Source organism: Rhizobium sp. P2_G9 (assembly GCF_056403475.1).
Map to the genome: position 1 here is coordinate 56,096 of NZ_JBFUFK010000037.1, position 54,848 is coordinate 110,943.

Annotated in this window: 58 protein-coding genes, 2 pseudogenes and 1 riboswitch (2 of these 61 running past the window's edge); of the genes and pseudogenes, 31 read left to right on the forward strand and 29 right to left on the reverse strand. The window is 60.2% G+C overall.

Going from position 1 to position 54,848, the window contains the following annotated elements:
* Both AC1DYF_RS26980 and AC1DYF_RS26985 read left to right on the forward strand, forming a co-directional pair.
* Positions 1-195 carry the final stretch of a TlyA family RNA methyltransferase gene (locus tag AC1DYF_RS26980; protein WP_477880210.1) on the forward strand. 549 nt of this gene lie to the left of the window's left edge, so the window shows 195 of its 744 coding nt (coding positions 550-744); its start codon lies off the left edge, out of view; it ends in the stop codon at positions 193-195.
* Positions 192-1,442, forward strand: a complete 1,251-nt coding sequence (locus tag AC1DYF_RS26985) for a class I SAM-dependent RNA methyltransferase (RefSeq protein WP_477880212.1) — start codon at positions 192-194, stop codon at positions 1,440-1,442. Before AC1DYF_RS26980 ends, AC1DYF_RS26985 begins: the two co-directional genes overlap by 4 nt.
* Here AC1DYF_RS26985 and AC1DYF_RS26990 read toward each other — a convergent pair whose 3' ends face one another.
* From AC1DYF_RS26990 to AC1DYF_RS27000, 3 genes are read right to left on the reverse strand one after another with little or no spacing between them, the layout of a single operon-like run.
* Entirely contained in the window at positions 1,443-1,787 is a 345-nt protein-coding gene (locus AC1DYF_RS26990; protein ID WP_477880371.1) for a type II toxin-antitoxin system YafQ family toxin, read from the reverse strand.
* On the reverse strand, positions 1,717-1,974 hold the full coding sequence (locus AC1DYF_RS26995) for a type II toxin-antitoxin system RelB/DinJ family antitoxin (protein WP_477880214.1): 258 nt from the start codon (positions 1,972-1,974) through the stop codon (positions 1,717-1,719). Before AC1DYF_RS26995 ends, AC1DYF_RS26990 begins: the two co-directional genes overlap by 71 nt.
* Positions 1,975-2,026: 52 nt before the next feature.
* The gene (locus tag AC1DYF_RS27000; protein WP_477880216.1) at positions 2,027-2,782 is read right to left on the reverse strand and encodes a crotonase/enoyl-CoA hydratase family protein; all 756 of its coding nucleotides are present in this window, start codon (positions 2,780-2,782) and stop codon (positions 2,027-2,029) included.
* Between the two features lie 268 nt (positions 2,783-3,050).
* Here AC1DYF_RS27000 and AC1DYF_RS27005 point away from each other — a divergent pair, with 268 nt between their 5' ends.
* Together AC1DYF_RS27005 and AC1DYF_RS27010 are read left to right on the forward strand one after the other, a co-directional pair.
* Positions 3,051-4,046 carry a transporter gene (locus AC1DYF_RS27005; RefSeq protein WP_477880218.1) on the forward strand — a complete coding sequence of 332 codons (996 nt, stop codon included), beginning with the start codon at positions 3,051-3,053 and terminating at the stop codon, positions 4,044-4,046.
* A gap of 38 nt (positions 4,047-4,084) precedes the next feature.
* Complete coding sequence (locus tag AC1DYF_RS27010; protein ID WP_477880220.1) at positions 4,085-5,044, forward strand: DUF4424 family protein; 960 nt, start codon at positions 4,085-4,087, stop codon at positions 5,042-5,044.
* Here the strand turns inward: AC1DYF_RS27010 and AC1DYF_RS27015 are convergent, their stop codons facing one another.
* The gene (locus tag AC1DYF_RS27015; protein ID WP_477880222.1) at positions 5,045-5,644 is read right to left on the reverse strand and encodes a short chain dehydrogenase; all 600 of its coding nucleotides are present in this window, start codon (positions 5,642-5,644) and stop codon (positions 5,045-5,047) included.
* Between the two features lie 133 nt (positions 5,645-5,777).
* Here AC1DYF_RS27015 and AC1DYF_RS27020 point away from each other — a divergent pair, with 133 nt between their 5' ends.
* From AC1DYF_RS27020 to AC1DYF_RS27055, 8 genes are all read left to right on the forward strand, one after another.
* A complete protein-coding gene (locus AC1DYF_RS27020) occupies positions 5,778-6,281 on the forward strand; it encodes a cupin domain-containing protein (RefSeq protein WP_477880223.1) in 504 nt (167 codons plus the stop codon).
* Positions 6,282-6,400: 119 nt separating this feature from the next.
* On the forward strand, positions 6,401-7,354 hold the full coding sequence (locus AC1DYF_RS27025) for a glycoside hydrolase family 25 protein (RefSeq protein WP_477880225.1): 954 nt from the start codon (positions 6,401-6,403) through the stop codon (positions 7,352-7,354).
* Between the two features lie 83 nt (positions 7,355-7,437).
* A complete protein-coding gene (locus tag AC1DYF_RS27030) occupies positions 7,438-8,067 on the forward strand; it encodes a DUF6656 family protein (RefSeq protein WP_477880227.1) in 630 nt (209 codons plus the stop codon).
* Between the two features lie 49 nt (positions 8,068-8,116).
* On the forward strand, positions 8,117-8,407 hold the full coding sequence (locus tag AC1DYF_RS27035; RefSeq protein ID WP_477880229.1) for a type II toxin-antitoxin system TacA family antitoxin: 291 nt from the start codon (positions 8,117-8,119) through the stop codon (positions 8,405-8,407).
* A 40-nt stretch (positions 8,408-8,447) separates the two neighbouring features.
* Positions 8,448-8,966, forward strand: coding sequence for a GNAT family N-acetyltransferase (locus tag AC1DYF_RS27040; protein WP_477880231.1), 519 nt, complete (start codon positions 8,448-8,450; stop codon positions 8,964-8,966).
* A gap of 76 nt (positions 8,967-9,042) precedes the next feature.
* Positions 9,043-10,014 (forward strand): L-threonylcarbamoyladenylate synthase, encoded by a 972-nt coding sequence (locus tag AC1DYF_RS27045; RefSeq protein ID WP_477880233.1) that lies wholly within the window; start codon positions 9,043-9,045, stop codon positions 10,012-10,014.
* Positions 10,015-10,050: 36 nt separating this feature from the next.
* On the forward strand, positions 10,051-11,466 hold the full coding sequence (locus AC1DYF_RS27050) for an FAD-binding oxidoreductase (protein WP_477880235.1): 1,416 nt from the start codon (positions 10,051-10,053) through the stop codon (positions 11,464-11,466).
* On the forward strand, positions 11,463-11,840 hold the full coding sequence (locus tag AC1DYF_RS27055; protein WP_477880237.1) for a winged helix-turn-helix domain-containing protein: 378 nt from the start codon (positions 11,463-11,465) through the stop codon (positions 11,838-11,840). The genes AC1DYF_RS27050 and AC1DYF_RS27055 overlap by 4 nt, the downstream gene beginning before the upstream one ends.
* On the opposite strand, the gene modC is transcribed toward AC1DYF_RS27055, so the two are convergent.
* The 5 genes from modC to AC1DYF_RS27080 all read right to left on the reverse strand — a co-directional run bounded on the left by modC (position 11,807) and on the right by AC1DYF_RS27080 (position 17,289).
* Positions 11,807-12,910: a molybdenum ABC transporter ATP-binding protein gene (modC, locus tag AC1DYF_RS27060; RefSeq protein WP_477880239.1), complete on the reverse strand. Its 1,104-nt coding sequence runs from the start codon at positions 12,908-12,910 to the stop codon at positions 11,807-11,809. The genes AC1DYF_RS27055 and modC overlap by 34 nt on opposite strands.
* Positions 12,907-13,602, reverse strand: a complete 696-nt coding sequence (gene modB / locus AC1DYF_RS27065) for a molybdate ABC transporter permease subunit (RefSeq protein ID WP_477880241.1) — start codon at positions 13,600-13,602, stop codon at positions 12,907-12,909. The genes modC and modB overlap by 4 nt, the downstream gene beginning before the upstream one ends.
* A gap of 43 nt (positions 13,603-13,645) precedes the next feature.
* Positions 13,646-14,428 carry a molybdate ABC transporter substrate-binding protein gene (gene modA / locus AC1DYF_RS27070; RefSeq protein WP_477880243.1) on the reverse strand — a complete coding sequence of 261 codons (783 nt, stop codon included), beginning with the start codon at positions 14,426-14,428 and terminating at the stop codon, positions 13,646-13,648.
* A gap of 197 nt (positions 14,429-14,625) precedes the next feature.
* A complete protein-coding gene (locus tag AC1DYF_RS27075; RefSeq protein WP_477880245.1) occupies positions 14,626-14,904 on the reverse strand; it encodes a hypothetical protein in 279 nt (92 codons plus the stop codon).
* Positions 14,905-15,123: 219 nt separating this feature from the next.
* Positions 15,124-17,289, reverse strand: a complete 2,166-nt coding sequence (locus AC1DYF_RS27080; protein ID WP_477880247.1) for a DUF1217 domain-containing protein — start codon at positions 17,287-17,289, stop codon at positions 15,124-15,126.
* A gap of 295 nt (positions 17,290-17,584) precedes the next feature.
* Between AC1DYF_RS27080 and AC1DYF_RS27085 the strand changes: the two genes are divergently transcribed.
* Positions 17,585-18,151, forward strand: a complete 567-nt coding sequence (locus AC1DYF_RS27085) for a DUF6101 family protein (protein ID WP_477880249.1) — start codon at positions 17,585-17,587, stop codon at positions 18,149-18,151.
* 68 nt (positions 18,152-18,219) lie between these two features.
* Here the strand turns inward: AC1DYF_RS27085 and AC1DYF_RS27090 are convergent, their stop codons facing one another.
* From AC1DYF_RS27090 to AC1DYF_RS27105, 4 genes are all read right to left on the reverse strand, one after another.
* Positions 18,220-20,061 carry a hypothetical protein gene (locus AC1DYF_RS27090; protein ID WP_477880251.1) on the reverse strand — a complete coding sequence of 614 codons (1,842 nt, stop codon included), beginning with the start codon at positions 20,059-20,061 and terminating at the stop codon, positions 18,220-18,222.
* 221 nt (positions 20,062-20,282) lie between these two features.
* Complete coding sequence (locus AC1DYF_RS27095) at positions 20,283-20,435, reverse strand: hypothetical protein (protein WP_477880253.1); 153 nt, start codon at positions 20,433-20,435, stop codon at positions 20,283-20,285.
* Positions 20,436-20,477: 42 nt separating this feature from the next.
* Complete coding sequence (ubiA, locus tag AC1DYF_RS27100; protein WP_477880255.1) at positions 20,478-21,431, reverse strand: 4-hydroxybenzoate octaprenyltransferase; 954 nt, start codon at positions 21,429-21,431, stop codon at positions 20,478-20,480.
* Between the two features lie 49 nt (positions 21,432-21,480).
* Entirely contained in the window at positions 21,481-22,281 is an 801-nt protein-coding gene (locus tag AC1DYF_RS27105) for a MipA/OmpV family protein (RefSeq protein WP_477880257.1), read from the reverse strand.
* A gap of 199 nt (positions 22,282-22,480) precedes the next feature.
* Here AC1DYF_RS27105 and purD point away from each other — a divergent pair, with 199 nt between their 5' ends.
* Both purD and AC1DYF_RS27115 read left to right on the forward strand, forming a co-directional pair.
* The gene (gene purD, locus AC1DYF_RS27110) at positions 22,481-23,758 is read left to right on the forward strand and encodes a phosphoribosylamine--glycine ligase (protein WP_477880372.1); all 1,278 of its coding nucleotides are present in this window, start codon (positions 22,481-22,483) and stop codon (positions 23,756-23,758) included.
* A gap of 84 nt (positions 23,759-23,842) precedes the next feature.
* The gene (locus tag AC1DYF_RS27115) at positions 23,843-24,472 is read left to right on the forward strand and encodes a plant virulence effector HPE1-like domain-containing protein (RefSeq protein ID WP_477880259.1); all 630 of its coding nucleotides are present in this window, start codon (positions 23,843-23,845) and stop codon (positions 24,470-24,472) included.
* A gap of 6 nt (positions 24,473-24,478) precedes the next feature.
* Here AC1DYF_RS27115 and AC1DYF_RS27120 read toward each other — a convergent pair whose 3' ends face one another.
* From AC1DYF_RS27120 to AC1DYF_RS27140, 5 genes and pseudogenes are all read right to left on the reverse strand, one after another.
* A complete protein-coding gene (locus AC1DYF_RS27120; RefSeq protein WP_477880261.1) occupies positions 24,479-24,964 on the reverse strand; it encodes a 2-thiouracil desulfurase family protein in 486 nt (161 codons plus the stop codon).
* On the reverse strand, positions 24,961-25,509 hold the full coding sequence (gene moaB / locus AC1DYF_RS27125) for a molybdenum cofactor biosynthesis protein B (protein WP_477880262.1): 549 nt from the start codon (positions 25,507-25,509) through the stop codon (positions 24,961-24,963). Before moaB ends, AC1DYF_RS27120 begins: the two co-directional genes overlap by 4 nt.
* 8 nt (positions 25,510-25,517) lie before the next feature.
* A complete protein-coding gene (locus tag AC1DYF_RS27130; RefSeq protein ID WP_477880264.1) occupies positions 25,518-26,390 on the reverse strand; it encodes a 4-(cytidine 5'-diphospho)-2-C-methyl-D-erythritol kinase in 873 nt (290 codons plus the stop codon).
* A 623-nt stretch (positions 26,391-27,013) separates the two neighbouring features.
* Positions 27,014-28,858 (reverse strand): annotated as a pseudogene (locus tag AC1DYF_RS27135) (tetratricopeptide repeat protein); the annotation flags it as partial.
* Between the two features lie 150 nt (positions 28,859-29,008).
* Positions 29,009-29,815 (reverse strand): annotated as a pseudogene (locus AC1DYF_RS27140) (polyprenyl synthetase family protein); the annotation flags it as partial.
* A gap of 121 nt (positions 29,816-29,936) precedes the next feature.
* Here AC1DYF_RS27140 and AC1DYF_RS27145 point away from each other — a divergent pair.
* Genes AC1DYF_RS27145 through AC1DYF_RS27160 form a run of 4 tightly spaced genes read left to right on the forward strand, consistent with a single transcriptional unit; the run spans position 29,937 to position 32,073 of the window.
* Entirely contained in the window at positions 29,937-30,146 is a 210-nt protein-coding gene (locus AC1DYF_RS27145; protein ID WP_477880374.1) for a putative signal transducing protein, read from the forward strand.
* Positions 30,143-30,964: a tRNA1(Val) (adenine(37)-N6)-methyltransferase gene (locus AC1DYF_RS27150; RefSeq protein WP_477880265.1), complete on the forward strand. Its 822-nt coding sequence runs from the start codon at positions 30,143-30,145 to the stop codon at positions 30,962-30,964. Before AC1DYF_RS27145 ends, AC1DYF_RS27150 begins: the two co-directional genes overlap by 4 nt.
* A gap of 38 nt (positions 30,965-31,002) precedes the next feature.
* Positions 31,003-31,866 carry a S49 family peptidase gene (locus tag AC1DYF_RS27155; protein WP_477880267.1) on the forward strand — a complete coding sequence of 288 codons (864 nt, stop codon included), beginning with the start codon at positions 31,003-31,005 and terminating at the stop codon, positions 31,864-31,866.
* Between the two features lie 12 nt (positions 31,867-31,878).
* The gene (locus AC1DYF_RS27160) at positions 31,879-32,073 is read left to right on the forward strand and encodes a hypothetical protein (RefSeq protein ID WP_477880269.1); all 195 of its coding nucleotides are present in this window, start codon (positions 31,879-31,881) and stop codon (positions 32,071-32,073) included.
* Between the two features lie 22 nt (positions 32,074-32,095).
* Here AC1DYF_RS27160 and AC1DYF_RS27165 read toward each other — a convergent pair whose 3' ends face one another.
* From AC1DYF_RS27165 to AC1DYF_RS27175, 3 genes are all read right to left on the reverse strand, one after another.
* Positions 32,096-33,661, reverse strand: coding sequence for an FAD-dependent oxidoreductase (locus tag AC1DYF_RS27165; RefSeq protein WP_477880271.1), 1,566 nt, complete (start codon positions 33,659-33,661; stop codon positions 32,096-32,098).
* Between the two features lie 120 nt (positions 33,662-33,781).
* The gene (locus AC1DYF_RS27170; protein ID WP_477880273.1) at positions 33,782-34,123 is read right to left on the reverse strand and encodes a type II toxin-antitoxin system RelE/ParE family toxin; all 342 of its coding nucleotides are present in this window, start codon (positions 34,121-34,123) and stop codon (positions 33,782-33,784) included.
* On the reverse strand, positions 34,120-34,416 hold the full coding sequence (locus tag AC1DYF_RS27175) for a ribbon-helix-helix domain-containing protein (RefSeq protein ID WP_477880275.1): 297 nt from the start codon (positions 34,414-34,416) through the stop codon (positions 34,120-34,122). Before AC1DYF_RS27175 ends, AC1DYF_RS27170 begins: the two co-directional genes overlap by 4 nt.
* Positions 34,417-34,585: 169 nt before the next feature.
* Between AC1DYF_RS27175 and AC1DYF_RS27180 the strand changes: the two genes are divergently transcribed.
* The 5 genes from AC1DYF_RS27180 (at position 34,586) to AC1DYF_RS27200 (ending at position 40,993) form a co-directional block, all read left to right on the forward strand.
* Complete coding sequence (locus AC1DYF_RS27180; protein WP_477880375.1) at positions 34,586-35,518, forward strand: glycine--tRNA ligase subunit alpha; 933 nt, start codon at positions 34,586-34,588, stop codon at positions 35,516-35,518.
* Positions 35,519-35,559: 41 nt separating this feature from the next.
* Positions 35,560-37,140, forward strand: coding sequence for a glycosyltransferase family 39 protein (locus tag AC1DYF_RS27185; RefSeq protein WP_477880277.1), 1,581 nt, complete (start codon positions 35,560-35,562; stop codon positions 37,138-37,140).
* 97 nt (positions 37,141-37,237) lie between these two features.
* Positions 37,238-38,374, forward strand: coding sequence for a glycosyltransferase (locus tag AC1DYF_RS27190; RefSeq protein ID WP_477880278.1), 1,137 nt, complete (start codon positions 37,238-37,240; stop codon positions 38,372-38,374).
* Positions 38,375-38,477: 103 nt separating this feature from the next.
* On the forward strand, positions 38,478-39,032 hold the full coding sequence (locus tag AC1DYF_RS27195; protein WP_477880280.1) for a LemA family protein: 555 nt from the start codon (positions 38,478-38,480) through the stop codon (positions 39,030-39,032).
* A gap of 17 nt (positions 39,033-39,049) precedes the next feature.
* Positions 39,050-40,993: a DUF2207 domain-containing protein gene (locus tag AC1DYF_RS27200; RefSeq protein WP_477880282.1), complete on the forward strand. Its 1,944-nt coding sequence runs from the start codon at positions 39,050-39,052 to the stop codon at positions 40,991-40,993.
* Positions 40,994-41,005: 12 nt separating this feature from the next.
* Here the strand turns inward: AC1DYF_RS27200 and AC1DYF_RS27205 are convergent, their stop codons facing one another.
* Complete coding sequence (locus tag AC1DYF_RS27205; protein ID WP_477880284.1) at positions 41,006-41,437, reverse strand: hypothetical protein; 432 nt, start codon at positions 41,435-41,437, stop codon at positions 41,006-41,008.
* 192 nt (positions 41,438-41,629) lie between these two features.
* Here AC1DYF_RS27205 and glyS point away from each other — a divergent pair, with 192 nt between their 5' ends.
* The 3 genes from glyS to AC1DYF_RS27220 all read left to right on the forward strand — a co-directional run bounded on the left by glyS (position 41,630) and on the right by AC1DYF_RS27220 (position 45,898).
* A complete protein-coding gene (gene glyS / locus AC1DYF_RS27210; protein WP_477880285.1) occupies positions 41,630-43,744 on the forward strand; it encodes a glycine--tRNA ligase subunit beta in 2,115 nt (704 codons plus the stop codon).
* A 303-nt stretch (positions 43,745-44,047) separates the two neighbouring features.
* On the forward strand, positions 44,048-45,247 hold the full coding sequence (locus AC1DYF_RS27215; protein ID WP_477880287.1) for a hypothetical protein: 1,200 nt from the start codon (positions 44,048-44,050) through the stop codon (positions 45,245-45,247).
* A 333-nt stretch (positions 45,248-45,580) separates the two neighbouring features.
* Positions 45,581-45,898 carry a helix-turn-helix domain-containing transcriptional regulator gene (locus AC1DYF_RS27220; protein WP_477880288.1) on the forward strand — a complete coding sequence of 106 codons (318 nt, stop codon included), beginning with the start codon at positions 45,581-45,583 and terminating at the stop codon, positions 45,896-45,898.
* Here the strand turns inward: AC1DYF_RS27220 and AC1DYF_RS27225 are convergent.
* Entirely contained in the window at positions 45,895-46,410 is a 516-nt protein-coding gene (locus tag AC1DYF_RS27225; RefSeq protein ID WP_477880289.1) for a glycosyltransferase family 2 protein, read from the reverse strand. The genes AC1DYF_RS27220 and AC1DYF_RS27225 overlap by 4 nt on opposite strands.
* A 124-nt stretch (positions 46,411-46,534) precedes the next feature.
* Here AC1DYF_RS27225 and AC1DYF_RS27230 point away from each other — a divergent pair, with 124 nt between their 5' ends.
* From AC1DYF_RS27230 to bluB, 3 genes are all read left to right on the forward strand, one after another.
* Positions 46,535-47,695: a PA0069 family radical SAM protein gene (locus AC1DYF_RS27230; protein ID WP_477880290.1), complete on the forward strand. Its 1,161-nt coding sequence runs from the start codon at positions 46,535-46,537 to the stop codon at positions 47,693-47,695.
* 223 nt (positions 47,696-47,918) lie between these two features.
* The gene (locus AC1DYF_RS27235) at positions 47,919-48,566 is read left to right on the forward strand and encodes a ribonuclease HII (RefSeq protein WP_477880292.1); all 648 of its coding nucleotides are present in this window, start codon (positions 47,919-47,921) and stop codon (positions 48,564-48,566) included.
* Between the two features lie 48 nt (positions 48,567-48,614).
* Positions 48,615-48,800, forward strand: a riboswitch (cobalamin riboswitch).
* 47 nt (positions 48,801-48,847) lie between these two features.
* Positions 48,848-49,576, forward strand: coding sequence for a 5,6-dimethylbenzimidazole synthase (gene bluB / locus AC1DYF_RS27240; protein ID WP_477880294.1), 729 nt, complete (start codon positions 48,848-48,850; stop codon positions 49,574-49,576).
* Positions 49,577-49,635: 59 nt separating this feature from the next.
* Here bluB and AC1DYF_RS27245 read toward each other — a convergent pair whose 3' ends face one another.
* From AC1DYF_RS27245 to AC1DYF_RS27270, 6 genes are all read right to left on the reverse strand, one after another.
* Complete coding sequence (locus tag AC1DYF_RS27245; RefSeq protein WP_477880296.1) at positions 49,636-50,127, reverse strand: F0F1 ATP synthase subunit B; 492 nt, start codon at positions 50,125-50,127, stop codon at positions 49,636-49,638.
* A gap of 14 nt (positions 50,128-50,141) precedes the next feature.
* Positions 50,142-50,744, reverse strand: coding sequence for a F0F1 ATP synthase subunit B (locus AC1DYF_RS27250; RefSeq protein ID WP_477880297.1), 603 nt, complete (start codon positions 50,742-50,744; stop codon positions 50,142-50,144).
* Between the two features lie 76 nt (positions 50,745-50,820).
* The gene (locus tag AC1DYF_RS27255; RefSeq protein ID WP_477880299.1) at positions 50,821-51,045 is read right to left on the reverse strand and encodes a F0F1 ATP synthase subunit C; all 225 of its coding nucleotides are present in this window, start codon (positions 51,043-51,045) and stop codon (positions 50,821-50,823) included.
* Between the two features lie 71 nt (positions 51,046-51,116).
* Positions 51,117-51,866, reverse strand: coding sequence for a F0F1 ATP synthase subunit A (locus tag AC1DYF_RS27260; protein WP_477880300.1), 750 nt, complete (start codon positions 51,864-51,866; stop codon positions 51,117-51,119).
* 46 nt (positions 51,867-51,912) lie between these two features.
* Positions 51,913-52,266: an AtpZ/AtpI family protein gene (locus AC1DYF_RS27265; protein WP_477880302.1), complete on the reverse strand. Its 354-nt coding sequence runs from the start codon at positions 52,264-52,266 to the stop codon at positions 51,913-51,915.
* 265 nt (positions 52,267-52,531) lie between these two features.
* A complete protein-coding gene (locus AC1DYF_RS27270; protein ID WP_477880303.1) occupies positions 52,532-53,671 on the reverse strand; it encodes a cell wall hydrolase in 1,140 nt (379 codons plus the stop codon).
* 412 nt (positions 53,672-54,083) lie between these two features.
* Here AC1DYF_RS27270 and AC1DYF_RS27275 point away from each other — a divergent pair, with 412 nt between their 5' ends.
* Positions 54,084-54,848, forward strand: the start of a protein-coding gene (locus AC1DYF_RS27275) for a SulP family inorganic anion transporter (RefSeq protein ID WP_477880304.1). Its footprint extends 864 nt past the window's final position; 765 of the gene's 1,629 nt are visible here — the first part of the coding sequence; it begins with the start codon at positions 54,084-54,086; the stop codon falls past the right edge of the window.

The following is a 54,848-nucleotide window of genomic DNA, read 5'->3' on the forward strand; positions in this document are numbered from 1 at the left end:
CAGTTTGAAGCGGGGCGCGAGGCGATCGGCAAGGGCGGCATTCTCAAAGACCTAGCGCTCGGCCCGAAAATTGCCGAAGACATGGCCGGTTGGTTGAATTCGCTTGGCGGCTGGCAAGGCCTCGGTGTAATCCCCTCCCCGATTTCCGGCGGCGACGGAAATTTCGAATTCCTCCTGGCCGGACGCAAACAATGAGCACAGAGACCGTCACCATCCAATCCATCGGCGCCGAAGGCGACGGCATTGCCCACAGCGCTGACGGTCCGGTCTATGTGCCCTTCACCCTGCCGGGCGAGGAGGTGGCGATCGCGCGGGTGAAAAACCATGGCACGGCGATGTCATGGAGCACGACCTCGCCCGAGCGCGTGCCGCCACGCTGTCGGCATTTCGGTCCCGAGGGCCTTGGCGGCGCCTGCGGCGGCTGTTCGCTGCAGCATTGGACTGACCAGCCCTATCAGGACTATAAGCGCAATCTCGTCGTCGAAGCGCTGAAGGCCAAAGGATTAGAGACAGAGGTCGCGCCGCTCGTGGCATGTTCTCCCGGCGAGCGGCGGCGTGTGACGATGACCGGCCGGTTGACCGACAAGGGCGTGCTTCTCGGCTATATGCAGGCCGGCAGCCATCACATTGTTCCTGTCGAGGAATGTCCCATCGCCCATCCGAGCTTGGTTTCCCGGCTGCCAACGGTGCGGCGGCTGGCATCTGCGCTTGCATCAGGGAGTGAACCTTTTCGCGTCACCGTGCAGGCAACGACGTCGGGCCTCGACATCAATTTCACCGATCTGCGCAAGATCGACGCGAAGAAGCGGCAAGCCGCGGTCGATCTGGTGCTGAAGGAAAAGGGCATCGCCCGGCTGTCGATCGCCGCCGAGATCATTGTCGAACCACAGAAGCCGATTACCGATTTCGGCGGCGTGCCGGTCGTGCTGCCACCCGGCAATTTCATGCAGGCGACGCTCAGGGCCGAAAACGCCATGGCCGAACTGGTCATCAGCCATATCGGCAAGGCCAAGCGCGTCGCCGACCTGTTTGCCGGCATCGGCACGTTTTCACTCAGGCTCGCCCGCAAGACCGCGGTGCATGCGGTGGAATTCGAGGCACCGGCGCTTGCCGCGCTTGATCTTGCCGCCCGCAACAGCCAGGGCTTGAAGCCGGTCACCATCGAACGTCGCGACCTCTTCCGCCGGCCGATGCAGCCTATGGACCTCAAGCAGATCGATGCGCTCTGTTTTGACCCGCCCCGTGCCGGGGCGGAAGCGCAATGCCACGAACTTGCTCGTTCCAAGGTGGGCCGCATCGCCGCCGTGTCGTGCAATCCGGTGACGCTGGTGCGTGATTTGTCAATCCTGATCAGTGGGGGCTACAAGCTTAGATCAGTGACGCCAATCGACCAGTTTCTCTGGTCGTCGCATGTCGAGGCGGTGGCGCTGCTGGAGCGGTAACTATTCAACGAACAAGTCGGCATGCGACCCTGTTCGTGCCAGAAGCAATTCGTTGGCTGATATCCGATAGATTAACAACCAATCCGGTTCAATGTGAAGATCACGATATCCGCTCCATGCACCTTTTAGCGGATGATCCCGAAATTGTGCCGGCAACTCTTGCTGGTTGATCAACAGCAGCAGAGCGGAGCCCAGCTTATGCAGGTCTTTGCCACGCTTTTCGATACGTTTCAGATCGCGCTTGAATTGCGTGGATCGGACTGGCGTCAGTACTTCAAATTCCCAAATCCTTGAACAAGGCCTCCGCTGAATCGAAGCGCTTACCCTTGCCCTCTTCCAACTCAGCTATCGCCGCACGTGTCGCTGCATTTGGTGTCTTGATCGGGAACGGAAACTCCTCATCCGCAGCAATCCTTACCAGAAGCAGCCTTATCGCATCAGAGACGGAAAGGCCCATGCGCGCCAAAGCTTCAGTCGCTTTTTCCTTGGTAACGGAATCGATCCTGGCGCGAACCATAGTGTCAGTAGGCATAGAAAACTCCTTGTAGCTACAATGTAGCCACCGATGCAAATAATCTCAAGCCCTACTTCTTCTTATTCACGAACGCCTGGAAGGCCTCCATCGCCTCGCGCGATTGAAGCTGGCTGTTGAAGTAAATCGTCTCATCCTCCATCCGCGCATGGATTTCGCCGATCGAGCCCTTGAGAAGCTTGCGGGTGATCGCCAGGGCTTTGCGCGGCTTGGCGGCGAGTTCGGAGGCAGCGGCTAGCGTCGTGGCCTCCAAGTCGTCCTCGCCGATGATTTTCCAGACCAGTCCGGCTTCGCGTGCCTCCTCGGCCGAAAAGCCGACGCCGGCGGCGAACATGGCATAGGCGCGCTGCTGGCCCATGATGCGCGGGCCAAGCAGGCTCGACGCTGCTTCCGGTACCAGCGCCAGATCGGTGAACGGCGTGCGGAAGAAGGACCGCGGCGTCGCAAAGGTCAGGTCGCAATGCAGGTTGAGTGTCGTACCGATGCCGATAGCCAGCCCGTCGACGCCGGAGAGCAGCGGCTTTTCGAACATCGGCAGCTGATGAATGAAGCCGTGGACCTCCTTGGCAAGCGATACATCCTTGGCGATCGCCATGAAGTCGGCCAGGTCGTTTCCAGCGGAAAAACTGCCCGGTACGCCGAAGAACACCGCCGCCTTGATTTCGTCATCGGCATTGGCCTCCATCAGTGCCAGCGTCATCGCCGCATACATGGAACGCGTGATGGCGTTCTTCTTATCGGGGCGGTTCATGCGGATGACGATGACACCGGGATGCGCCTCGGGCCGTTCGATCACGATTTCAGACATTCTCTCTTCCCTCACCCGTTTGCTCCTTGCGGCGCTGAGCGCCGGCATCCCGATTTCGCTGACATCTCCGTCAGCAGGATATCGGGAAAGTGCGACACGTTTATCATCCTCATAGGCTCGCCTTCCGCAAGCCTTCCGCGTAGAGACGGATAACGATTGGTCATTCAGAGCATGCCGAAGATGCGACTCCATGTCTTGTTGCCCTGTTGCACAACTGTCATAAAGCGGGTCTAAGGCTTCCTAAAATTCTGCTCAGCGGGCACCCTACATGGAACTTGCTGTTTCCAATATTCCCGGTTTCGTCTGGGCACATCGTTTCCATCCGAGCGCGGGGCAATCCGAGCGGATGTCGCCGACCTGTACGATGCGTGACATCAAGGTCAATGAGGGCTTCGTCTGGCTGCATCTCGGCCTTTCCGATGCGCGCGTGCCTGCCTTTCTAGAAAGTCTGCCGGACCTATCCATCGAAGCGGTCCAAGCGCTCACCAATCGTGACCCGCATGCGGCGCTGTCGCTCTCTGCGGATCTCATCTGCGGCACGCTGGTCGATTTCCAGCGCGGCTTCGATGAAATGACCTCGGAGATCGGCTGGCTGCACTTCGCTGTCACCGGCAATCTGATCGTGACGACGCGGCTGCATCCACTGAGAAGCATCGACCATGCGCGGGCGTTCGTCGACAAGAGCACCAAGATTCGCAGCCCACTGGATGTTCTGGCTGCTCTGGTGATCGAATTCCAGCGTACCGTCATGGCGATCGTGCTGGAAATCAACGAAGAGCTGAACATTATCGAGGATTTCGTCTACGAAGGCGCGCAGCGCGACGAAAGTCCCAGGTTGGCGCCGGCACGCCGGACAATCATCAAGCTTCACCGGCATCTGCGCACGGAGATCGCGCTCCTGCGGCGCGCCGTAGCCGCCGACGAAGACGAGGTGCCGGACGGTTTTCAGGACATGGCACAGCGCTTGACGGAGCGGATCGAGACTGTCGAGCGCGACGTCTATTCGCTGCAGGAACGTGCCCGGCTTCTGCACGAAGACATCGATTCGCGCGGCCAGGCAGAGACGAACCGGCACCTCTACATCCTTTCGCTCGCGACCGCCTTCCTGATGCCGCCGACCCTGGTGACCGGCTTTTTCGGCATGAACACGGAAAACCTGCCGTTCTCGCACTCGGCGAGCGGCACGATCCTCGCGATGATTGTCATCGTCATATCGATCGCATTGGCCTGGATCGCACTCAAGCGAGCGCGTATCCTCAAGTAGCGTCTTTGCGCCGATCCGATTCCAGATGGGAGACCGGAATGCTGTTCCGCCGATTGACACTGGCCGCCCTGTTTCTCGCCGGCCTGTCTCCACAAGCCTTTGCCGATGACGGGCTGGCCGCATTCCGCAACGGGGCGCTGGTGTTCGGGCAATCCCATACGATCACGATGAGAGCGGAAACCCTGACACTATCGCGCTCGCTGATCACGGCCGACTTCCAGTTCGTCAATACCGGCGACAAGGCCGAGACCGTCACGATCGCCTTCCCCCTGCCCGACATGAATACCGCCGACAATGACGGCCTCTACATTCCGGTCGAGGACAATGACAACTTCGTTGGCTTCACCACGGTGGTCGATGGCAAACCGGTCAAGCATGGGCTGGAACAGCGCGCCTTCGCGCCCGGCGGCAAGGACGTAACGGCTGAATTGAAGGCCGCGGGCATTCCACTTGTCCGACCCTATGGAACCTATCTCGACCTGTTGCCGACCTTGCCGAAAAAGACCTTGGCCAAGCTTGCCTCTATCGGCGCCGTGGCCGGCACGGAAGGCGATTTCTCGCCGCAATGGGTAACGAAGAGCAAGTTCTTCTTCGATCAGACATTCGCGCCCGGCAAGGTCGTGCACATCGTCCACAGCTACAAGCCGTCGCTCGATACGTCGAACATGTCCTTCTATTCAGGCGACATGAAGCCGGAGCCCGACCAGATCCGGCTCTATTGCCTCGACAAGAATGTTCAGGCCGCCGTAAAGGCGTTGGAGGCCAGGAAGACCGGCGACTATGCCTATGCCGCGCAATTCTCGCTGTCCTATATCCTCTCGACCGCGCGGACCTGGGCCGGGCCGATCGGCGATTTTCACCTGATCATCGACAAGGAGAAGCCGGAGGCGATGGCGCAATTCTGCGTCAAGGCGCGCCAGATCTCGCCGACGCGCTATCAATTCGACGCCAAGAACTATGTGCCCGATCGCGACCTGGACCTCGTCTTCTTCGAGTGATCAGTAACCGATCTTGTAGATCTTGCCGGTATCGGCGCCTTCAACGCCACGCGCGAAGGCAAGCGCCACATCGGCCACCGGCACCGGCTTGAAGCCGGGGAAGAACGGACCATAGTGCTCCATCGCTTCCTCGAATACGGTGGCACTCACCGCATTGATGCGGATGCCGCGCTTGAGTTCGATGGCGGACGAGATCACGAAGGAATTGATCGCGCCATTGACGAGGCTGGCATTGGTACCGGCCCGGATCGGCTCATCGGCGAGAATGCCGCTGACCAGCGTGAGCGAGCCGCCGTCATTGAGATAGTCAGCGCCGATGATCACCAGATTGACCTGGCCCATCAGCTTGTCCTTGATGCCGATATCCATCTTGTCTGGCGTCATCTCCGCGAGCGGCCCAAAATGCGCCTTGCCGGCGGTGAAGACGACCGCGTCGACCTTGCCGACCACCTCGAACATCGCCTTGATGCTGGCTGGATCCTTGACGTCCACCTTGACGCTGCTGCTGCGCGAGGCGGCGATCACCTCGTGGCGCTTGGATAGCTCGGCAACCACGGCCGAACCGAGGAGTCCGGTTGCACCGACGACCAGAACCTTCATGACATTCTCCTTCCGAATTCTCCCGCGCATTTGCGGATAGATGCCTGTTCGATCAAATTTTAATGGCTCGTTCAATCGTTTCCGAGAATTTTCCTGCCATAGCTCGCCAACCGCGAACAGAAATGGGGAATTCATGTCGCAGCAGCACGCCACGGCCGCAATGGCAATGATCGATCCTGCCTTTGTCGCGGCACGCCCGGACGAAGTCGCGCTCGAAGCCGCGCCGATCAATCCCGACTGGATCGTTTCGGGTGCTCCCATCGCCCGGGCCGGGCTGCATTCCGAAAGCCTCGACGGCCGGACCTCGACCAATATCTGGGAATGCTCGGCCGGCAGCTTCTGGTGGACTTTCCATGATGAGGAGACCGTGTTCATTCTCGACGGCGCGGTACGGGTCACCTCCGAGACCGGCGATACCCGCCTGCTCAAAGCCGGCGACATCGCCTTCTTTGCCGGCGGCAGCCGAGCGCGCTGGGACATCGAGAAGTATGTCCGCAAGATCGCCTTCGTACGCCGTCCACATTCACGACAGGTGGCGGCGCTGCGAGAAGTGCTCGGCCGCATGAAGCGCGGCGTCAATCCGCTTCACCTCGCCTCGCCGATGCTCGGCGCCTTGGGCGCCATGCTGCCCCTGTGACACTTGGTATAAATCATATCCTCATGTCTGAAGGGTAATATTAGCTCCGTCTTATTTTCACCCTTTGTTAACCTTAATGGCCCACAATTCCATTTTGGACCCCTAGGCGGACAGGGTGTATGAAGAACGTAGCAGGTATTGTGTTGGGGCTGATCGCCCTTTTTGGATCGTCGTGTGCGTGGGCCACCGACGATACGCCCTGGACCGATGAAACGACGCCGGTCGTCATCGATGCCTATGAACTCAACATCATCGACTGGGACAAGCTGGCTGCCGATAAGCGGATCGCCGGTTTCATCTCCAAGGCCTCCGACGGCCTGCCCGAAGTCTATGACTGCCGCAGGAAGCACAGCGGCGACAGTTTTGCCCACTGCAAGACCATGTGGCGCAAATATGCCGTCAGCCGCGAACTTTTCCAGACGCGGCGAATCCTGGCCAAGGCGAAGGGATTGCTGTGGGGCGCTTATCATCTCGGACGGCCGGGCAATCCCATCGACCAGGCCAACCACTTCCTCGACTATGCAACGCCGAGTGCCGACGAAATGATGGTGCTCGACATCGAGAGCCTCGATTCGAAGCAATATATGTCGCTTGAGGATGCCGAGACCTTCGCGAGCCATATCAAGACGCGGACAGGGCGCTATCCGGTGCTCTACACCAACAATGATACGGCGCGCTACATCGCCGCACATCGCGACGAATACCGCCTGTTGTCACGGCTGCCGCTCTGGTATGCGCGCTACCGCCCGGAAATCAAAGGCGTGTTCCCGATGGGAAACTGGGACAATTACCTGCTCTGGCAATTCTCCTCCGGCGTCAATTGCAATGACCGCGACTGCCCCATGCGGATCGACGGCACGCTCGACGATATCGACGTCAACACCGTGCCGCTTAAGCGCGAGGCACTGGCGAAGAACTGGCCGCAAGGTCAACTGCTGCCCGAAAAGCCGCCGGCGCTGCAGTATCTCGTCAGCGTCCACGGCACGGTCGGCACCAGCACGCCCTTCTGGATAGCGGCACGGGCGGTCTATTCCCGCCGCACCACAAAACCATTGGAAACAGCGCTCAACTGAGTCTTGAAGCGGCCCCAGCAAGCCTCGCGAAACCCTCGACAACTAGTTGTTAAAACTATGTTAAGTTTCTTGGGACTAGGCTGATGCAAGAACAGTCCACCGCGCTTTTAAACGACATGGCAGCTGAATTGCGCTATTTCGAATCGGAGACCCGGACGAGAGCCCTAGTGCCGAAGGAATCCGAATTCCTGCGGACAGGCCGTATCGACCGCAACAGGCCGAACTGGGATATCATCCGCAAGCGCTACCTCTCCTACGAAGAGGTAGCCGAGCGGACGGGCAAATATCTCAATCTTGTCGGCGACAAGACGCATGAGCGGCTTAACAATTTCCACAAGTCGATCCAATTCCCCAAGGTCGTGTTCCACCGCACGCTGAAGGGCACGCCGCATCTCGGTTATTGTCATGTGACGCTGGCGAAGACGGATTTCGCCGAGTTCAAGGACATCCGCTGGTCCTTCTACATCGCCAATTTCTTCGCCGACATCGCCGCCGACGAACTGGCTTTCGAGAAGATCAACATGCGCGCCACGCGCATGTATTTCGCCATCGCGCTGGAAAAGGACGAGGAGCAGAAGAAGCTCGCAGTCAACAAGAATGTGCGCGGCGACGGCATCCTCTTCCGCACCGACGATCCCAAGGCAGCAATGAGGAATGTGCTGATGCTGGGGGCCAAGCACGACGTGCTTAGGAAGATCATCCGCAGCTTGTGAAATGCGGCGCGTGGATGTATATCATTCTGCAATACAGATTACAAAATGAATGATCATGTCCACCTCTTCGGCAAAACGTGATGTCGCTGTTTCGATGCGGCTGCGGGAAGACGACCTCGATCTCATCGATCGCGGCGCGCTGCTGAGCGGCCTGTCCCGCACCGAGTTTATGCGGAAGGCTGCGCTACAGGAGGCGCAGCTTGCCATACTGAACGAGACCGTCATCCGCGTCTCGCCCGATGCATTTGAGGCCTTTACAGAAAGCTTGCGCGAGCCACTGGCTTCCGCACCCGCCAAGCTGGCTGAAAGGCTTGCAAGACAGGCCCCCTGGAGGGAATGAGTAAGCCGGGCAATAACGTCGGCGCCATCTGGACGTCGTCATGACCCCGCAGCCGCAACTTTTTTCCGCTCCGCGCTTGCTCGAAGCGCACCATGATACCAGCCGCTTCGATTGCGACAAGCCGGCGCTGAATGAATGGTTGCGCAAGCATGCTCTCGCCAATCAGCGAAACGGTTTCACACGCGTACTCGTCGCGTTGGCGGGAGAAGAAATTGCCGGCTTCTACGGGCTGGCGCCGACCGAGGTGCTGCCGGCGTCGCTTTCTCGCAGCGTCCGCACCGGACAGCATCCCCAGCGTATTCCCGCCATTCTCGTCGGCCAACTGGCGGTCGACAAGGCTTTCATGGGCATGGGCCTCGGCAGCGCGCTTTTGAAGCATGCCCTTCAACGAAGTTTGCAAGCAGCCGAGATCATTGGCGGCCGGGTGGTTGTGGTGAAGGCTATTGATCGCGAGGCTGAGGCTTACTGGCAGTCGAACGGCTTCGTGCCGATGGGTGATGATCCCGCGATTCTCTATCGCTCTATTCAGACAATTGCGGCTTGGCTGAAAGGCGTCTGATAAGCTTGGTGAACAAGATACGTTGGAATCTTGTGCAGAGCGCGTTAACAGTCTCCCGAGTGCGAGATAATTTGGAATGGCCGAACTGATCGATATCGAGATGGAGCCCGAGCGGGCGCGTGCTGCGGGCTGCCGCGTGCTGGCGGCTGGTGAACCAATCGCCATTCCCACCGAAACAGTCTATGGGCTGGCGGCCGACGCCACCAATCCGGCGGCAATTTCGCGGATCTACGAGGTCAAGGGCAGGCCGCGTTTCAATCCGCTGATCGCGCATATGTCGGGGTTGGAGATGGCGGAGCAGCATGCGGTGTTCGATCCGATGTCGCGGGCACTGGCCGAAGCTTTCTGGCCGGGGCCGCTGACGCTGATCCTGCCGCTCAGGCCGGAGAGCACGATCCACGAACTCTGCACGGCCGGTCTGCCGACCGTGGGCATTCGCATTCCCAAGGGATTTGCCGGCCTGCTGATCTCGGCCTTCGGCAAGCCGCTCGCAGCGCCGAGCGCCAACACGTCGGGCCGCATTAGCCCAACCTCAGCACAGCATGTGTCGGCCGATCTCGGCGACAAGGTCGATTTGATCCTCGATGGCGGTGCAGCCGGCGTCGGCGTGGAAAGCACGATCATCAAGGTCGAGGGCGATAGGGTCCGGCTGCTCAGGCCAGGCGGGCTTGATGTCGCGGAGATCGAGAGGGTGCTCGGTGTTGGCGTCGAGCGCTCCGACCATGCTGAGGCGATCGAGGCGCCGGGCATGCTCGCCTCGCACTACGCGCCTGATGCGCGGGTGCGGATGAATGTCGACACGGTGCGGGACGGCGAGGTGTTCGTCAATTTCGGCAACCAGGCGGTTCCCGGGACGGATGCGGCGGCATCGAAGTTCAATCTCAGCCCGACCGGCGACTTGCGCGAAGCGGCGGCGAATCTCTTCGCCATCATGAAGAAAGCCGACGCCATGGATGCCGCATCGATCGCCTTTGCGCCCGTGCCGATGGAAGGGCTGGGCGAGGCGATCAACGACCGGCTGATGCGGGCGGCGGCGCCGAGAGAGTAAGATATCAAATGATATTCGCGGCTGAGGGGTTTGCACATGGATAGTTCGCTCATTTCCCGTTTCGCCGCCATTGTCGGCGAAGCCAACGCGATCACCGATCAGGCCGAAATCGCGCCGCACCTTACAGAAACCCGCGGGCTCTATCACGGGGCCTCCCCTCTCCTGCTGAAACCTGGCAGCACGGCCGAGGTGGCGTCTATCATGGCGCTCGCCACCGAGACGAAGACGCCGATCGTGCCGCAATCGGGCAATACCGGTCATGTCGGCGGACAGACGCCGCGTGACGGCAGGAGCGACGTGCTGCTGACATTGTCGCGCATGAACAAGGTGCGCGAGGTCGACAGCTCGGCCAATGCTCTGACCATCGATGCCGGCTGTATCCTCGACAATATTCACAAGGTGGCGGAAGAGCATGACCGGCTCTTCCCCCTGTCGCTCGGCTCGCAGGGAAGCTGCCAGATCGGCGGCAATCTTTCCACCAATGCCGGCGGCACGCAGGTGCTCGCCTATGGCAATATGCGGCAGCTCTGCCTCGGTCTCGAAGTCGTGTTGCCGACGGGCGAGATTTGGGGTGGGTTGAGGAAGCTCAAGAAGGACAATACCGGCTATGACCTGCGCGACCTGTTCATCGGCGCGGAGGGGACGCTCGGGGTCATCACCGGTGCCGTGCTAAAACTCTTTCCGAGGCCACGTGGGCATCAGGTCGCCTTTGTTGGCCTCGAAAGCGCCGAGGATGCACTGAAATTCTTGGAGACGGCCACGTCGACCTGCGGCACGTCGCTGACCGGCTTCGAACTCATGGTGCGGCTCGGCGTCGAATTCACCATCCGACACATCCCTGATGTCCGCGATCCATTGGCAGAGACCTATCCCTGGTACGTGCTGGTCGACATCTCCACATTCGACAGCGAAGAGAGCGCCGCGCGGATGCTGCAGACGCTGCTCGAGGGCGCCTTTACTGCCGGCATCATCAAAGATGCGGCGATCGCCGCCTCGACGGCGCAGGCGCGGGCCTTCTGGCATCTGCGCGAAAGCATGTCGGAGGCACAGAAGCCGGAAGGTGGGTCGATCAAGCACGATGTCTCCGTGCCCATCTCCTCCATTCCGGCTTTCATGCGCACGGCCGAGAAAGCGGTGCTGGCCTACATGCCCGGCGTCCGCGTCTGCGCTTTCGGGCATCTAGGCGACGGCAATATTCATTACAACATTTCCCAGCCGATCGGCGCCGACAAGGCTGAATTCATCGGCAAGTGGCGAGAGGTGAACGAGATCGTGCATGGGCTGGTCCTGTCCTTCGGCGGCTCGATCTCGGCGGAACACGGCATCGGGCAGTTGAAGCGCGACGAACTCGCCTCGATCCGGCCGGCGATCGAGATCGACCTGATGCGGCGGATCAAACATGCCTTCGATCCGGCCGGCATCATGAATCCGGACAAGGTGATCCGCTGGTGAGCCGGGCGATCAGAACCAATCTCCGCTTCACTTTTCCGGGCGGTGCACCGCTAAGCCACGGCAAGGCGGAACTGATGGAACTGATCCGCGAGACCGGCTCGATCCGCCAGGCGGCGGCGCGCATGGACATGTCCTATCGGCGCGGCTGGCTGCTTGTCGACGAACTCAACCGCATGTTCCGCGAACCGGCGATCGAAACGAAGAAAGGCGGCAAGAGCGGCGGTGGTGCGGGTCTCACGCCGTTCGGCGAGACGCTGCTGAAGCGCTTCCGCGACATGGAAAAGCATACCGCAAAGGCACTGAAGTCGGACCTGGACTGGCTTGAGGAAAATGCCAGGCCTCAGGAGGAGACTTCTGGCCGCGCGGAGGAGTGAAACACGCTGGCGCTGTCGACGGTGACAGCCTTGAACAAGGCATGCACCCCACGGCCCGGCGCCAGCGTCAATCGCTCGGCCGAGAGCAAGGTAATGCGCGACACCAGCCGTTGGCCCGCACAGTCGAGTGTCACCTGCACATAGGGGCCACTTGTGTCGACAGCCGTCACAGTACCTGCCAGGTCGTTCAGCGCACTGATGTCGGCCGGCTTTTCCAGTGCCAACATGATGTCGGTGGCCGGCACACGGAACCGCACCGGAGTGCCAACGGGAAGATCGACCAATTGCAGCGTGACCACGTTCGAGCCCACCTGCGCGAGGCTGAGCCCATAGCTGGGCTGGTGCTCGATCAACTGGCCTTCGAGGATCGATTGCGGCGCGATTGCTTCGGGCATGCTGGCCGCATCCGGAAAGATGTCCACCGGCTTTCCGGCGGCCTTGACCTTGCCCTCCTCAAGCAGCACGACACGGGTCGCCAGCTTCGCCACCTCGTCGATCGCATGGCTGACATAGATGATCGGAATTTTGATCTCGTCGCGGATGCGCTCGATATAGGGCAGGATTTCCTGCTTGCGGGCGCGGTCGAGCGCGGAAAGCGGCTCGTCCATCAGGATCAGCCGGGGTGCGGCGAGCAGCGCCCGGCCGATCGCCACCCGCTGCTTCTCGCCGCCCGAGAGCGTGGAGGGACGGTCGCCGAGCAGGCGGGAAATGCCAAGCAGCGAGACAACCTCTTCCTCGCTGATGCTGCGTTCGCCCTTCGGCGCAAAGAAGCGGCCATAGAGCAGGTTCTGCCGCGCCGTCAGATGCGGGAAAAGCCGGCCCTCCTGGAAGACATAACCGACACGGCGGCGATGCGGCGGCACGAAAATGCGTTGGTCAGTGTCGCTCCAGATGGTCTTGCCGAAGCAGATCCGGGCATCGTCCGGCCGGCTGAGGCCGGCAATCATCTGCACCAGCGTCGTCTTGCCGGAACCGGAGGGACCGAACAGCGCGGTGACGCCCTCGCCCGCCTCGAAATGCGCGTCGAGGACGAATTCCCCCTGGCGATGAAGGACCGAGACCGAGATCATGACGTCGTCCCCACCCTGCGGGCGATGAAACGGGAGACGAAGCCGGAGAGGAAGATCGCCGCGAATGAGATCAGGATCGACAGGATCGTCAGCCGCCAGGCTTCGGGCTCTCCATCCGGATCCTGCAGCGCCGCGCTGATCGCCGAGGCCATGGTCTGCGTCTCGCCGGGTATGGCGGAGACGAAGGTGATCGTCGCGCCGAACTCGCCGAGCGAGCGGGCGAAGGCCAGAACCGTACCGGCAATGATGCCCGGCAGCGCCAATGGCAGCGTGATGGTGAAGAACACCCAGAGCGGATTGGCGCCGAGGGTGCCCGCGGCCGCCTCCAATTTTCGGTCGATCGCCTCCATGGAGATGCGGATCGCCTGCACCAACAACGGAAAGCCCATGATGGCGGCGGCGAGTGCCGCACCCGTCCAGCGGAACGAGAAGCTGAAATCGAAAACCGTTTGCAGGAAGATGCCAAGCGGTCCCTTGCGACCGAAAGCCAGGAGCAACAGATAGCCTGTCACCACCGGCGGCAGGATCAGCGGCAGCGAGATGATCGCCGCCAGCAGCGACTTGCCGAAGAATTCACGCCGCGCCAGCAGCCAGGCGACGGCAATTCCGAGCGGCAGGCTGACGGAAACCGCCAGCGCTGCCACCCTGAGACTGAGTTCGATCGCTACCCATTCGGCGTCGCTGAATTGCATGCGCGTTCCGAGCCCTTCATAGCCGTATGAAAGGCTGTCGCYATCACGTGCCGGCCATCACCGTGAAGCCCGCTTTCTTGAATATGTCGGTCGCTTCCGGACCTCTCAAGAAATCGAAGAATTCCTTGGTCGCCGAGCTCTTCGACGCTGCGATCGGTGCGGCCGGATAGACGATCGGCTTGTGGCTTTCCTCACCGAAATAATCGACGATCTTCACGCCTTTGTCCGCCTTGGCGTCGGTCTCATAGACGATGCCGAGCGGGGCTTCGCCTGTCGTGACCAGCTTCAGCGCCGAGCGGACGTTGTCGGCAAAGGCTGCCTTCTTCTCGGCATCCTTCCAGACGCCGTAATATTCCAGCGCGTCCTTGCCGTATGTGCCGGCGGGCACACTCTTGACGTCGCCCATGGCAAGACGGCTGTCGCCGAGCGCTTTGACCAGATCAAAACCTTTGGCGATCTTGAGGCTGATCTTGGAATCCTTGGCGGCAACCAGAACCAGGCGGTTGCCAAGCAGGTCGACGGCCTGATCCTTCTTCACCGCGCCGGCCTTGACGACATAGTCCATCCATTTCTTGTCGGCCGAGATGAAGATGTCAGCCGGAGCAGCGGCCTCAATCTGCTTGGCGAGCGGGCCGCTGGCGGCATAGGAGATCGCAACGGTGTTGCCGCTCTTCTTTTCGTAGAGCTTGGCGACAACGTCCAGCGAGCCCTTGAGGCTGGCGGCTGCAAAAACAGTCAGCTTTTCGGCTGCGGCCGCAGGCAGTGCGACGGCGAGACTCATCGACACCGCGGCGGCGACGGAGAGCAGGAATGAACGGCGGAACATGATTTTCTCCCAGGTCGTGATATCTAGGGAGATATAACGACTCCGGCGCAAAAGCAATCGCCAGGGCGCAACACGCGTGCTTCGATCTTACCTTCAGTCGCGTACCATCACATTGTTGGCTTCCCAGAATACAGCGTCCGCATATTCATGGATGACATATGCCGTTTGCCCCATGTTAAATTTAGATATACCAACGCTTATGGAGCAATATCGATATCCTGTAGTTGCTTAAAAGCAAGTGCCAGACCATACATCAGATCCTGGTAGTTAAGAGTGAGACTTTCCTCACCCTCATCACTGAAGATAATCGCTTTATACTGGTTTGGCTCCTCGTTCGTGATAAGCCCCACCTGACGAGGACCTTCCCAAATCTCGGCCACCAATCGCTCATAGATCGGCAAGCTGACTACACTTACAGTGATATCCATCTCATCGCCCCAAAATCCGACGAAATTTCCCTTGGTGTCGTGGCTCATGCCCTCGCGGGAGGTATCCCTAATCCCCAACGACATCTTTCTTCTGAGTCTGGTTGTACCTGGCCATGGCGACAGAACGCGGATTTCGAGAGTATCTTTAAATGCGTTTCAAGCCCCGGCTTGCGCGGGGCAACCCAATCTTGCGCATGCCGGCCGCACCTTCAATAGTCAGGCACTGCATGGCCGGCAAAGGTCCTTGTTTTTTGAAAATGCCAAGCGCTAGTTTTTGAGCTGAGCGACCGCGAGCAGCGTGTCGGCGCTGATGCCGGCCGAGGACGAACCGCCGAACAGCGACAGGACCGGGTCCTGCGTGGTGTCGTTGGCCACATCGTACATGGCGGTGAAGCGGGAGATGAACTGCTTGAGCTTATCGGGATCCTGCAGATCATCGAGCTTGAGGTATTTGTCGACCAGAGCCTTCTGCTTATCGACGTCCATGGAGGACATTTCTGCGGGCAGGTCGAATGTGGTGCGGAAGACTTCGAGCAATGCGGTGTCGCCGAGGACGTCGTAACCCGAATTGAGCGTCGGCAGCTTGCGCTCGAAATAGAGCGCCAGGCGCGCGCCGGGACTGTCGTCGCCCACCTGTTCTTCGAGGTTCTGCTGCAGATACATATATTCGGTTTCCATCTGGCCGAATTTGCCCTGGATACCGGTGTCGCGCGAGGCGATGTTGCCTTTGCTGTCGAAATTGAAGGAGTCGACGATCTCGATGAAACGATGGTCCGTCTGCTGGTTGGCAAAACTTTTGGGATCGTTGAGATCGGAAGCGAACAGCTTCTTCATGAAATCGTCATCGGCAGTCTTCGGGTCGATACCCTTGGATTGCAGCACGAAATCCACCAGCTTGCGGTTCGACAGAAAGTCCTTGACCGTCTTCACGCCCTGTATGGCCGACGTGTAGTCGCTCGCATCCTTGGTCGCCTGGGTCTTTTGGTCGTCATGGCCGAAACGCGTCTTGCGCACAACATATTCCGAAGCGATCTGCTGCATGATCTGCTGGGACTGGGCGAGCAACGGGGCTGCCTTGTTGCCCTTGGAGTCGAAATTGAAGTCCGCGGCCATATCGGTATAGCGCTTGTCTTTTTGCGCATTGGCGAAGCTTTTCGGATCGCTCAAGTCGCTTTCGACGGCCTTCTCGAAAGTCTTCTGCGTCGTCGTTTGCGGGTCGAAGCCGAAGGCGGTGAGGATGAAGTCATACAGCTTGCCGGTGCCCTCGATGTCCTTGACGCTGTTCATCGAGCCGATATTGTTCTTGTAATAAGTATAGAGGCCTTCGTCGGCGGTCTCGTCGGCATTGTCGTATTTCTGTATATAGAGATCGGAGGTCGTGGCAATCTGAGCCGCCGTCTGGGCCGCGGCGCCCTTGATCGTGCCGTCCGTATTGAAATTGAAGGCCTTGACCAGGGTCTCATAGGCCGAGCCACCCATTGTCGTGGCGTAGTTGTTGGGGTCGCTCAGGTCGCTGGTCAAGATGTTCTTGATCGTGCTCGTTAGGCTGATCTTGGTCAGGTCATATGCCGTTTTGATATAGTCGAGCATCCGCGGGTCTTTGACCAGATCGTCGACATTGGTGATCGAGCCGATATGGGCTTCGAAATAAGCCTTGTTGAGGTTGGCGCCCGCAGCGGTCAGCCGCGTCGGCACCGTGAACGTGTAGGCTTCCACTGTTGCCGTCGTCTGGTCGGCGGTCTGTGCGGTCTTGCCACTGTCGAGCGTGCCGGAGGAATTGAAGTTGAAAGCCTTGGCCATCGCCTGGTAGGAGGACTTTTGCGGCGAATCCATCGTGTTGACGTAGCTGTTAGGATCGTTGACGTCGCTGGTCAGGACCTTGGTCAGGAAGTCCTTGCTCCAATAGGGCGTGTCGACGCCATAAGCTTTGAGCGCATAGGTGCGCAGGCCCTCGTTGTTGAGGAGATCGTCGACCGATTTGACGTTGGCGATACCGGCCTTGAATTCGGTGTTGGCCGAATCCACGGCATCCGACTGGTCCTGGATCGTCTGCTTATAATGAGAAATGACGTCGTCGGTCTGGCTGCTGGTCTGAGTCGTCGTCGTTTCAGACGAGAACTGAAAGGCCTCTGCGAATTTGCGATAGCGATCGTCCGCCAGTTTGTTGGCAAAGGAGTTGGTGTCGTTGAGATCGCTCTGCAAGACCTTCTTCATGAAGGCCGTCGCATAGGTCATATCCTCGAGGCCGTAGGCCTTCATCGCGACGGAGAACAGGCGATAGTTGCCGACGAAATCGTCGACTGTTTTCATCTTGCCGATATTGTCTTTGTAATATTGCTCGTCACGCGCAATTTCCGGCGTCTTGCCGATACGGTCGAGCTGGCCCTTCATGTCGCGCGCGACCTGATTGTAGGTGATGAATGTCGAGACCATGGCAGGAACCGGTGCAATAGGACGATGTCCTCATTTTCGCATAAAGTTCTTATCCGAAACTTACCCAGGCATGCTGTCGAGACCGTCAATAGGATTGATAGACTTGGCTGAACGGCATTCACGAATTGCAAACTCAATCGCCTGGGAAACTGCTAACCATCAGACGAGGCAAAATTTTCTTAACCGAGATTTTTAAGCCGCGCCAAATATACCTCCCCTATTGTCGACCCATCAAAGAGGACGCGAAGTCCCGGATGAACGAGAGATGATCTCTCATCAAAACAGGGTCGAAATCATGCCAAACACCGTCACTCAACCTACTTGGGCCACAGATATATTGAGGCTCGATCCGGGTCTTTTCCCACAGCAGATCAGCTACAAGCTGCATGCTTCGGCCGAGACCGTGACCGCCACACTTGATGAACGCGGTGCGATCATGCGCCGGATCCTACCATCCAGCGGCCTGCCGCTGACCATCGCCCTGCCAGCCCGCGTCTTTGTCGGAGTCGCCGCCCGGGCGATCGACCACGGCAATGGTGAAGTCACCGTAACGCTGGAACTTCATCATCCTGATCCGAACCTCTGCGTTCCGCTGCTCGTCGCCCATGATCTCTACGACATCGCGGCCGACTGGCGTGCATGGTCGGATGCCTACCGCATTCCGATGCTGATGGTCGAGGCCGACGGGGTTGCCCGCCAGCTCGACGAGCACCTGCTGACCGTCGGCAGCAAGCCGCCAAAGCCGCGCCGCCGCCACTCCTATTTCGTCGACCGCCGGCCTCGCTTCCTCGTGCGCCGCAAGACCGGCCCGCTCGGCGTCCGTATGAAGATCGAAGGCCGCGAAATCTTCGCTCGCCTCTGAGCGCGGTTTTAACAAATATCAAAAAAAATGGCGCCATCCGGCGCCATTTCTCGTTTTTGGAATTGCTTTCAAAGGATAAAGTTGGACGAAGTCAGGTCCAGCGCGTGGTTGAGCTTGATCTGCATGTCAGCCGTACCGTCGCCATTCGTGTCAATCTGAACCAGGGTGTCGTCGGCTTCCTTGACGTAACGGACACTCGCTTCACCGCCCCCGGCAAAGGCATCCGTGCCCTTGAAGATAAATTCGTCGCCGAGTGCCGACAGATCGAGCTTGTCGTCGGCGACAGTGAAATCGGTGATGAAATCGAAACTGTCGGTGCCGTTGCTTTCGCCCTTGGCAGTGTAAGCGAAGACATCGTGGCCGGTGCCACCGGTCAGCGTGTCCGTACCCAGACCGCCGGTGATCGTATCATCGCCAGCGCCGCCGGTGATCGTGTCGACGCCCGCCCCGCCAGCGATAATGTCATTGCCATTGCCGCCATCGAGGGTGTCGGTGCCGCCGCCAACGGTAATCGTGTCGTCTCCATCGCCACCGGCGACCGTATTGTTGCCAGTTCCGCCATCGATATGGTCGTTGCCGCTGCCACCGTTGATCACATCGTTGCCGCTGCCGCCGGTGATCGTGTCGGTGCCGCTTCCACCTGTAATCGTATTGGTGCCATCGCCGCCGTGGAGGACGTTGTTACCGTCGCCTCCAGTGATCACATCATTGCCTGATCCACCAGTGATCTTGTCGTCGCCGGCCCCGCCGGTCATTGTATTGTTGCCGTCACCGCCATCGATGACGTTGTTACCGTCGCCGCCAGTGATCACGTCATTGCCGGAGCCACCGGTTATGCTGTCGTCCCCGGCCCCGCCGGTCATGGTATTGTTGCCGGCACCGCCGTCGATGACGTTGTTGCCGTCGCCACCATCGATCGTATCGTTACCGTCGCCGCCGTTGATCGTGTCGTTGCCGGCTGCGCCGGTCAAATGATCATCGCCGGTGCCGCCCGCGAGCACATCATTGCCGTCGCCACCCGCCAATGTATCGTTGCCATCGCCACCCGACAGGCTGTTATTGGCAGCGTCGCCGGTGATCGTGTCGTTACCGACAGAGCCAAAGATATTCTCGACATTGTGGAACGTCACATCGCCGCCATAGACGCCGAGATCGATGTCTCCACCGAGTGCGATCGTGAAACCGGAACCACGGCTCAGGTGCAACGTGTTGTCACCGTCGCCACCGTCAACGTAGAAATGGTCGAACTTGGTGGCATTGTGATTGTCGATGCTTCCGAGATAGATCTGGTCATCGCCGCCACCCAGATTCATATCGCGGTAAAAGCCGTTAAGCTGGATGTTGTTGGCCTTGTCGTCGAAGCTGTGTTCGAGATAGCGCTGGGTATAAAACAGACCTAACTGCGTGAAATACACACGCAGTTCGTCGAAGGAGTACATTTTCGGCTCTGCGCCGGTCCAATCGTTGTCGAAGTCCTTCGGCACCGCATCGCCGGAATTGCCACCGGCGGCGGTGGAAGAAGATGCGTCCTGAGCCGCCTCTTCAGCGCTCGCATGACTGGTCGCTATTGCAGCCTGCTGGTCGACCGTATCCTGTATACTGGTTTCCTTCTTGGCTTCGGCGCTGGAAGCACTATCCGCCGTCGGATCGCTGAGGTCGACCATGGCCGTCTGGTCGATACCTGAATAAGGCGTCTCATGAGAGGCGTCGTCGGAAACAATGCTGCCGCCATCGCCATCGGAAGCCTGATCGGAACTGTCGTTGAAATAGGCATATTTGCCGAAATCAAAGCTCGATGTCTCGAGCGTATCCATCTTGTCGGCGAGCCACTGTTCGCCATGGTCCTGCGCGAGCTGCGCGAAGTAGGGTATCTTCATCAAAGAGGCCATGAACTGGGTATTGTCGGACATAAAGTGCCTAGCTCCCGCAGGGGTCAAATCAGCGGACGGCCGAATCTTTCACAAGGGGTCCGGCCCGTCAATTTTAAGATGCAGTGCTTCGACTTATTTTACGTTACTGTTGCGATATGACACTGATTTGAACTTTCCGTATCATAATCTGCAGCAAACGCATAGCCGATGTTCCCCAAGTAACAGCCTTTCCTGGTGCCGGACTTTAGTCTTGGGATTGCTCACTTGATCGCGGTCCAACGACCAGCGGTCGGCGGGAAGCCCGGCTGACCTTGTCCCGCAGCCGGGCTTTCCGTTTGGTGCTTTGTTTTGCGCATGTCTTTGTCGCGAAACCGGTGACCACTTTCGCGAGACATGCGCTCTGTTTTGCGCATGTCTTCATCCCGAAGCCAGAGACCACTTTCGGGAAACATGCGCTACGCAAAGGGAATGGCGAGTGTCAGCCCGGCGAAAATCACGATGCCGACCGTGCCGTTGAACTTGAAGAGTTCAAGGCATTGAGCCGGGTCGCGAATGTCCAGCGCCAGCAACTGGTAGCCGAACATGAAGGCTGCGACGATAAGTCCGAGCCAGCCGAGGAAACCGATACCGGCGGCGATGAAGGCGATGGCGGCAAAGACAAGCGTCGCGGCAAAGAAGATGGCCAGCCACAGCTTGGTGCTTTCACCGWAGAGCCGTGCCGTGGAGCGCACGCCGACGATGGCGTCGTCCTCCTTGTCCTGATGCGCATAGATCGTGTCGTAGCCGATCGTCCAGCAGATCGCCGCGAGATAGAGCGCGACGGAAGCAAGGGAAATCGTGCCGAACACCGCTGCCCAACCCATCAAGGCGCCCCAGGAGAAGGCAAGGCCGAGAAAGAATTGCGGCCAGTCGGTAAAGCGCTTGGCGAAAGGATAGATGGCGACGATCCCCAGCGACAGAACGCCAAGGAAAATGCTGAACCAGTTGAAGCAGAGAAGCACGACCAGTCCCACCAGCGCCTGCAGCACGAGGAAGATTTTGGCCTGCGACCGGCTCACGCGGCCCGACGGCAAAGGCCGCGACCGGGTGCGGGCGACCTGCATGTCGATCTCCTCATCGACCAGGTCGTTATAGGTGCAGCCGGCGCCGCGCATGGCGACCGCGCCGAGGAAGAACAGGACGAGATGCCAGACGAATGGCACGAAGACCGGCTGGCCAAGTTCGCGGGCAGCGTTGGCGGCAAGGGCAGCCGACCAGAAGCAGGGCCACATCAGCAACTGCCAGCCGATCGGACGGTCCCAGCGCGCCAATTGCGCATAGGGCCAGAGCGCACGCGGCAGCGCGCGATAAACCCAGTTGTTGGATGGCGCGTCGGCGACGCGGCCGCTGTCTGTGGATGAAAAGCTCATGGCCTATCGGATAACGCCTGGCGCGCGCCAGTCAAGTAGGCCAAACGGTTCAGGGCAGCGTGAAGCCGAACTTGTAGGTCGTGGACAGCCCGATCACGAACTGGTTGCGTGAGCCGCGCTCGGTGACAAGGCTCGAATCGCCGGCATCACCGAGCAGCCGCTTATATTCGGCAAAGGCGGAGCTCTCGATCTTGTCGGTGGCCTGCCAGGTGACCGCACCGCCGAAGCCGGCCGATTCCAGCCCGGCTTTCGGGTTGAATTGCGACAGGCCGGATTTCTTCGATTGCTTGGCGTTCACCCCGTAATAGGCGTCCATATACTGGTTCGAGGCGAAGGTCAGGCGCGGGCCGGCAGAAACGCGGATCGTCGGCGTGATATCGGTGAAGGCATCGGCGGAAATGTCGGCGACATTGCCGTCATAGCTGTGGATGCCATGGCGGATTTCGGCGCGGACGCGAAGCCAGTCGGTCGGATAGACTTCGCTAAACACACCGGCCTCAAGACCAAGCGGGATCGGCTTCAGCCCCTTGAGATCGCTCGATGTGTCACCATCGCGCGGCATGACCAGTTTGCCGACGATGCCGAAGCGCACTGCGCCGCTGTCATAGAGCGAGACGGCCGGATTGTCGTTGCGCGAACTGAACCGCACCACCTGGTCCGCTTTGCCCAGCGAGATCAAGGGTTTGGCCTGGAGAAGATAGCTCTTGGCGCCCTCGTAGCGCGGCGCGACAAAACCTTCGGCGCCGATTTTCAGGTACCAGTCGCCCGACCACCAGGCGTCACCCGCGTGCGCGGCAACGGGCGATGCGAGCGCCGCCCCCAGCAGACATGAAAACGCTATTTTACGCATGAGCGGTCCCCTGCACTCAAGCCGCGATCGCCGGCCCGTCGAATCCGAATGAAATCAGGGAGACCCTAACGACCTTTGGTTAGCGATTCAACAAGCAGCATGGTTAATGCGATCTCTCCACAACCGCACAAAGCATGCAGGACTTGACCTTTCGGCAAGGCATCTCTAACCCGCCAAGTCTGGAAACGAGGGCGTGGCGATGAAGGTTCTGTTGATCGGTTCGGGTGGACGCGAGCATGCACTGGCCTGGAAAATCGCCCAATCGCCGCTGCTGACAAAACTTTACGCCGCGCCCGGCAATCCTGGCATTGCCGAACATGCGGATCTGGTCGCGCTCGACATCGATGACCACGGCGCCGTCGTCGATTTCTGCCGGAGGGCGGCGATCGATTTCGTCGTCTTCGGACCAGAGGCGCCGCTGGTGGCAGGACTGAGCGACCGGTTGCGCGAGGCAGGCTTCCTGGTCTTCGGCCCCTCGCAGGCCGCCGCCCAGCTCGAAGGCTCGAAGGGGTTCACCAAGGATCTTTGCGCCCGCTACGACATACCGACAGGCGCCTATCAGCGCTTCAACAATGCGCCGAAAGCAAAAGCCTATATTCGGACCCAGGGCGCACCGATCGTCATCAAGGCCGACGGGCTTGCGGCCGGCAAGGGCGTGACCGTGGCGATGACCATGGAAGAGGCACTGGCGGCGATCGACGACTGTTTCGAAGGCGCCTTCGGCGCCGCCGGTGCGGAAGTGGTGGTGGAAGCCTTTCTCGACGGCGAGGAGGCGAGCTTCTTTGTGCTCTCGGACGGCCAGCATGCGCTGGCGCTCGCCTCCGCCCAGGACCACAAGCGGGTCGGCGACGGCGATACCGGCCCCAATACCGGCGGCATGGGCGCCTATTCCCCAGCGCCGATCATGACCGACGCCATGACTGCACGGACGATGAAGGAAGTCATCGAACCGACCATCCGCGGCATGACAGAGATGGGTCATCCCTTCATCGGCGTGCTGTTTGCCGGCCTGATGATCACCGAACGCGGCCCGGAGCTGATCGAATACAATGTCCGCTTCGGCGATCCGGAGTGCCAAGTGCTGATGATGCGACTGAAATCCGATCTGCTGCCGCTGCTCCTCGCCACCGCCAGGGGCACGCTCGGAGAAATGACGGCGGAATGGCACGACGATGCGGCACTCACCGTGGTGATTGCCTCGAAGGGTTATCCGGGCTCCTATCAGAAAGGCACCGCGATTGCTGCCCTCCCCGCCGACAGCGACACCTGCCGGACATTCCATGCCGGCACCGCCGACAAGGACGGCCAGCTTGTCGCCACTGGCGGCCGCGTCCTTAATGTCACTGCGACCGGGCCGACTGTCGGCCAGGCGCAAGCGCGCGCCTATGAAGCGGTGGCAGACGTCGAATGGGAAAACGGCTTTTGCCGCCGTGACATCGGCTGGCGCGCCATCGCCCGCGAAAAGGCGGGACATTAACGCTTTCCTAACCAGTCCCGCTGACCCGATCTTAACGCATTTTTCATACACTGCGCTCTGATTGTTCAAGGGAGCAGTGTGACGATGCGTATCCTTTTGCTGGCAGGCACGATGGCAATGGCAGCCTCCGCGGCTCATGCAGGGTCGATCGAGGTCATCCGTAAAGACGATGATTCCGCCAAGAGCATCGAAAAAGTCTCCTGTCCGATCTGCGCACCGCTGAAAAAGAAGAAGGCGGAGATTGCGGAGATAAGCCTTGCGCCAGGCACCCAGAAGGTCGAAGTCAAGCAGGTCGATGGCGTGCTCAAGGTCTATCGTACCGAGGCATGGCTGGGCGGCTCGCCGGTCATCTATGTCTCCAAGGCGAGCACCGACCTGATCGATGCGAAAACCGCGCAAGTCGAACAAAAATTCACTGAGCCGGCGGCCACCGATGTGCCGAAGGACGCAGCCATCACCATCGACACCAGCACGACCTCTGCTGTGACCGCCGACATGTCACCGCCGGACCTTGGCGCCAAGGCCAGGCCTGAAGTGGCCAAGCATAGCGATCCGACCCTCAAGGCCGAAAAAGATACGGCGCTGACGATCAGCAAGGACGTGACGTCGCCGGCAATTGCCGACAAATCCGTGAGCGCCAAACCGGCGGAAAAGCCTGAAGTCGCGCAGCATTTCAATCCGCAGGGCCTTGAGCTGCGCCTGAAAGTGGATTGATCCAGCTTATTCGCCGATGCGCGTCGCCAGCCGTTCGATGGCGGCCGGAGCGAAAACCTCTATTCCGTTCTGCGATAGAAGCGCTGCCGTGACGCCACGACCTCGATGCGTCTCGCCCGAAAACCGCCCATCATGAATGAAGCTCGACCCGCAGGACGGGCTGCCATCGATCAGGAGCGCGAAATCGCAACCCTCACGCTGCGCAAGCGCCAGCGCCCGACGCGCGCCTGCGACGAATTTCTCAGTCACATTCATGCCGCCGATCTCAACGACATCAGCCTCCCCGGCGAGCACGGCATCGCCATCGGCGCGCTTGGCGATCTCCGCTGGCGGCCGCGGCACCTGAAAGCCGCCGGCCAGTTCCGGGCAGAAAACCACCAGCCGGCCTTCGTCTCGCCAGCGATCGATCAGCGGATGGCCGAAGAGCTTGCCCTTTCCGTCATAGCGGACGGGTTCGCCCATCAGGCAGGCGCTGATCAGAATTTTCTTCATGCGACGCCGCGCTTCAGGTGCTCATCGAGCCGCGGCATGATCTCGACGAAATTGCAGGGCATGTGGCGGTAATCGAGCTGGTCGCGGATGATGCCGTCCCAGGCATCCTTGCAGGCGCCGGGCGAGCCGGGCAGGACGAAGATGAACGTGGCGTTGGCCACGCCGCCGGTGGCGCGGGACTGGATCGTCGAGGTCCCGATCTTGTCGTAGGAAATGCGGTGGAAGACTTCGGAAAAGCCGTCCATGCGCTTTTCGAACAAGGGTTCCAGCGCCTCGGGCGTCACGTCTCGGCCGGTAAAGCCGGTGCCGCCGGTGGTGATCACCACGTCGATATCGTCTTGCCGCGTCCAGGCCTCGACCTGATCGAAGATCGCCTTCCTGTCATCCTTGCAGATCGCCCGTGCCTCCAGTCGGTGGCCTGCCTCGGCAATGCGCGCGGCAAGCGTGTCGCCGGATTTGTCATCGGCGAAGGTGCGCGTATCGGAGATGGTCAAGACCGCGATGCCAATGGGAATGAACGGGCGGGTCTCATCGATTTTCGGCATGGGGCACCTCAGACGGTTTCCGTCTCCTGCAGATACCATTCGGGCCGTACCGCCTCAAGCGCCGCGCGAGCGGCGCGGGCTGCCAAAGCATCCGGATAAATGCCGAAACRGGTGGCGCCGGAGCCGGACATGCGGGCGAAGACCGGATCCGTGCCTTGGATCAGGCCAAGCACCTCGACAATCCGTCCCTCGATCACCTCGGCGGGCGGCTGCAGGTCGTTGCGGGCTTCGACGAGGGCGGCGAGCCAATCCTCGCGCTCGGCGCCATCCTCCGGAAGGGTGAGCGGCGAATTGTTCTTGTGGGTCAGCGACTTGAAGATCACCGGCGTCGAAACTTCGACCAGCGGGTTGACAAGCAGCAGATGCAGCCTGGGGAAATGGTGCAGCAGCCGAATGTCCTCACCGATGCCGCGCGCTACCAGCGGCAGGCTCTCGAGGCACATCGGCACGTCGGCACCGAGGCCAAGGGCGATCTCGCGCAGGCTGTTATGTGGAACCTCGACCGGCCAGAGCGCCATCAGTCCGCGGAGCGCCGCCGCCGCATCCGCCGAGCCGCCACCGATGCCGGAGGCGACGGGCAGGTTCTTTTCGAGATGGATGTGGACGGGATGCACCTGATGGCCGCCAACCTCCGCGAAGGCACGCAACGCGTCGCGGGCGCGCAGCACGAGATTACCGTTCTTGGGCTGAGCGTCACGCGGCAGGGACGCTCCGAAGCGGCCGGAGACGGTGAATCCGTCGCTCTCGGCCGAGGTAAAAGTCAGGCGATCGCCGGCATTTGCGAATGTCACGAGCGTGTCGAGAAGATGGTATCCGTCGGGCCGCTGCCCCGTGACGTGGAGCGCGAGGTTGATTTTGGCGCGGGCGAGTTCTTCGATCATGGGGCTCGCTATGAGGGTCAGGTCCGCCCGGCAACGGGACGAAGCGCCGCGACGAAGCTTTCCCCTCCCTTACGGAAAGGGAAAGCAGTCTCGTCGTTTTCACGACGATATCCGGCTAATGTCGCATTGCCTCCCAACAGGAGAGTCTGCGGCAGCTACTTCTTCGCGCCAGGCATCTTCAGCATCTGGCCAGGCTGGATGACGTTCGGATGGCGGCGGACTGCTGGGTTGAGCTCGATGATTTCATGGAAGCGATGACCGTCGCCGAGTACATCCTTGGCAATGTCCCAAAGCGTATCGCCCTTGACCACGGTATGCGACTGCGAAGCCGCGCCGCTATCGGCGGGCTGGACAGTCGTGTCCGCCGGCTTCTGCTCCACCGGCTGAGTCGTCGCATCGGCTGGCTTGACCGTGTTGTCGGCTGGCTTGACAGCGTTGTCGGCCGGCTTCTGGTCCGCCGGCTTGGTGGCATTGTCGGCCGGCTTCTGATCCGTCACCGGCTGCGTTGCCGTGTCGGCTGGCTTCTGGTCGGCCGGCTTGACCGTCGTGTCAGCAGGTTTCTGCTCCACGGGCTTGATTTCGCTGTCCTGAGCGGCTGGCTTCGCTACGGTCGCATCAGCCGGTTTGGCGTCAGCAGCCGGCTTGACCGGATCGGCCTGTGCGACATCGATGCCGCGGCTCTGCGAGGTCGTGGCATCGGCCTGTTGCGGCGGCAGACCGTTGACGATCTTCTTCTTGATCTTCGGGATATCGGCCTCATCGGGCTTCAGTTCCAACGCTGTCTGCCACTGGAAAATCGCTTCCAGCTTGCGGCCGACGCGCCAGTAGGCGTCGCCGAGATGCTCGTTGATCGTTGCATCCGCAGCCTTCAGTTCGACGGCATGCTCGAGTTCGTCCACGGCGTCGTCAAAGCGGTTGAGGCGGAAATAGGCCCAACCCAGCGAGTCGACGATATAGCCATCATCCGGCCGGAGATCGACGGCCTTCTTGATCATATTGAGGCCGTCATCGAGATGGATGTTCATGTCCACCCAGGAATAACCGAGATAGTTCAGCACCTGCGGCTGGTCGGGATAGAGGTCGAGCGCCCGCTTGAAGTTGGGCTCGGCCTGGTCCCACTTCTTCAGCCGTTCATAGGCAATGCCGCGCTGGAAAAATACCGACCAGTCGGAGCGCTTGGCGAGCGGCCCGATGACTTCGACGGCCTTGTCGTAGTTCTTGGCCATCTCGTCATATTCTTTTTGATCGGAGAGCAGGCTGCCATAGGCGACGTAGCCGCGGATATCCTTCGGATCTTCCTTGATCGCCTGCAACAGATGCTTGCGGGCGTCATCCGTCTTGCCGGTATTGGCAAGATTGAGGCCGAGCTGCAGTTCGGAGACGCGGCGTAGCGGCGACCCCGACGGCACCTTGCCGTACCAGTAGATCGCCCGCTCCGGCTGATCGAGGTTTTCGGCGAGCCCGCCGAGCAGAACCGCGGTGTCGGCATTGTTGGGCGCCAGCGCAAACGAGGTCGTCAGATAGAAATTGACGATATCCTGGGCGCCCTGCTTGTCCGGGGCGTTGGAGAGTGACTGGTTGAGTGCGCCGCCGACCGAGAACAGCACCGCGGCCGTACCATCAACCGCGTTGCTGATGGCGAGCGGCGGCTTCTCGCCTGCCTCGATCTTCTTGCGGAAAGCGGCCAGAGGCACATAGCCCGGCGCAAAGGTCTCTCCCGCAGTGATCGCATCGATCGCTGCTTGCTTATTGCCGGACTTCGCTTCGAGCGAGGCGAGAGCGATGACGGCTCGCATATAGGTGTCGGAGGCCGCACTGCCCTCTTCCCGGGCATTCAGGGTTGCTTGCAGCCGCTTACGCGCAGTGTCGACATCGCCGGCGGCGGCGGCAATCATGCCGGCATTGTAGTTCTTGAAGATCGCGTACCAGTCGGGACCTTTCATCTGGTCGACGGTGGCGATCGCTTCCTTGGTCTTGCCCTCGCCGAACTGGCCCCAGGCGACGAGCAGCGTATTGACCATGCGGTCGAGCTCGTTCGGCCCGTCATATTTAAGCAGCTTGTAGGCTTCCGGGAAATTCTTCTGGCGAATCGCTTCGATGCCGCGCGCGATCGTGGCGATGCGCTCGACCGACGGATCGTCCTTGAGGCGGGTCGCTTCCTGGACCCCCTCGTCGAAATTGCCGTTCATGAACAGGCAGATCATCAGCCGCTCGTGAACATCGGTATTGTTGGGATCGAATTTCAGCGCTGTGCGGTAAAGCGTGATCGCAGTGGGATAGTCGTAGTCATTGTCGGCCGTGCGGGCAGCAAGAAAAGCACCGGAGAATGTATCCACCGAAGAGACGTCGAAATGCACGACGGGCTTGGCCGGAGCAGGCTCCTGGGCTGCGAGCACAGGTCCCGCCACAGCGAGAACGAGAGCCATTGCCGTGCCAAGCTGGAGCCGGCGGAGTTTCAACAAAGTCATTCGAATGCCTCTCATAGATGCACATTCGCGCAAATCGCGTATGTGCCCTTAATTTCATAAATCCGTGTCTGTCACAAGCGTGACGATTTCAGGGCTTTTTCTCGCAATAACCGTTGAGTTCGGCTTTTTAGTTGACGCGGCCGATGCAGAAAAGAAGGCCCGTTCCTCATCATTACCGCGGCGCCAAGCGAGAATCACCGGAAGCGTGATCTTGCCCTCGCGGAAATCATCACCCGTATTCTTGCCGAGTTCAGCCGCTTTGCCGCCGTAATCGAGCGCATCGTCGACGAGCTGAAAGGCGAGGCCGAGGTTCATGCCGTAGGATTTCAACGCTGCGCGATCTGCCTTGGAGGCACTGGCAATGATCGGCCCGACTTCGGCTGCAGCAGAAAACAAAGCTGCTGTCTTTGCGCGGATCACTTGCAGATAGTCATCCTCGGTCGTGTCCATGTTCTTGGCGACGGAGAGCTGCAGCACTTCGCCTTCCGCGATCACGGTGGCGGCGGTCGAAAGCACGTCCAGCGCATCGAGCGAGCCGACCTCGACCATCATCTTGAAGGCCTGGCCGAGCAGGAAATCGCCGACCAGCACGCTTGCCTGGTTGCCCCAGAGGATGCGCGCCGTCTTGCGGCCGCGTCGCATGTCGCTCTCGTCGACCACGTCATCATGCAGCAGCGTCGCCGTGTGCATGAACTCGACGCTTGCCGCGAGCTTGACATGGTGATCGCCTTTGTAGCCGAAAATATTGGCGCCGGCGATGGTCAGCATCGGCCTGAGACGCTTGCCGCCCGACGAGATGAGGTGGTTGGCGACTTCCGGAATCATCTGCACGTCGGAGCCGGCCTTGGACAGGATCAACTGATTGACACGCTCCATGTCGGCTTTGCTGAGATCCACCAGCGGCTTGATGGAGGCTTGTTTGTTTTTGCTGTCATCCAGCGGTATGACGACGCCCAAGGAACCGGCTCCTGTTCAATTCTATTAAAAGACCATAAAAACAGCAGAGCAAAGCGGCAAGAGGCGAATTGTCCTGCTCCCTCACAATTGACAAAAAAGGAACGCGAACGTGATAGAAATCATGCGGACCAACAATCCCGTCAGCCTCTCCTATGCCGAAAGCCTGCTGAAGGATCGCGGCATCCAATGCTTTGTCGCCGATCAGGGAATGAGCATTTTGGAGGGGTCGCTGGGGATTCTGCAGCGCCGGCTGATGGTCGAGTCCGACCGCGCCGACGAGGCCCGCATGGTGCTGCGCGAAGCCGGGCTGGGAGCAGAACTGAAGAAATGACCCCCGTCGCCGAGACCATCGACGCCTTCCATTTCGGCGGTTTCCACATCGTCCAGCCAAAAGGGCGCGGCCATCGCGCCGGCATGGATGCGATGCTGCTTGCCGCCATGGTGGTCGCCGAACGGCCGATCCAGGTCGCTGATCTCGGCGCAGGGGCCGGTGCGGCGGGCATGGGGGTTGCGGCGCGGCTCGGTGAGGCCCGCGTGCTTCTGGTGGAGAAATCCGTGGAGATGGCTGACTATGCGCGCAAGAGCATGGCACTGCCCGAGAATGCGGCAATCGCCGATCGCCTTTCGCTGCTGGAAGCGGATGTGACGCTGACCGGCCGTGCCCGCGTCGGCGCCGGGCTGGCGGACGATGCTTTCGATCATGTGATCATGAACCCGCCCTTCAACCATGCCGATGATCGCAAGGCGCCCGACGCGCTCAAGGCCGAGGCTCACGCCATGAGCGGCGACCTGTTCGAGCAATGGGTGCGGACCGCCGGCGCCATCCTGAGGCCCGGCGGGCAGATGTCGCTGATTGCCCGGCCGGAATCGATCGCCGCGATCATGGCAGCATGCGGACGGCGTTTCGGCGGCCTGGAGGCGACGCTCGTCCATCCGAGGGACGGCGAGAACGCGATCCGCGTGCTGGTCAGCGCGATCAAAGGGTCAAGGGCGAGGCCGGTGTTCCGTTCGCCGCTTTTCATGCATGCCGAGGGATCGCATCGCTTCCTGCCGTTCGTCGATGACCTCAACAATGGCCGCCGGGGCTATCCACGGCTCGGCCGTGCCCGGGAAACCTCGGCCGAGCGCTTGCGTTTATCGCCGGCGTGATTACATCTCCGCAGCAGAACAACAACAATGGACCCGACATGCTTGGATTAGGCCGCCTGATCAAGAAACTCCGCAGACAGAAGACGGTCAAGATTCCGCTCGTCAAACTGCAAGGCGTCATCCAGGCCGGCGGCAGTCAGTTCCGCCCTGCCCTCAACCTCGCCAGTGTCGAGGAACTGCTGGAAAAGGCCTTCGATATGAAGAAGGCGCCGGCTGTGGCGATCGCCGTCAATTCGCCCGGCGGATCGCCGGTGCAGTCGCGCTCGATCTTCTTCAAGATCAGGGCGCTGGCGAAGGAAAAACAGAAGAAAGTACTCGTCTTCGTCGAAGACGTGGCGGCCTCCGGCGGCTACCTGATCGCGCTTGCCGGCGACGAGATCATTGCCGACCCGACATCGATCGTCGGCTCGATCGGCGTGATCTCCGGCGGCTTCGGCTTTCCGGACCTGATGAAGAAGCTCGGCGTCGAGCGGCGCATCTATACCGCTGGCGAAAACAAATCTGTGCTCGACCCGTTCCTGCCCGAGAAGCAAAGTGATATAGATCACCTCAAATCGCTGCAGCTCGACGTGCACCGCGTGTTCATCGGCATGGTCAGGGAGCGCCGTGCCGGTAAGCTCGCCGAGGACGATACGCTGTTCACCGGCCTCTTCTGGTCAGGCGAAAAGGGTATGGAACTCGGTCTCGTCGATGCGCTGGGCGACATCGAAAGCTCGCTCCGGTTGCGCTACGGCGAAAAGATCGAGATCGAGACGATCGAACCGTCAAAGGGTTTTATCGGCCGGTTCATCTCCGGGCGGAAGGGCGGCGCCGATCCGCAGATGGCCATCGGTGCCGGCGTGGCCAGCGGTGCGATCGAAACGGCGGAAGAACGGCTCTGGTGGAGCCGATACGGACTCTAGGGAACGACAATAGTGGGACTACCCAAACTTATCTTCTTTGCACTGATCGTCTTCGTCGGCTGGTATATCTACCGCAGGTTCGTCAATGACGCGACCAAGCTCGCCAAGACTTCCGAGATCAAGCGCAAGGAGCAGCAGAACAATGCGGTCGGCACGCTGGTGAAGGATCCGGCGACCGGCGAATACCGGTTGCGCCGCGACGAGTGAGAGCCGTCCTGGCGGACGATCATCACACTTCCTGGCGCCAGACCACGCGGCGGAGATAGCCATAGAGCGGCGCCAGATCGCTTGCATCGCCGCGCACCGCCACGACCTGATCGGGACGGATCAGCACCCAGCCGCCATCACCGAGGTTGAACCGACTCCGGGCCTTGCCGCCGGGATCGCGTTCCGGCGGGATATGCACGACCGAAAGGCGATCTTCGGTCCCGGCCTGCGCGGCCTCCATGCTGACCGACGATTTGGCGTCGAAGACCAGCAATGTATGATGTCTCCCTGATATCAGCGGCCAGAGCGCGTGCTCGCCGGCCACACCGTCGGCAACCAGCACGTCACGGGCTCGGGTGCCGACATCGGTGCGGCGCGGGGAATGTGGCGGTTCGCCGAGCGCGACCAGCGGGCCTTTGGTGTAGATGATCTCGGTCTCGGAAAGCTGGGTCTGCAGCATTTTCTGCACCGCGGTCAGGTTGCCGAACACGGTCACGGCGATGTCTTTCAGGATACGAACCGCCGGATTGTCATTGAAGGCGACGTGGAGTTTCTGCGCCGAGCCCTTGATGACCTCGCGCGCCACCGGCCGGCGCTCCGGCTCATAGCTGTCGAGCAGCAGTTCCGCGTCGCCGATTTCCTGGATCGCATAAGCCAGTTTCCAGCCGAGATTGGTGGCATCCTGAAGGCCGGTATTCATCCCCTGGCCGCCTGCGGGACTATGGATATGCGCCGCGTCGCCGGCAAGGAAGCATCGTCCGACACGATAGCGCTCCGCCAGCCGCTCATTGATCCGGAATGTCGACAGCCAGCTCGGATCGTAGAGCCGAATGCCGGGCGGGCCGAAACGCTCGGCATGTTGCTGCATTTCCTCGATGTTCGGGGCCTCGTCACTCTCTTCGCGACGGATGGCGAACATCCGCCAGGTCTCTCCCGCAAATGGGAAAAGGGCGATGCTGCCGCCGCGATTCCACCAGATGTAAATGTTGTCGTGATCGAGATCGCCGCCCTCGATACGGGCGTCGACGAGCAAGAAGGTCTGCGGCTCGGTATAGCCTTCGAATTCGATGCCGAGCCCATGGCGCACGGCGCTTCGGGCGCCGTCACAGCCGACCAGATAGCTCGCGCGCGTCTCCTCCATCCGGCCATCCGCATGCTTGAGCATCGCCGTGACGCCGGACCCGTCCTGGACGAACTCCGTGAGCTCGACGCCTCGCTCGATTGTCACGCCGAGCGCCGAAAGACGTGCGGTCAGCAGCTTCTCCGTCTCGAATTGCGGCAGAAGCAGCGGAAATGGGAACGGACTATCGATACCATCRCCCACAGCGATCCGCGCCAACTGGCGACTTCCATCGCCGGCGCAGAGCGCGTGCAGCCGCTTTCCAGCGGCGAGGAAATCATCAATGACGCCCATGCCCTGCATCGCTTCGAGGCTTGCACTCCAGATGGCGAGCGCCTTGGAAACGGTGGCCGGGTGTTCTGCCTTGTCGATCACGCGGACACTGATGCCGTAACGCCTGAGCGTAATAGCGAGAGCAAGGCCTGTCGGCCCGGCACCGATAACAAGCACATCGTTTTGCTCAGTCATGCTTCCCCTCCCCCACACTGCGATGGCCCCTCGGCAGGATCAATTTCAAGGCGGATGATAATGCCGCATTGTTCTATTGATATGAAGCACAGCGCCCGGATGCATGGGACGCCAATGCTGTCAAATATTGCGTGAAAGATCCTGGTTTTCCCGCTCCGCGGCGATCTTCTGCCAGTCCTGTCCGGCATATGTGACGCAAACGATCTTCACGATGCGGGTTTCATCGCGGACGCTGAAGCAGACTATGGCTTTTTCGGCAGCCGGCAGCGCACGGAGGCCGGGAATGATTTCGTCACGGATGGTACCGACGTGCGGGAAGAGTGAGAGGTCAACGATCCTTTCCCGGATTTTCCGCATAATTCTGAGCGTCGTATCGACGCCGGCGAATGGGGCAATGTAGTCCTGGATCGTTTCAAGGTCGCTTTCGATCAGCGGATGACGCTCGATCACATATCGCTTCATCTGGCGGTAGCGCCGAATTTTGCCCTGAGACGCGCTTCGAGATCCTCGAACATGGTGTCGTTTTCGTCCATCGTGATCCACTGATCATCCGGGGTTTGCAACCGCCGCCTGATCTCGTGCCTCATCTCCCAGACAGGATCGCTCTGATCTGCGTTTTCGCCTTCAGCCAACATTGTATCCCGCAGGCTTTCAGCAATTACTTCCGACACAGACGTATAGGCGCCTTCCCGGACTTTGCGTTCTGCGAATTCGAGCTGGTTTTCCGACAGTTCGATCGAGATCTTTACATTCATGGCTGTCTCAGGCTCCACGATTTGTTCTAGCAAGGATATACGACATTGCGCCTATCTTCAATCAAGCCGGATTGCCACGAAGTCCTTGACCCCCGCCGCTCCGCGTGGCACTTCACGCCCGGTCATTCAAACCTTCAGAACAAGTGCCATGTCCGAGCTTCCCGACTATATGAACCCGGCCCGCTCCTTCCAGGGGCTGATCCTGACGCTGCATAACTATTGGGCGGACAAGGGTTGCGCGGTGCTGCAGCCCTACGACATGGAAGTCGGCGCAGGTACGTTCCATCCGGCCACCACATTGCGCGCGCTCGGCCCCAAGCCTTGGCGGGCGGCCTATGTGCAGCCGTCGCGCCGGCCGGCCGATGGGCGCTATGGCGAAAATCCCAACCGGCTGCAGCATTATTATCAATATCAGGTGATCCTGAAACCCAATCCGTCCAATTTGCAGGAGCTTTATCTCGGCTCGCTCAAGGCCATCGGCCTCGATCCGCTGCTGCATGATATCCGTTTTGTCGAAGACGACTGGGAGAGCCCGACACTCGGCGCCTGGGGCCTCGGCTGGGAATGCTGGTGCGACGGCATGGAAGTCAGCCAGTTCACCTATTTCCAGCAGGTCTGCGGCATCGAATGCGCCCCGGTCTCCGGCGAGTTGACCTACGGCCTCGAGCGCCTCGCCACCTATCTGCAGGGCGTGGATTCGATTTTCGACCTCAATTTCAACGGCCGCGAAGGCGAAGAGAAGATCACCTATGCCGATGTCTTCCTGCAGGCCGAGCAGGAATATTCGCGGCACAATTTCGAATATGCCAATACCGAAATGCTGCACCGGCATTTCATCGACGCCGAGAAGGAATGCCAGGCTTTGCTCAAGGCCGGCGCGCCCGGCGACAGCGACAATCAACGCCTGCACAAATGCGTGCTGCCGGCCTATGACCAGTGCATCAAGGCGAGCCATGTCTTCAACCTGCTCGACGCCCGCGGCGTGATTTCGGTGACCGAACGCCAAAGCTATATCCTGCGGGTGCGTACGTTGGCCAAGGCCTGCGGCGAAGCCTTCCTGCTCACCGATGCCGGCGGCGTCAACTGGCCGAAGGCGGCGTAAACCACAACGATCATCAGCTCCAGCAGTAATGAGTTCCACCGATGGTGACTGGCGTTGACACAAAATCCGATCTCGGCAAGGCGCCGATCGGCGGTATTTTCGATCGTCTGGACGCGTTGATCGCCCGCTTCTTCTGGTGGGCGGTCGCTGCCGTCACCTTGATCGGCCTGATCTTCCGGCTTCCGGGGCTTTCCAGCCGTTCGCTCTGGATCGATGAGCTTTATAGCGAATGGTTCGCCAGCCGGTCCTGGCACGATCTCTGGGTGGAGGTTCCGCAATACGAAACCCATCCACCGATGTACTATTCGATGTTGAAGCTCTGGATGGGCATCTTCGGTCACTCGGAAGCCGGCATGCGCAGCCTGTCGCTGGTTGCCAGCCTGCTGACAATCGTCACGCTGGCGGTTGCCGGGCGGGCGCTGCGCGCCGGTCGTTTGGGTGATCGCGCCAGCCTGCTTGCGGCTCTGCTGCTTGCCGCAAATTACGGAAATATCCGTTTCGCACTGGATTCACGGCCTTACGGACCCCAGACCTTGTTTGTCACGCTTGCCATCCTGGCATCACTTGCTCTCGGCCAGCGGCTCTGTGCAGCCCCTGAAAGCGGCAACCGAGCGGGCTGGGGTGGCTGGGCGCTGATACTCGGGCTCGCCGGAGGATTTTCGCTCTGGCTGCACAATACCGGGTTCTTCGTCGCCTCGGGCATATGGGGCGGCCTGGGTCTGGTCGTTCTGTTCGGCAATCCGGCCCGGCGGCTCGTCAATCTCGCGATCGTCGCAGGCACCGGCCTGCTCGCGCTTCTCGTCTGGGGCCCGGGTATCTCGATCTTCCTGCATCAATCGGGCGCCTTTTCCGGCCTGAGTTTCTGGATCAAGCCGCGGATACCGGATCTCTATGAAGCCTGGATGCAGACGCTCGGGGATGGCTGGCCGCAATTCATTTTCGGCCTTGTCCTGCTGCTCATCGGCATCGTGGCCATGATCAGGCTTGAGCGGACGCTTGCCGTGCAGGTRCTGGTCATCCTCCTCCTGCCGCTCTATGCCGTGCTGGCCGTCAGTTTCACGGTCAAGCCGATCTATATCAACCGGCTGTTCGAATGGATGGCGCCGCTGACGCTCGCCGTCGTGGCGTTCGGCCTTGTGGCCTGGCGCGGGCCAAGATGGATCGGCGTCTGTCTAGCCGTGGTGATGATCGGCTGGTCGTCGGCGCGGTCGATCGCCGACGAAGGTCGCATCACCGAGGACTGGCGGTCGGTGATCACGGCAATCGGCGACAACGCGCAGCCCGGGGATGTCGTCATCGCGCTGCCGGCCCAAGGCCTGTTAGCCGTCGAATACTACGCCCGTCGCTATCCGAACTTCCCGGATCGGGTCTATGTGCCCGGTCCCTATCCGCAGCGGCACCTGCCGCGCATCTATGTCAGCAATCTCGGCGGGCCTATGCTGATCGAGGACGACTTGAAGCTGGTGGACGCGGCGCTCGCCACGCATAAGCGGGTATGGTTCATTCATCTCGCACCGCAGCTTTATGATCCTAAAGGAATGGTGCTATCGCGGATCAAGGCCGCGCTGCATTTCTCGCGCGCTTACGGGAACCAGTTGTCGACTGTCGAATTATTTGACTGATCACAGCGACAAATTGTTTCACCGTCTTGAGGCTGTCATATTTTTGTATACGAAGTCCATCCCAAGCTTTCCAATCCAAGTATGAGTAGTTGGCCCTATGCTGCTGGACGTTGTCGAACATACCCAGGAAACAGAGACGATCGCGACCCGGTCGCCGGCTCTGACAATCGTCGTTCCCTCCTATAACGAGCGCGACAATATCCCCGAACTGTTCCGGCGGCTGAAGCTGGACCTCAGGGGCATCGCCTGGGAAATGGTCGTCGTCGACGACAACAGCCCTGATGGCACTTACGAACTCACCAAGAAGATGAGCCTCGAGGATCCCCGCATCCGCTGCATCCGGCGCGTCGGCCGGCGCGGGCTGTCCGGCGCCTGCATCGAAGGCATCCTGTCATCCGCGGCCACGGTCGTGGCGGTCATGGACGCCGACCTGCAGCATGACCAGACGCTGCTGCCGCTGATGTATGAGCGGATCGAAGCCGGAGCCGACATTGTCATCGGCAGCCGCTATGTCCAGGGCGGCTCGGCCATGGAAGGCTTCTCCGCTGTTCGCCGCTGGGGCAGCAAGCTCGCCACCCGGCTTGCGGTCAAGATCATGGGCGTCCAGGTTTCCGACCCGATGTCCGGCTTTTTCATGCTGCGCCGCCGGATCGTCGAGGACAAGGCCGAGTCCTTCTCCAAGGAAGGCTACAAGCTGTTGTTCGACATTCTCTCCACTGCGGGCAAGGGACTGAAGATCGAGGAACTGCCTTATAGTTTCCGCGAACGCCAGGCCGGCGAGAGCAAGCTCGACACACTCGTCACCGTCGATTATCTCGGGCTGCTGGTGTCGCATTTCTTCGGCGGCGTGCTGCCGGTGCGCTTCCTGATGTTCAGCGCCGTCGGTGTTTCCGGTATCGCGGTGCACCTGCTCGTGCTCAACTGGGCGCTCTCGATCATGCATCTCACGTTCGAGTGGTCGCAGTTTGCCGCTGTCATGGTGGCGATGACCTGGAACTTCATCATCAACAACCGGCTCACCTATCGCGACAGCCGGCTCACGGGTTGGCGCTTCCTCACCGGCATGCTCACCTTCTACGCGGCCTGTTCGATCGGCACCGTCAGCAATGTCGGCGTCGCCAGCTGGATCCATACCTTCTACTCGACTGCCTGGGTCGCCGGTCTCGCCGGCGCGATCATGGGCGCGGTGTTCAACTATGCCGCAAGCTCGGTGCTGATCTGGAAGCGCGCCTAAGCGCTTCCTTTCAGCCGATCCGCAGGAAAAAACCACGGCGTGCCGATGACTTCGGCAGGCTGGAACGTTACCTCTTCAAAATGAAAAATTGGAGGGGGACCCCATGACTTATATCGTCATCGCCGTCATCGTTATCGCTGTCCTGCTTGTCATATTCCTCTATAACGGCCTGGTACGCGCCCGGCAGATGGCTGAAGAGGCTTGGTCCGGCATCGACGTGCAGCTCAAGCGCCGCGCCGATCTGATCCCGAATCTGCTTGAGACCGTCAAAGGCTATGCCGCGCACGAAAGGCAGACGCTGGAAGAAGTCGTCGAATTGCGCAACAAGGCGCAATCCGTGCCAGCCGGCGACGTGGCAGGCCGCAGCGCCGCCGAAGGCCTGCTGGGCCAAGCGCTCGGCCGGGTGATGGCGATTGCGGAAGCCTATCCCGATCTTAAAGCCAGCCAGAATTTCGCTGAACTGCAGCGCTCGCTCGACGGCATCGAGGGTGAAATCCAGATGGCCCGCCGCTACTATAACGGCGCCACCCGTGACCTTAACATCAAGGTCGAGAGCTTCCCGTCGAACCTGCTCGCCGGTCCTTTCGGCTTCCAGAAGCGAGCCTTCTTCGAGATCGACAACCCGGCGGATCGCGCCGTACCATCCGTCAAATTCTAGCGCGCGCGGGGGCTACCATGGTCAATTTCAGGTACCGCCTCAGCATTCTCCATCTCCTCGCGCTCCTGATCGCGGGGCTTGTCGTTTCGGCGCCGGCGCAAGCCATGGAGGTGATCAAATCCTACCATTCAGACATCGAAGTCGCGAGATCCGGCAAGCTGACCGTCACCGAAACAATCACGGTGTCTGTTGAGCACGACAGGATCCTGCACGGTATCTACCGCGATTTTCCGCTGACCTTCACCGGCAATGACGGGCAGATGCACCGCGTCGATTTCAGCCTTGTCGATATCAAGCGCGACGGCCGGGACGAGCAGTTCAAGACCAGCAGTCTCGACAACGGCGTCCGTATCCTGATCGGCAAGGACGACACTCTCGTCCCCACCGGCGACCACACTTATGAGATCAAATACGAGACCGGCCGGCAGATCCGCTATTTCCCGGATCACGACGAACTTTTCTGGAACGTCACCGGCAATGGCTGGGAATCTCCGATCCAGGAGGCCACCGCGACCGTGATCCTGCCCCCTGAAGTGAAGCCGGACGCGACGGTGTTCTATACCGGCGCGATTGGCGCGACGGAAAAGAACGCGCGCGTAACGGAGGCCGATGGCCGGATCTTCTTTGCCACCACGCGGCCTCTCGGCCAACATGAAGGCCTGACGATCGGGGTGAAATTTGCCAAGGGTGCCATCCTGCAGCCAACCTCCAGCGACAGCTTCTGGTGGACCTTGCATGACCGGATGAATGCCATCGCCGCCGGCGTCGGCTTCATCCTCGTCTTCCTGTTTTTCTCCGTACAGTGGTGGCGCATCGGCCGCGACCCTGCCCGGGGCGTTGTCGTGCCACGCTGGGATCCGCCGGCCGGCCTGTCGCCGGCGCTCGTCAACTATGTGGCCAATCGAGGCTTCAACCATGGTGGCTGGACCGCATTTTCGGCCTCTGCCATAGACCTTGCCGTCAAGGGGCTGATCACGCTCGAGGACCTGACGAAAACGGTGATGCTGAAGCGCACCGACAAGGCGCCGGCGGACAGGTTGCCGCTTGGTGAAGACAAGATCTACAACGCCGTGAAGACCGGTTACTTCGCAATCACCAAGGACAACGGCACCAGGCTGCAATCACTTGGCAGCGATTTCCGCTCGGCAATCGACAAGGAGCACAGCGGCAAATATCACAGCTACAATGCCGGCACGATCGCGCTCGGCATCATCCTCACCATTATCGCCTTCATCGCCGTGCTTGCTATCGGCGATTTTACCAGCGACATGCTCGGGCTGATGGTCGTACCCGTCGTCATCTTCCTGTTTGTCGCCATCTTCTCGGCTGTGCTGTCGGCGACGGCGCTGTCCTCGCCTTCCGTCGTCGCGCGCGTTTTTGCCGGCATCCTGCTCACCGCATTCTGGCTTGCCTTTGTCGTGATCATCCTTTCCGCGATCTGGGCGGCTGTCGATGCGGCGCGCTCGCCTGACGACAGCGTCGCCTATATCGTCTGTCTCGCCATGATCATGATCGCCGCCTTCTTCAGCGCGATCATGGGTGCGGCGACGCCGCTCGGGCGCGAACTGCGCGACGGTATCGAAGGGCTGAAACTCTATCTCACAGTGGCGGAAAGACAGCGAATGAACATGGCCGGCGCGCCGCAAATGTCGCCCCAGCATTATGAGACGCTCCTGCCCTTCGCGGTTGCCCTCGGTGTCGAACGTCCCTGGTCCGAGCATTTCCAACGCTGGCTGGATGCGGCGGGCGCGGCGGCCGCCGCGAGCTACCAGCCCCTATGGTACAGCGGCAGCAATTTCAACAGCGACCGGTTTGGCGATCGCATATCGAGTTTCTCATCGTCGCTGCCAGCAACGATTTCCGCCTCGCTGCCCGCTCCAACATCGGATTCATCCTCCGGCTTTTCCTCGAGCGGATCGTCGGGTGGCGGCGGCGGTGGCGGTGGCGGCGGGGGATGGTGACATCGAAGCTTGCTATGCGGGCAGAAAGATCAGTGGCTTCGTATCCTGGATGTAGCCTTCGTCGAAAACCACTTCACCATTCGCGACGCGATAGGGTGTCACCATGATCAGCGGTTCGCCATCCCGATGCTCGTGCCGGATGGCGATCGCGTCCCGCTTGCCGCCATCGCGCTTGTCAAAGGTATCATAAGCGATAGCAGCCGCTCTCACAGAACCTGCCGACGCTTCTTTTCTGAGCGATGCTATGTAGTAGTCAATCAGGACCTGGCTGTCGGGATGCTCGTCTTCCAGATTGGGAATGACGTACCGCGCTTCGCCGTCCGCTGACATCTCGGCCGCGATGGGGTAGAATTCCCCATTCTTCTCCAGGAGGTTGATCGCCATGCCGACCAACATCTCTCCGAGTTCGTTGTGATCTGCGTTTGCTTCGTCTTCGATACTCATCGCACGTCCCCTTTAAAGTTTTCGTTGCCTCAATTTATGCTCAAACGCCGGTTGATACGAGGCGGATCTTGCCGATTTCGACTAAGCCGTCAAAGGTCCGATGACAGGCAAATGGCGCCTTATTCTAGATGACAACCTCGCCGGAACTTGCTAGGTCCGAGCCCTGATTTTCGCCCGACTGAAAGCCATTCCATGCCCGATCTTCTCATCGAACTCCGCTCCGAGGAAATTCCCGCGCGCATGCAGCGCAAGGCGGCCGGCGACCTGAAGAAGCTGGTCACGGATGCGCTTGTCAATGCGGGCCTGACCTATGAAGGCGCGCGCGAATATTGGACACCCCGGCGCCTGACGCTCGACATCCGCGGCATGACCGCCCGCTCCGCCGACACGCGCGAGGAGAAAAAGGGGCCTGGTGTCAATGCCCCGCAACAGGCAATCGACGGCTTCCTCCGTTCGGCCGGCCTGACCTCGATCGACGAGGCGATCAAGCAGAGCGACCCGAAGAAAGGCGAATTCTACGTCGCCGTGATCTCCAAACCCGGCCGCTCGGTCGAGCAGATCGTCACCGAGGTGATGCCGGAGATCATCCGCGCATTTCCCTGGCCGAAATCGATGCGCTCGGGCGCGGCGTCGGCCAGGCCGGGCAGCTTGCGTTGGGTGCGTCCGCTGCAATCGATCGTCTGCACCTTCGGCTCCGAGCACGAAGAGACCGTGGTGATCCCGTTCGAAGTCGATGGCATCGTCGCCTCCAACATCACCTACGGCCATCGCTTCCATGCGCCTGAGCCGATCACCGTCAAGCGCTTCTCCGATTATGTGTCGAGCCTGGAAAAGGCCAGGGTCATCCTCGACGCTGAGCGCCGCAAGCAGATCATCCTGCAGGACGCCAAGAACGTCACCTTCGCCTCGGGTCTTGATCTGGTCGAGGACGAGGCACTGCTGGAGGAAGTCTCGGGCCTGGTCGAATATCCGCATGTGCTGATGGGTTCTTTCGAGGAGGATTTCCTAAAGATTCCGCAGGAAATCATCCGGCTGACGATCAAGACCAACCAAAAGTGCTTCGTCACCCGCCGCAACGGCAGCGACGCGCTCTCCAACCATTTCATCCTCGTCTCCAATATCGAGGCAAAGGATGGCGGTGCCGAGATCATTCACGGCAATGGCAAGGTCGTGCGCGCCCGTCTCTCCGATGCGCTGCATTTCTACAGGCGCGACCAGGGCGACATGCCCGACCTCGACACGCTGACCGCATCTGCCGCCAAGTTCGGCCTTGATCTCAAGAAGCCGCTTGATCAGCGCATGGCCAAGCTGGATCACCTCAACGTCACCTTCCATGCCAAGCTCGGCACGCAGGGTGATCGGGTGGAGCGCATTCGGGCACTGGCGTCGGAACTGGCGAAAGTCACCAAGGCCGACCCGATCAAGGTCGACCGCGCCGTGGTGCTCGCCAAGGCCGATCTTCGGACCGAGGCAGTCGGCGAATTCCCGGAACTGCAAGGCCTGATGGGCCGAAAATATGCGGTACTGCAAGGCGAGGATTCATCTGTCGCGGCAGCGATCGAGGACCATTACAAGCCGCAAGGCCCCTCGGATCGCATTCCAACCGATCCGGTCGCTATCACGGTGGCACTGGCCGACAAGCTGGATACGCTGGTTGGCTTCTGGGCGATCGACGAGAAGCCGACAGGTTCGAAAGACCCCTATGCGCTGCGCCGCGCAGTGCTGGGCGTGATCCGCATTCTTCTTGAGAACGGCATCCGGTTACCGTTGCTGACCATAGCCGAGGATCGAGACCTCCTCTCCTTCTTCCATGACCGACTGAAGGTCTATCTCCGCGACGCCGGCCGCCGCCACGATATCGTCGACGCCGTTCTGACCGAAGATGCCGATGATCTTCTGACCATCGTCCGCCGCGCCGAAGCGCTGTCGACCTTCCTCACCTCCGAGGACGGCACCAATCTTCTGGCCGGGACCAAACGTGCCACGCAGTTGCTGGCGGCAGAGGAAAAGAAGGGCACGGCGATCGCCGATCGCATCGACCTGCAATTGCTGACGCTTCCAGCCGAACGGGCGCTGCACTCGGCAATCGTGACGGCCTCTCAAGGGGCTGCGGAAACTGTCGCTCGCGAAAACTTCGAAGGCGCCATGGAAGCGTTGTCAAAGCTGCGCAGCCCGGTCGACACGTTCTTCGACACCGTGCTGGTCAACGACGAGAACCCGGAGATCCGCGCCAATCGGCTCGCACTGCTTGCCGCGATTCGCAGTGCCACCGGCACGGTTGCGGATTTCTCCAAGATCGCTGGATAGGTCTTCCGCCCACTTGAATGAGATAATCCCCGGCTTTCCCTGCATGTTGAGCCGGGGCCCGCATGTCATCGTCCGCGCGTCGGAAAATGCGTCGCTTTGCTCCCATCACTCTGTGGGTGGGCGCTTGGCCTGTCGTAGAGAATTGCTACCGATCTTGGTGCTTCAAAAGCATAGGACAGCCGGACGCCTGTAGTTGCTTTTGCGAAATTTCCCGCTGAAACAAAATGAACAACGGCTTCACTCGAAGTATCTCGCTGAAACGTTCTATCCAGCAGAAAATGTCGCTACAAGGAAACCGGCTCCATGGTGAAGGTCATTCCACTCATCATCTCAATCGACCGCAAGCTCACGTCTGCCTACAAAATGACCGCCTCGAATACCACTTACATTCTGGAACAAGGGGCATCGATCACAACGGATAGTCCGGATGCGCTGTTTTACCAGGATGGCGTTTCAAATAGCCATCTCATCATAAAAGGACACGTAACCGGCGGAGACGGCAATACCGATACCGCCGTGAACTCTGACCCGAGCGGCTGCGACGTCAAGATCACCTCGACCGGGGTTGTCGAGGCCGGCGTCGGCGTTGAGCTGGGCTTTGGCAATCAACAACTCACCAACCATGGCACCATCGATGGCTCAAACTACGGCGTGTGGCTGCAAAGCGTCCAGCAGACGGTGACCAATTTCGGGCACATCTCGGGCGGCCAGAATGGCATCTCGGCCGGCGGCCTTGGTGATGTCAGCGTTGTCAATGAAGCGGGTGGCCGCATCACATCGCAAAGTGCCGCCGTTCAGTTCGATGGTTCGTATCATACGACGTCGACCCTGACCAATGATGGCTTGTTGAAAGGAGCATGGGCATTCTCCGGCAGCTACGGCGATGACACGGTGACCAACCACGGCCAGATGAAGGGCTTGATCTATATGGGCGAAGGGGACGACACCTTCGACAATCGTGGCGGCAAGGTCGATCATGATATCTACGGTCAGAAGGGCAACGACACGCTGATTACCGATGATGCCAAGGTGCATCTTCAGGAAGATGCCGGTGGCGGCACCGACACGGTCAAATCGACGGTGACTTACACGCTGACGGCCAATGTCGAAAATCTGATCCTGCTCGGCAATGCCAGTATTGACGGAACAGGCACAAAGAGCGCCAATGCGCTCACCGGCAATCACGGCGACAACACGTTGATGGGCATGGCCGGCAGCGACACCCTTGATGGCGGCCAAGGCAACGATCTCCTGGTAGGCGGATCGGGCAAGGACGTCTTCGTTTTCGCGACGCATGACGGTCAAGACACAATTACAGACTTCAAGGCTGGAACAGACCATATCGACCTGACAGGTCAAAATGCCATCAGTGACTTCAACGACCTGGTCAACAACCACGTGAGCGCGTCCAATGGCGATCTGGTGATCCACATGGGTACCGATACGCTGACCCTCCAGCATACCCTGGTCGGCGACCTCAATGTCAGCGACTTCTCGTTCTGAGCCAGATCTTCCGTCATTCGGTGACAGACCAAAAGGCAGACGCACAATGAGATGACATGCCTTGCCGGAGGGGAACCTTCATCGGCGGGCATGTCGCGATCCGGATCAGGATATGCCGAGGAATTGGCCGCCTTCCGAGAAATGCCGAAGCCCGTTAACCATTTGATAACGAAATGCCATTTCCGCCTCGGCGGTGTGGCTCATTGGCCACGCCTGGCCCGGCATTCATCATATTTCACGAAAATGAGAATTTATTTGATCGCGTCGCCGTGATTGCGACGAACTCGCCCCTATATATCCGAGTGTACTCAAATAGTGATCAGGATGCCGAAGATGGCTCTCCCAAAAGACTTCAAAAAGAATATCAGAGCCCGCCTGCAATCGGACCATGCCTTCCGCTTCGCGCTGCTTTCGGAGGCCGTGGAAGTGCTGCTCGGCGACGACCTGCCGACGGCAAAAAGCGTGCTGCACGATTATATCGAAGCGACGATCGGCTTCCGCGAACTGTCGGAACGAACAGGCATTTCCGAGAGAGGCCTGATGCGGATGTTCGGCAAGGCCGGCAATCCGCGTGCAGATCAGTTGTTCAAGGTGCTTGCCACGCTACAGCGCTATCAGGGCATCCAACTCTCCGTGGATGCCGCCGCCTAACGGCGCTCGCGCAGCACCCAGGCTGGGATCAGTTCCGACCGCAACGTCTTAGCGGCAGAGGCCTTGGCAAGCCCTTTGAGGTCCATGCCGGGCTGCACGAGTGCGCTGGCCTGACGCTTGGGCAGTACCAGGCCGAGTTCCAGTTCGCCCTTGCGCCGCCACCGTTTGAAGAACGGCCGGCGGAATCGGCGTGACGGCGAAAAGCGTGCCGGCGCCTTCGCGAGTGAAGCATATTCGAGGATTTCCTCGATCCAGCCGCTTTGCGGCCGCGCGCCAGGCTCCAAGAGCATCAGCCAATCGCCGCGCGCATTGCGGATCGTCTCGTCGAGCGTCCAGGTGTCGAAGAATTTGCAGCCCGCGGCGTCGGCAACGCGCGCGGAACCGTCGCGTGAACCATGGTCGAGCACGATCACGTCGCTCACCAATCCATCCACCGCGCCCGACACCAGCACCGCCAGCGTATGCGCCAATTCCGGCTCGTTATCCCGGCATTCCAGCAAAACAGTCAGCATGGTCAATCGTTATTACAACAGCCCTGAAAATGCCAGTCGGCAAATTTGTTCTTGCATTGTTCTCGTTTTGAAGATAGGAAAATAATCATGACGGGGCAGAGAGTCGCCTCGCAGGAGTTGCCCAATGATCAATCTGTCTCTTTCGAGGCAGGCCGCATTCGCGCCTGCCAACACGGCAGAGCTTGCCGATGGTTTGCTGAAGGAAAGCGGTCTGCGCATTGATATTGACCGCCGTCGCGGTCGTGGCGCCGGCATCAACCCGTCCGGCCGCTTCGAGCCGCAGGAGCGCGAAGTGCTCGATGACGGCTGGCAGACAATCGAAACGCTGGAGCCGTTCAAGACCGAAGTGCAGGTGGAAAAGCCGCGCGCGATCATCACCCGCAACGAAAGCCCGGACATTCCGTTCGACCGTTCGATCAACCCCTATCGTGGCTGCGAACATGGCTGTGTCTACTGCTTTGCGCGGCCGACGCATGCCTATATGGGCCTGTCGCCGGGGCTCGACTTCGAAAGCAAGCTGTTTGCCAAGCCGGATGCGGCAAAACTTCTCGAACGCGAACTCTCAAAGCCCGGCTACAAGCCGAAAGCCATTGCCATCGGCACCAATACCGACCCTTACCAGCCGATCGAGAAGGAATGGCGGATCATGCGCCAGATCCTCGAAGTGCTGAATGCGGCGAATCATCCGGTATCGATCGTCACCAAGTCGGCGCTAGTCATGCGCGATATCGACATCATCGCCAAAATGGCGGAGCGCGGCCTGGCACGAGTCGGGATTTCGGTGACGACGCTCGACCGGCGGCTGGCACGGCTGATGGAACCGCGCGCTTCGACCCCGTCGAGGCGGCTGGAGGCAATCCGGGCGCTGACCGAGGCTGGCGTGACGACGGCAGTGATGGCAGCGCCGATGATCCCTGCGCTGAACGATCACGAGTTGGAGCGCATCCTCGATTCAGGCGCTGCTGCCGGCGCCAAGGAGGCAAGCTATGTGCTGCTGCGCCTGCCGCTCGAAGTCAGCCCACTATTCCGCGACTGGCTGCTCAGGAATTATCCGGACCGCTACCGGCACGTGATGAGCCTGATCCGCTCGATGCGCGGCGGCAAGGATTACGATGCGGAATTCGGCAAGCGGATGAAGGGCGAAGGCCCCTATGCCTGGCAGATCAGCCGCCGATTCGAGCTGGCAGCCAAGAAGCTCGGCATTCGCAGGACGCGCAGCATGCCGCTGAACACGGAGCTTTTCGTGCCGCCGAGCGGTGCGGGCGTACAGCTCAGCCTGCTTTAGGTCTTTGTTTGTGCATGTCTTGGTCGATCCGGGGCGGCCCGCCTGCCGTACCGGATCGGCGAAAACTTCAGTGTCTCACTCGCACCCTGCCCGCATCAGGCCGAGGCACTGAATTCCGCGCCGCCGGCAATCCCTGTCCCGCCGGCCTGCGCACCCAGTCCTAGGAACGCCGCCCTCGTTCCGGGACTTGCGGGGAATCGGTGGAAGTGTCATTTGAACCCGCATGAGACTTCTCGCCGATTCCCTGCCCCTGGAGGAAATCGAGCCGGCTCCAACGTTCCGGTTCGAGCAGGGATTGATGCGCGACGGCTACCGGCTGGTGGCCGGCATCGATGAAGTCGGCCGCGGCCCCTTGGCCGGTCCGGTGGTCGCAAGTGCCGTGGTGCTTGACCCCGACAATATCCCTGATGGCCTTAACGACTCCAAGCAATTGACGGCGGAGCGGCGCGAAGCGCTCTACGAGCTCATTCTTGCCAGTGCGCTCGACGTGGCAATCTCGTCCGTCTCAGCGCCAGAAATCGATAGGATAAATATCCTGCGGGCAAGCCTCGAAGCCATGCGCCGTGCGGCGCATTCGCTGCATAGCCGTCCGCATTTTGCCCTCATCGACGGCCGCGACGTAGCGCCCGGCCTGCCCTGCCCCGGCAAGGCGATCGTTTCCGGCGATGCACGGTCCCTGTCGATTGCCGCGGCGTCCATCGTTGCCAAGGTGACACGCGACCGGATGATGGTCGCGGCAGGCCGCCGCTATCCGGGTTATGGCTTTGAATTCCATGCCGGCTACGCGACAGAGTTCCATCGCAATGCCATTGTCGAGCTTGGCCCCTGCGCCATCCACAGGATGACATTCCGCCCGCTGCGGAAGGATTGATTGCGGCATTCGAGGTCGGCGTACCGCTTGCCTCCCCTCACCGCTTCTGCTTAAACAAGTGTGTCCGGTGCCCAGAATATGGGAGAATCGGGAAGCCGGTGTGATGCCGGCGCGTGCCCAACGCTGTAAGGGGGATGGGCTGCCGGGCTTTTGCCTGATGCCACTGGGAAACCGGGAAGGCTGCAGCGCCAGATGATCCCAAGCCAGAAGACCGGCCGGACATGATAGACGCGGGCGCGCGGACGGCGCCAGCTGAGAAGGCATTCCGTCGGGGATTGACGATGCACGCCTCCATTTCTCGCCACCTTGCGGCGGCCGGTCCGTTTTCCGAATCCGAGACCGCAGCGGTCTACCGCGCCATTCATTCGCGCCGCGACGTGCGCAATGAATTCCTGCCCGATCCGGTGCCGGACGATGTTCTTCATCGCCTGCTGACAGCGGCCCATGCCGCACCGTCGGTGGGCTATATGCAGCCGTGGAACTTCATGGTCATCCGCGACGAAGAGAATCGGCGGGCTGTCCATCGCATCTTCCATGATGCCAATCTCGAAGCCTCCGATCGCCTGGAGGGCGAGCAGAAGCGCCGGTATATGTCGCTGAAGCTCGAAGGCATATTGAAGGCGCCGGTCAATCTCTGCATCACCTGCGACCGTAAGCGCGGTGGCGACTTTGTCCTCGGGCGAACGCATAACCCCAACATGGACCTCTATAGCACCGTCTGCGCCGTACAGAATTTCTGGCTTGCCGCGCGTGCGGAAGGCGTCGGCGTCGGCTGGGTCAGCATTTTCGACCATGACCGGCTGAAGACGCATCTCGGCATTCCCGAAAGCGTCGAGATCATCGCCTATCTCTGCGTCGGCTATGTCGAACAGCTCTATACCTCACCGGAACTGGCGGTGAAGGGCTGGCGGGAGAAAATCCCGCTCGACAAGCTGATCTACCGGGAGCGCTGGCCAGAGGCCTCGCATGTCCTGTCATTCTATCGCGAGATCGAATGCCGCAAGAAATGAAAAACCCGCCTCGGTGACGAGGCGGGTTTTAAAATGTGCTGGCAGTTGTCCGCTTGCGCTTAGTTGAGGCGCGCCTTGACTTCGCCGACGGCCTTGTCGAACAGGCCATTTGACGTATTTTCGTCCAGCTTGCTCGCCATCAGCTTTTCAGCGGCGGCGACGGCCAGGTCGACGGCAGCGGAGCGGACAGCGGTGATCGCTTCGTGCTCGGCCTGCTTGATCTTCTGCTCGGAGAGCGCAGTGCGGCGGGCGACATAGTCGGCCGTCTTCTGCTTGGCCTCTTCGGCCAGCGCTTCGGCCTCACGCTTGGCGACAGCGACGATCTCGGCAGCTTCCGCTTCGGCTTCCTTGCGCTTCTTCTGGTATTCCGCCAGAAGCGACTGGGCTTCTTCACGCAGTCTCTTGGCGGAATCGAGCTCATCGGCGATCTTAGCGGCACGTGCATCGAGGCTCTTGGCGATCATGCCTGGAACCTTGAGGTAGATCACGACGCCGAGAAAAATCACCAGGGCGACTTGTGCCCAGGTCTGGGCCCATAAAGTTGCATCCATGACGAACCTCCCGATCAGCCCTTGGCAGCCGCGACCGCGGAAGCGGCATCGGCCTTGTTTACGGATATGCCGGCAAGCGCTTCGACGATCTCGGCAGCCGTGTCTTCGGCAACCGTGTTTACCTCGCCCAACGCCCGGTTCTTGATCTCGGCGATGCTGGCTTCAGCCTCGGAAATCTTCTTGGAAAGCTCGCTTTCGAGCTTGGTGCGCTCTGCGTCGGCTTTGCCCTTGGCTTCGTCGCCGGCTTCGCGAGCGATCGCCTGCGCCTTGGAGCGAGCCTCGGCAAGTTCGGCCTCGTACTTGGCGACGGCAGCGTCGGCCTCGTCCTTCATCCGCTTGGCCTCGGCGAGGTCACCGGCGATGCGGCCCTCACGGGCAGCAATGATGCCGCCGATGCGTGGCGAGATCATCTTCGAGACGAGATAATAGAAAATACCAAATGTGATCGCGAGCCAGAGCAGCTGCGACGGAAAATGGCTGGGATCGAATGGCGGAAACGCCTCATGCTCCACCTTCGGCGGCACACCTTTTTCGGTGTTCGTCGCGGTGGCGGCGGGCTTGGTCGCGTCCGTTTCGGCGGCCGTGGCCGACAGAGCATAGGCTGTCGTCACAAACATTCCTACCTCCAGGCAAGGATATGGCATCAAAACAGGTCACGAGATTGCTCCCGTGACCCGGTGCTTTAAGCGCCAATTACTTGAAGAGGGCGAGCAGCGCGACGAGGAGCGAGAAGATGCCCAGAGCTTCCGTAACGGCGAAGCCGAAGATCAGGCGGCCGAACTGGCCATCAGCGGCAGACGGATTGCGAAGAGCGCCAGCCAGGTAGTTGCCGAAAATGCTGCCGAGACCGATAGCTGCACCACCCATGCCCAGGCAAGCGATACCTGCACCGATTAGCTTTGCTGCTTCCACGTCCATTTTGAACTCCTTTAGTGTCAGTTGTTGCGACTATTGCGTGGCGGGCGTCTTCGCCAGCCGGTTTCTTTTGATTAGTGTCCCGGATGCAGGGCGTCGTTCAGATACATGCAGGTCAGAACGGCAAACACGTAGGCCTGCAGGAAGGCGACCAGGAATTCCAGCGCCGTCAGCGCCACGGTCATGGCAAGCGGCAGGATCGCGCCGACATAGCCGACCGGACCGAGCAGACCGAGCGTGAAGACGAAGCCGGCAAACACTTTCAGGGTGATGTGACCGGCCAGCATGTTGGCGAAAAGACGGACGGAAAGGCTGATCGGACGCGAGAGAAAGGAGATTATCTCAATCGCGCTTACCAGCGGGATCAGCACGGCAGGCACGCCCGACGGCACGAACAAGCCGAAGAAATGGAAACCATGCTTCCAGATACCGTAAATCACCACCGTCAGGATGACGAGAAGCGCCAATGCAAAGGTGACGATGATCTGGCTCGTCACCGTGTAGAAGCCAGGCACCAGGCCGAAGAGGTTCGACAACAGAACGAACATGAACAGCGAAAAGACCAGCGGAAAGAACTTCATGCCCTGGCTGCCGGCACTGTCCTTCAGCATTTTGGCGATGAATTCGTAGGACAATTCTGCAAGCGACTGCGCACGACCGGGAATGACCGCCTTGGCAGACGATGCCCACATCAGAAAGCTAACACCCACGACGACGACGATCACCATGAACAGCGACGAATTGGTAAAGTCGAACTTGCCCAGCGGCACGATCGTGTTGATGTGGAACTGGTGGATCGGATCTACCTTGTCAGGGCTCGCCACGTGCGCTCTCTCTCATTTATCCTGTTCGCCAAACTGCGGATGCAGCTCAGCGCTTGCCGTTCTTCTCGCGGTGCTCGCCAATCCTGTCGACCGGATGAGGGGAATTCACGACCCCTGCCGTTCTCAGGACATTCAAGATGCCCGCACAAAATCCAAGGAGAAGAAAAACGATCAACCCCCACGGCTTGGTGGGTAGGACCAGATCGAGAAGATAGCCGATCATCGCACCGACGATCACGGCGGCGACAAATTCCGATGACAGCTTCAGCGCCTGCGAATAGCCAGTCCGGCCATCATTGGCGGCTTTGTCGTTGCCATCGTCGCCTTGTCGCGCCTGCGCCAGCTTGCTTTCGAGCTGCCGCTTGCGTTCTTCCAGACTGTCCTTGGGGTCCGTCTCCATCCCTTACTCCTCTGAAAAACAGGCCTTAACCCAGTCATTTCAGAGATGCAAGGCCGGTAGGGCCTCGATCGGAAAGCTTGACAGACCCCCGCCTCCAAGCCGGCTGCAACATAGTTTCAGGCTTTCGGATAGTCAAGGCAAGGACGGCCTAGAATTCACGCATTTTTACGCTGTGAAATCAGTGCGTTAACGCAAGGAAGCGTTTTTCCCGTTCAGACCGCGGCGATTCCGTCCGCGGCTGCGGGAATTTTGCCACTGTAAGCTATCAGCTCCAGCCGCCATAGCGGGTGCGGTAGAAGATGTGCAGCCCGATGCGGTCGACGCGGATCATGGTATGTGCCCAGTTCGGACGGACATAGGCCGCGTGGTAGTGGGTCGAATCGCCGATCTCCGGCAGGTAGATCTTGCCCGCCGTGACGGCAAGTGCGATTTCCTGCGCGATCTTGTACTTGGTATGCGACCAGACGATATCAGGGATATGGTCGCAGGCGAAAGAGAACTGGCAGGCATTGGTCCAGTCCTGGTTCTGATAGACGACACCGCAGATCGACTTCGGGAACGTCGGATTACGGACCCGATTCAACACCACCTGCGCCACTGCCGCCTGGCCTTTCAGCGGCTCGTTGGCAGATTCGAAATAGATGGCGTTGGCAAGACATTTCTGTTCCGGCGCGGAGAATACGCTCTCCGGCAGTACATTGGCCGCCCAGGGATGATCGTTTTCCTTGATCTTCGGCACGAAGCGATCCGGCTTCTTCGCGGTCAGGATGGAGTCGAAGGGGGACGGATCATCGCTTGCCGCATCGGGATTGGCATAGGCCGCAGCAAGGCTGTCGGCCGTATCGCTCGTCACCAGGTCCGCCAGCATGACCGGCACGCCATAATCCCTGGCGGTGGGCCTGATCTCGCGGAAGGAGAAGGCAACCTCGACCTGCTTCTGCGACAGTTTCGGTATCGCGAAGACTGTGGTGGTTTGCGGCGAGAAGGCCGGGCCGTAGAGGCTGGCACGCCGGTTGAGGATGCTGCCCGCGGTGAAATCCTTGGGCGGCACGATGCGGTCGACGGCAATCRGCCGGCCCTTCTTCAGATTTCGGGTGACACGATCCTCGTCCGGGGTCGCGGGCACGGGTTTCTCGTCGGGCGAGAGTGCGACGAGCTTGCCATCCGGAAGAACGAGACCGCGAGAAGCGGGATCGAAAGAAGCCCTGTCGACATTCTTGAAGACAAGTTCCTCATTGTGGATCGAGCCGGCCGGCGCGTTGACCATATAGGCCCGCCAACTGGCCGTGTCGCTTGCCCTGGTCGAGAGCAGCGACGCCACGTCGGCGTCGGCAGGGGCGGAAGGCAGTGCGAACAGGCCGCTCAAGGCAAACACTGCGGGCGCCGTCCAATTGGCAATTTTCATTCCCTTGCGCCGGGGCGCCTGTTTACGCTTCGACACGAAAACGCAACTCCAGAAAGACGAAGATGGAGATTCCCGGAAGGCCTTGCCGGCACGCCCCGGAAAACGTTGCGTTAACCATGCGCCGATATGGTTAATAGGCGTTTAATCAGAAAAGCCGAATATGCATTTCCATTGCGATACTGTCGCATCCCGAGACACCCCGTCTTCATCCGCCGATCCGCCTGCGCAACCGCTTCCGCCGCTCCCGCCGCTTTGAATAGGTTGGAAAAAATGGCTGAATTTTGAAGTTCTAATGAAATCGATCACCTCTCCGTGAAATCAATATATGGTAGCGGGCCTCTCCAGGCACCTGTTCTTTTTTAACGAAGCCTTTATAATTGTTGGCCTATTCGGCGCGCCGGCGGAGGGCGGATTGAACAGAGCGGATATTGTCGCAGGGATATCGGTCGCCGGGTTGATGTTGCCCGAGGCCGTCGCCTATTCCGGCATTGCCGGCCTGCCGCCGGAGCGGGCGCTGTTGGCGGCGGTGGTCGGCTGCCTCGTCTACGCCATTTTCGGCCGCAGCCGGTTCGCCGTTGTCAGCCCGACATCCTCGTCGGCGGCAGTCCTCGCCGCCAGCCTCATAGCGCTACAGACGCCAGCCGCCGACAGATTCTTTCTGGTGACCGTGCTGATCGCCGCGGTCAGCCTCATTTTCCTGGTGATGTCGTTGCTGCAACTGGGTGCGCTGGCGGCGCTGATCTCACGGCCGGTGCTGGGCGGCTTCGCTTTTGGCCTGGCGATCACCATCGTTCTCCACCAGCTACCGCTGATGACCGGCGTTGCGGTGCCAGGCGGCAATATCTTCGATTTTGTCTATCATCTGCTCGCTGGTGCACGACAATGGCATCCGGTCAGCCTAGCCACGGGCGTGGTGGCGCTTGCGGCTTTGCTCGTGCTGAAGCGCTGGCGCGCCGTGCCCGGTTCCTTCCTCACCCTTGGCGGCGGCATTGGCGCATCGTGGCTTCTCGATCTGCCGTCGCACGGCGTTGCAGTGGTCGGCGCCATTCCTCTGACCTTGTCGCTGCCGCAAATTCCGGCAAGCGGGCTTACAGAGACGATCCGGCTCCTGCCCTATGCCTTTCCTCTCGTGCTGATCCTGCTGGCGGAATCCTGGGGAACGATCCGTTCGCTGGCG

Excerpts from the sequence above, each read along its gene's own strand:
- AC1DYF_RS27080 (WP_477880247.1), bottom strand. The coding sequence starts at position 17,289 with ATGGTCTCGACATTCATCACCTACAATCAGGTCGCGCGCGACATGAAG.
- AC1DYF_RS26985 (WP_477880212.1), top strand. The coding sequence starts at position 192 with ATGAGCACAGAGACCGTCACCATCCAATCCATCGGCGCCGAAGGCGAC.
- AC1DYF_RS27255 (WP_477880299.1), bottom strand. The coding sequence starts at position 51,045 with ATGGACGTGGAAGCAGCAAAGCTAATCGGTGCAGGTATCGCTTGCCTG.
- AC1DYF_RS27120 (WP_477880261.1), bottom strand. The coding sequence starts at position 24,964 with ATGAAGAAAATTCTGATCAGCGCCTGCCTGATGGGCGAACCCGTCCGC.
- AC1DYF_RS27155 (WP_477880267.1), top strand. The coding sequence starts at position 31,003 with ATGCTTGGATTAGGCCGCCTGATCAAGAAACTCCGCAGACAGAAGACG.
- AC1DYF_RS27105 (WP_477880257.1), bottom strand. The coding sequence starts at position 22,281 with ATGCGTAAAATAGCGTTTTCATGTCTGCTGGGGGCGGCGCTCGCATCG.
- modA (WP_477880243.1), bottom strand. The coding sequence starts at position 14,428 with ATGTTCCGCCGTTCATTCCTGCTCTCCGTCGCCGCCGCGGTGTCGATG.
- AC1DYF_RS26995 (WP_477880214.1), bottom strand. The coding sequence starts at position 1,974 with ATGCCTACTGACACTATGGTTCGCGCCAGGATCGATTCCGTTACCAAG.
- AC1DYF_RS27230 (WP_477880290.1), top strand. The coding sequence starts at position 46,535 with ATGATCAATCTGTCTCTTTCGAGGCAGGCCGCATTCGCGCCTGCCAAC.
- AC1DYF_RS27005 (WP_477880218.1), top strand. The coding sequence starts at position 3,051 with ATGGAACTTGCTGTTTCCAATATTCCCGGTTTCGTCTGGGCACATCGT.
- AC1DYF_RS27025 (WP_477880225.1), top strand. The coding sequence starts at position 6,401 with ATGAAGAACGTAGCAGGTATTGTGTTGGGGCTGATCGCCCTTTTTGGA.
- modC (WP_477880239.1), bottom strand. The coding sequence starts at position 12,910 with ATGATCTCGGTCTCGGTCCTTCATCGCCAGGGGGAATTCGTCCTCGAC.
- AC1DYF_RS27200 (WP_477880282.1), top strand. The coding sequence starts at position 39,050 with ATGGTCAATTTCAGGTACCGCCTCAGCATTCTCCATCTCCTCGCGCTC.
- AC1DYF_RS27010 (WP_477880220.1), top strand. The coding sequence starts at position 4,085 with ATGCTGTTCCGCCGATTGACACTGGCCGCCCTGTTTCTCGCCGGCCTG.
- AC1DYF_RS27195 (WP_477880280.1), top strand. The coding sequence starts at position 38,478 with ATGACTTATATCGTCATCGCCGTCATCGTTATCGCTGTCCTGCTTGTC.
- AC1DYF_RS27170 (WP_477880273.1), bottom strand. The coding sequence starts at position 34,123 with ATGAAGCGATATGTGATCGAGCGTCATCCGCTGATCGAAAGCGACCTT.
- AC1DYF_RS27045 (WP_477880233.1), top strand. The coding sequence starts at position 9,043 with ATGGCCGAACTGATCGATATCGAGATGGAGCCCGAGCGGGCGCGTGCT.
- AC1DYF_RS27015 (WP_477880222.1), bottom strand. The coding sequence starts at position 5,644 with ATGAAGGTTCTGGTCGTCGGTGCAACCGGACTCCTCGGTTCGGCCGTG.
- AC1DYF_RS27000 (WP_477880216.1), bottom strand. The coding sequence starts at position 2,782 with ATGTCTGAAATCGTGATCGAACGGCCCGAGGCGCATCCCGGTGTCATC.
- purD (WP_477880372.1), top strand. The coding sequence starts at position 22,481 with ATGAAGGTTCTGTTGATCGGTTCGGGTGGACGCGAGCATGCACTGGCC.
- AC1DYF_RS27040 (WP_477880231.1), top strand. The coding sequence starts at position 8,448 with ATGACCCCGCAGCCGCAACTTTTTTCCGCTCCGCGCTTGCTCGAAGCG.
- moaB (WP_477880262.1), bottom strand. The coding sequence starts at position 25,509 with ATGCCGAAAATCGATGAGACCCGCCCGTTCATTCCCATTGGCATCGCG.
- bluB (WP_477880294.1), top strand. The coding sequence starts at position 48,848 with ATGCACGCCTCCATTTCTCGCCACCTTGCGGCGGCCGGTCCGTTTTCC.
- AC1DYF_RS27115 (WP_477880259.1), top strand. The coding sequence starts at position 23,843 with ATGCGTATCCTTTTGCTGGCAGGCACGATGGCAATGGCAGCCTCCGCG.
- AC1DYF_RS27215 (WP_477880287.1), top strand. The coding sequence starts at position 44,048 with ATGGTGAAGGTCATTCCACTCATCATCTCAATCGACCGCAAGCTCACG.
- glyS (WP_477880285.1), top strand. The coding sequence starts at position 41,630 with ATGCCCGATCTTCTCATCGAACTCCGCTCCGAGGAAATTCCCGCGCGC.
- AC1DYF_RS27050 (WP_477880235.1), top strand. The coding sequence starts at position 10,051 with ATGGATAGTTCGCTCATTTCCCGTTTCGCCGCCATTGTCGGCGAAGCC.
- AC1DYF_RS27095 (WP_477880253.1), bottom strand. The coding sequence starts at position 20,435 with ATGCGCAAAACAGAGCGCATGTCTCGCGAAAGTGGTCACCGGTTTCGC.
- AC1DYF_RS27245 (WP_477880296.1), bottom strand. The coding sequence starts at position 50,127 with ATGGATGCAACTTTATGGGCCCAGACCTGGGCACAAGTCGCCCTGGTG.
- AC1DYF_RS27180 (WP_477880375.1), top strand. The coding sequence starts at position 34,586 with ATGAACCCGGCCCGCTCCTTCCAGGGGCTGATCCTGACGCTGCATAAC.
- AC1DYF_RS27030 (WP_477880227.1), top strand. The coding sequence starts at position 7,438 with ATGCAAGAACAGTCCACCGCGCTTTTAAACGACATGGCAGCTGAATTG.
- AC1DYF_RS27205 (WP_477880284.1), bottom strand. The coding sequence starts at position 41,437 with ATGAGTATCGAAGACGAAGCAAACGCAGATCACAACGAACTCGGAGAG.
- AC1DYF_RS27150 (WP_477880265.1), top strand. The coding sequence starts at position 30,143 with ATGACCCCCGTCGCCGAGACCATCGACGCCTTCCATTTCGGCGGTTTC.
- AC1DYF_RS27145 (WP_477880374.1), top strand. The coding sequence starts at position 29,937 with ATGCGGACCAACAATCCCGTCAGCCTCTCCTATGCCGAAAGCCTGCTG.
- modB (WP_477880241.1), bottom strand. The coding sequence starts at position 13,602 with ATGCAATTCAGCGACGCCGAATGGGTAGCGATCGAACTCAGTCTCAGG.
- AC1DYF_RS27265 (WP_477880302.1), bottom strand. The coding sequence starts at position 52,266 with ATGGAGACGGACCCCAAGGACAGTCTGGAAGAACGCAAGCGGCAGCTC.
- AC1DYF_RS27235 (WP_477880292.1), top strand. The coding sequence starts at position 47,919 with ATGAGACTTCTCGCCGATTCCCTGCCCCTGGAGGAAATCGAGCCGGCT.
- AC1DYF_RS27020 (WP_477880223.1), top strand. The coding sequence starts at position 5,778 with ATGTCGCAGCAGCACGCCACGGCCGCAATGGCAATGATCGATCCTGCC.
- AC1DYF_RS27090 (WP_477880251.1), bottom strand. The coding sequence starts at position 20,061 with ATGTCCGACAATACCCAGTTCATGGCCTCTTTGATGAAGATACCCTAC.
- AC1DYF_RS27085 (WP_477880249.1), top strand. The coding sequence starts at position 17,585 with ATGCCAAACACCGTCACTCAACCTACTTGGGCCACAGATATATTGAGG.
- AC1DYF_RS27225 (WP_477880289.1), bottom strand. The coding sequence starts at position 46,410 with ATGCTGACTGTTTTGCTGGAATGCCGGGATAACGAGCCGGAATTGGCG.
- AC1DYF_RS27175 (WP_477880275.1), bottom strand. The coding sequence starts at position 34,416 with ATGAATGTAAAGATCTCGATCGAACTGTCGGAAAACCAGCTCGAATTC.
- AC1DYF_RS27250 (WP_477880297.1), bottom strand. The coding sequence starts at position 50,744 with ATGTTTGTGACGACAGCCTATGCTCTGTCGGCCACGGCCGCCGAAACG.
- AC1DYF_RS27220 (WP_477880288.1), top strand. The coding sequence starts at position 45,581 with ATGGCTCTCCCAAAAGACTTCAAAAAGAATATCAGAGCCCGCCTGCAA.
- AC1DYF_RS27035 (WP_477880229.1), top strand. The coding sequence starts at position 8,117 with ATGATCATGTCCACCTCTTCGGCAAAACGTGATGTCGCTGTTTCGATG.
- AC1DYF_RS27075 (WP_477880245.1), bottom strand. The coding sequence starts at position 14,904 with ATGAGCCACGACACCAAGGGAAATTTCGTCGGATTTTGGGGCGATGAG.
- AC1DYF_RS27190 (WP_477880278.1), top strand. The coding sequence starts at position 37,238 with ATGCTGCTGGACGTTGTCGAACATACCCAGGAAACAGAGACGATCGCG.